The sequence below is a fragment of the uncultured Marivirga sp. genome, from assembly GCF_963974845.1.
GTDB lineage: Bacteria > Bacteroidota > Bacteroidia > Cytophagales > Cyclobacteriaceae > Marivirga > Marivirga harenae.
In genome coordinates, this window is the sequence record NZ_CAXBEQ010000012.1 from 1 (window position 1) to 48,849 (window position 48,849).

Genomic DNA, 48,849 nt, shown 5'->3' on the forward strand with positions numbered 1-48,849 from the left:
ATGGTAATGGGGTTTTAACTAATGCCACCACCTCTACGCCAACTTATACGCCAGATCCTTTGGATGCCGGTGCAAATGTGACGCTAACACTTACGGTCAGTGGAAATGGGTCTTGTGTGGATGCGGTCGATACTAAAGTCTTAGCGGTTACTGCTGAGCCTACTGCAAATGCTGGAGCTGATGATGAAGTTTGTGAAAATACTGCTTACACCGTTAGTGATGCCGCAGTTACTAATAGTGCTGGAATTAACTGGACTTCTGATGGTAATGGGGTTTTAACTAATGCCACCACCTCTACGCCAACTTATACGCCAGATCCTTTGGATGCCGGTGCAAATGTGACGCTAACACTTACGGTCAGTGGAAATGGGTCTTGTGTGGATGCGGTCGATACTAAAGTCTTAGCGGTTACTGCTGAGCCTACTGCAAATGCTGGAGCTGATGATGAAGTTTGTGAAAATACTGCTTACACCGTTAGTGATGCCGCAGTTACTAATAGTGCTGGAATTAACTGGACTTCTGATGGTAATGGGGTTTTAACTGATGCAAATACTATTACACCAACTTATACGCCTGATCCGACTGATGCAGGTACAAATGTGACGCTAACACTTACAGTCAGTGGAAATGGGTCTTGTGTGGATGCGGTCGATACTAAAGTTATTGCAATTTCAGTTCTTCCAGTTGGGACCGTAACTTCCACTGGTTCAGAAGTATGTATTTCAGAACCAATTACCCTGGGAGGTACAATAAATTCGGGTGCTTCCACAGGTTCTTGGATTATTCAAACTGGCCAGGGATCTGGTCCTGAGAATTCTGGAACTCTGTCTGCCACTGCAAACAATTCTGGTACCTGGGAATCAGTTTTCACTCCGGATGGATCCTATTTTGGAAATGTAACCTTTGAATTTGTAGCAAATTCTGGTTCTTCTTGTCCTAGTGATATTACCACAAAAATTATCACAATTAGATCGCTGCCAACCGTGGTGGATCAGTCCTACACCCTTTGTGAAGATACTTCCGGGTCTGGCAGTGTAAACGTAAATTTAACATCATATAACACCGATGTTACAACTGAAAATCAATCGAATGTTACAATTGCATGGTTTACAAATAGCAGTTTAACAAATCCAGTTCTTGACGAAACTGACGTAGATATTAATGGGAGTGCCACTTATTACGCAAGAGTTACATTAAATGCAACTAACTGTTTTGATAGGGCGCAAGTGGACTTTACTGTAAATCCTCAAATTGTTTTAACCGCGGGTTCGGATGAAATAATTTGTGACGGAGATGTATTAGATCTTTCTAACTCTTCGACTTTACCATCCGAAAGTAATGCATCTACTCTTTTATGGACATCAAACGGAGACGGATCATTTAATGATGATACAGCAATAACACCAATGTACACACCGGGGCCAACGGATTTTGCAAACTCACCAATCACATTGACTTTAACGGCAAGTTCTGCAGGCCCTTGTGCAGCTGAAGTAGATCAAATGGAACTCACCATAAATCCTGTACCGGTAATCGACCCTGTTTCTGACTTAAGCCTTTGCCCTGGTGATACCCATGGGAGTACAAGCTTTAGTGCTGATATATCTGGTGGTACGTTCAATTGGTCATTAACGAATTCATCTCAGTTAGGAATTTCGTCTAGCGGCACTGGTAATCTACCGGCCTTGAATGCTCAATCAAATACGAGCGGGGCCGTTATTACTTCTGTTGTCACTATTGATTATGTTTTAAATGGATGTAGCGCTGCCTCCGAAACTTTCAATATAGATGTTAAACCGACTCCTGTTATAGATGGTGTAAGTAATATTCAAGTTTGCCCTGGATCCACAGTAAATGTAAACTTCAATGCAAATACAACGGGCGAAACATTTTCATGGTCAAATGATAATACGGCCGTTGGAGTAGGACTTGTAAGCAATGGGTCTGGCGATATAAGCTTTACAGCTGAGTCAAATAATACAGGTGCTGCAATTACAAGCAATTTCACTTATTCGGCCACCCTAAACGGTTGTGCTAGTACTATCAAAACTTTCACAGTAACTTTATTACCAAAACCGGTAATAGCTCCTTTTAGCTCTATCGAAGTATGTTCTTTTGATAACATAAGTACTTCCTTTAGTAGTAATGTAAGCGGAAGTACATTTAGTTGGACTAATGATAATACAGCAACTGGAATTGCTGCAGCTGGCAATGGTAATATCAACGTTAACGCAAGCGAAAACCTATCTGGGGTTGACCAGGTCAGTAATATTACAGTGACGGCAACAAGAAATGGTTGTATTAGCGAAGTTGAAACCTTCACAGTAACAGTTAAACCAAAGCCTATTTTAAACACAGTTTCTTCTTTTGAAATCTGTGCTACTGATAATATTTCTGCAACGACCCTATCTGATAATTCGGGAGGGGCTAGCACAATATCCTGGACAGCTTCAAATGCATCTGCAATCGGTTTGCCTTCTAGCTCTGGAACTGGAAATATACCTGCATTTACTGCTAATAGTAATAATACAACCGCTACTATTGTTTCCAATGTTACGGTTACAAGTACATGGGATGGATGTGTAAGTGATCAAATCAATTTCCAAATCAGGCTGAAGCCGACTCCAATAATGAACTCCATATCAGATGATGAATTATGCGCTGGTGAAATCTATAGTGTAAATTTCGGGAATAGCTTGGGAGCTTCGACAACTTATAGTTGGGTAAATGATAATACTGCAATTGGTTTAGCTGCATCTGGCAATGGAGACAATATCAATTTTACAGCAAATAGTAATAATAGCGGCTCTCCAATTGTTGCTAATATTATAGTCACACCGACAAATAATTCTTGTGTTGGCACATCGCAATCGTTTTCATTAACTTTAAATCCATCACCGGTTATTTCACCAATTAGTGATGTTGAATTATGTCCGAACAATTTTATTTCGATCCCAGTAACTACTGATTTATCTAATACCAACCTTACATTAACAGTTTCTGATAATTCGGTTTTTGCAGTAGGCCCAATTTTAAATGGGCAAAATATTGAATTTACTACTAACTTAAATACAACAGGTGCAGACATAACATCTAATATTGAGGTTACTTCAGAACAAAATGGTTGTGAGTCTAGTGAAGATTTTAATGTTACTCTATTCTATGAACCACTTGTTAGTTCGGAACCTGATGAAGGACCTTTATGTTACCCGGGATCTGTAAATAGCAGGACCTTTGGACATGATTCTGGCACGGGGAATTTCAGCTGGGAAGTAACCAATGCAGACTTAATCGGAGATGCTACTCCTACGTCAGGAACTGGAATCTTCCCAGGTTTTGATTTAGCAGATAATCAAACAGGAATACCGATTGAAGGATATGTGAAATATTTTAGTGAAAGAAATGGATGTTTAAGTAGTCCTGATTCATTTAAAATTACTTTAAAACCATCACCTATAATACTAAATACAGACACTGCATTTTGTGAAGGTGATTTCGTAAATATTGATTTTTCTGATAATGTTGGGGATGATGCAACTTATGAATGGCAAATTGATAATTTAACTATAGGGATAAATAACAGTGACGGTACGACTGACCAGTCTATAACGCCTGCTGGATTTACAGCGGTTAATTCTTCAGATACAGAGGATAATGTGGCCAATATAACAGTTTTCTCCACTATTGATGGTTGTGCGGGACCTGTTAAAACTATTGAGGTTAGAGTACTGCCAAATCCAACTTTGTCTAATAATATTTTAGAATTCACAACTTGTTCAAATGACACTTTCTCGTTTGTGCCAGAGTCTAGTATACCATCTACCGATTTCGAATGGACCTACATTTCTGGTGATACTTCGGTTGTGCAAGGAGTAGAATTGTCGGGTACAGGCGACATTAATCTCGATCTAATTAATACTTCAGGCACGGATCAAAACTTAGTATATGGAATCACTCCTTTAAATAGTAATTGTATTGGCACCAGTGAAGAATTAACCATTACAGTAAGACCAGAAATCAAATTTCAAAATATTCAAAACGAGTACTTTGTGTGCAGTGGTCAAGATTTTGAATTACCAATAACTTTGACTAACAATCTACACGTAAATGATATTGAATATTTCTGGACGGTGTCTGAAAACGAAGCTGGCGCTAATGATAGTACTGCTACTGCAATTGGAGGAAACCTTACAAATTCTGTATCTGGCCAAAGAGATACCGTAGTATACACCATTACACCTAGACTTTTAGATGGGACATGTGCAGGAAATACTGAAGTTTTTTCTGTAATTATTAATCCAAATGCAATAGTTGAAATATTACCTGCTAATGACATTTGCGAAGGAGAAAACCTTACACTAGAAGCTCAATTATTAAATGGATCTGGAAGTGGCCAGTGGAGTGGTGGAGATGGATCATTTACTTCAAGCACCTCTCCTATCACTACATATATCCCAGATGAAAGTGAGTATGGTGAAAATGTTACTTTACGATTTACAGTAAATGACCCTGATGGTAGTGGCCCATGTACGTCAACCTTTGATGAGGTGACCGTAGCAGTAAATCTTCTACCCAATGTAGCAATTACTGGAAATCCATTCCCGAACAATTTGTATTGTATAAGAAACGGAATCAAAGAACTTACCGGAAGTCCAGCTGGAGGTATTTTCACTGGTAGAGGTGTTTTTGAACAGGATGGAGCATATTTCTTCAATCCTGAGACAGCAACAGTTGGAGGTCCATATACTATCACCTATGAATTTACCAACAGTAACGGATGTACTAATTCTACTGAAACCACAGTTCAAGTTACCAATGGACCAAACTCAAATTTTGAAATAGAAACCGATGACAGCGAGGGTTTCTTTTGCTCTAATGCCTTCCTTGAACTAGATCCAACTTCATCAGGAGGAACGTTCAGCGGCAAGGGTATAGAAATTTTAGGTGGTATCTCCTACTTTAATGCTTCATCACCAGAAGTAGCTGGTCTAGATTCCGTTGAAATTACTTATACAATATTTGAATCTGAAACCAGCTGTACAGCGTTTACAACGAAGAAAATAAGGAGAATTCCTGCGCCAGAAATTGAAATAGTTTATCAAAATATTTGTGATGTTGATAATGCAGTTCAAATTTTCATTGATCCTGGTTATGATCACCCTCAAGATTCTTTAGTGTCATTCCAATTAGAATATGAAAATTCACCAAACAGGATATATGAAGAAGGTCAAATCGAGCAATTCAGCTCTCCTGGTGTTAAATCAATTACTATTGTTGGAACAACTGCTTTAGGATGTACTTTTGAAAAGACGACTACAATAAATGTTGGGAACATTCAAAAAACTGATTTTTCAGTTAATAATTTGAAAACCAGTAGCAATGGTCAACAACCAACACAATTTACCAATCAAAGTATGCTAGATGTATTGAATGGCGACCCAAGTTTAAATTTAATAGAGTCATTCCAATGGGATTTTGGGGTTGAAGGTGTGAATACAGATATTTCTATCCTAGAAAACCCATCATTCAATTATGAAAATGCCGGAGCTTACGATGTAAAATTGGTTATCACCTCATCTTTAGGATGTACAGACTCAATCATAAAAACGATTGATATAGTTCCTGCTGTAGATACATATCCATATTTGGAAACATTTGATCAAAATTCAGGTGGTTGGTATTCTCAATCAATAGATACTATTTCTAGTTCTTGGATACATGATTTCCCTAATGGAGCCTTCGTAGGTAAAAATGACAATCCAAATCCAGGTAAAATTTGGAAAACCGCTACAGATGGTATATCGGGTTATAAAGTCAATGAAAATTCCTTCCTATACAGCCCAACTTTTGATCTTACTAGTTTAGAAAAACCAATGATTGCTTTCGATATGTGGTTAGATGTTGAAGACGAAAGATTTGAAGGTGCAATATTAGAATACTCCACTGATGGTGAAAACTGGTTTGTATTTGGATCAGAAGGTGATGAACTAAATTGGTATAATATATCAAACAGATTTCCAATTGGAGGACAAACTTCGAATGAAGATGCATTTGCTTGGTACTTTACAGAGAATCAAAGAAATTGGATCAGAGTTGCTCATTCGATTAGTGAGGATTTAATCAGTAATTTCCTTAGTGTCTCTTTTAGAATAAACTTCAGAGGAGATAGGTACAGTGGAACTCCTATTGGTATGGCAATTGATAACATATACGTAGGCGAAAGACAAAAGCTGGTACTACTTGAAAGCTTCACAAATTTAAATTCTGCGAATTATATCAATAATAGAAGTAATGTAGAAGATTTGGTTTCTTCTGAAGTGGGCAAAGATGTGCTTCCAATGAATTTCCATATTTCTTTGCCATCTCCTGATTCGATCAATATCAGGAATTCAGTAGAGATGGATGCTAGAGCAAGTATCTATGACGTAGATGAAAGCCCTACATTAATTATCGATGGGGAGTTATTTGAAGGAAATATATTCGAATCTCCTAACCTATTGAATAGTGAATTTGAACAAATTATAACACGAAGGTCACTTTTAGAACCAAGTAATTTAATTGAGGTTTCCATTGATGAAACTGCCAATGAAAACACCATTCGTTTTGATGCTAGCTTAAGTCCAAATAACGATACTACCATTAATTTGATTGGGTACTACTTTATTATTGAGAAATCTATTGATAATACTGAACTTACAAATATCGTACGAAAGATTTTGCCAAACATAAATGGAGTAAATCTAGATGAACTTTCAGAAAATATAACTAACACGTATGAGTGGGAGGTGAATTCAATCTATTCTAATGATGATCTAGCTATTGTATCCATAGTTCAAGATAAAATTACAAACAGAATATTTGAAATTAATATAGACGATGTAAATCAAGCTAAATATGCTAAAGTGATCCTAAATATTAATGAAGGATTTGAATCAATTGGAATGAATCTATATCCAAATCCAAGCAGAGGAAATCTAAATATACGCTTTGCTAAAGCTTTAAATTCGGATATTGACATTATGATCCTGGATTCAAATGGTAAAATCATAAAGACAAGTAAGATTCCAAGTAATACAACTGAAACTGAACTTGACTTAAGTGGATTTGCCTCAGGAGTATATCATGTCATCTCCAAAAATTCTAATGGAGATCTCAATCGACAAAAAATAGTCTTGATTGATTAATTCTATTCATATAATTTTCAAAACTATATTGATTAACTGGCGTTATTTGACATATGAGTGTATTTAGTATCATAATTTAAGGATAATGTACACTCAGTTTTATTAAAGTATTTTTTTACTTAATTTCGTGAATTCTTAAACCATTGTTTCAACATTTAATATAATTTAATATACATGTCAGACCACGCAAAATTATCATACGCAGGAAAAGATTACGACCTACCGGTCATTCAAGGTACTGAAAAAGAGATAGCTGTTGATATTAGTAAACTAAGGGCTAGTAGTGGACTTATTACAATCGATCCAGGATTTAAAAACACGGGTTCTACTAAAAGTGCTATTACTTTTTTAAATGGGGAAGAGGGGATCTTAAGATATAGAGGCTATTCTATAGAAGAACTTGCCGAGAAATCATCATTTTTGGAAGTATCATATCTATTGATATATGGTGATTTACCAACTCAAGCTCAGCTAGAAAAATTTCAGAATCAAATTACCACACACACCTTGGTTCATGAAGATATTAAAAAAATATTAGATGGATTCCCATCAAATGCACATCCAATGGGCGTTTTATCCTCTTTGGTTTGTTCATTAACAGCTTTCTATCCTGAATCATTGGATCCTAACAGATCTGCTAAGGAAGTTGATTTGAGTATAATCAGAATATTATCTAAAATGCCAACTTTTGCAGCTTGGGCATTTAAGAATCAAATTGGGCATCCGGTAAATTACCCTGATAATGAGTTAGATTATCAGTCAAATTTCCTTAAAATGATGTTTGCCCTACCAGCAGAAAAATACAAAGTAAATCCAGTGGTGGCTAAGGCACTGAACACTTTATTAATTCTGCATGCTGATCACGAGCAAAACTGTTCCACTTCCACTGTTAGGGTAGTAGGAAGTTCGCAAGCCAGTTTGTATGCCTCAATATCAGCTGGTATCAACGCACTATGGGGGCCATTGCATGGTGGTGCTAATCAAGCAGTTTTAGAAATGCTAGAACAAATTGAAAAAGCAGGTGGAGATACCGCTAAATTTATTGCGAAAGCAAAAGATAAAAATGATCCTTTCCGTTTAATGGGATTTGGTCATAGAGTTTACAAAAACTTTGACCCAAGAGCTAAAATCATCAAAAAAGCAGCTGATGATGTCTTAGGGCAATTAGGAGTTGATGATCCGTTATTAACTATTGCCAAAGAATTGGAACAAATTGCTTTGAAAGATGAGTATTTTGTAGAGAAAAAACTTTATCCTAATGTTGATTTCTACTCAGGTATTATTTACAGAGCGATGGGTATTCCGACAGAGATGTTTACTGTCATGTTCGCATTAGGCCGACTTCCAGGATGGATCGCACAATGGAAGGAAATGAGAGAAAATAATGAACCAATTGGACGACCAAGACAGGTTTATACTGGAGAGAATCTTCGTTCATATGTTGATTTAAACAAGAGATAATTATAACAAGTAATTTATTTTCAAAGTCAACCTATAAATCTGGGTTGACTTTTTTATTTTTACAGAAATAACAAAACACATAGATGAGTTTACAAGAAGAATTTAAAAATGCAGCCGAGAGGTCAAAAACGGATATCAGTGAAAGGCCTTCAAATGAAGAACTGCTAAAACTATATGCACTATACAAACAGGGAGACGAGGGAGATGTTAAAGGAGAAAGACCTGGAGGTTTCGATTTCAAAGCCATAGCAAAATACAATGCTTGGGAAGAATTAAAAGGTAAGTCATCAGAAGACGCCATGAAAGAATACATTGACCTAGTCAATAAATTAGCTAACTGATAAATATATTAATTTGCAACCAACGGAAACAAATATATTTCTCAAAAATATAGCTCAAACTTCGCCCTTTCCCTTTTTATTAGAGATAGAACGCGCAGAAGGCATTTATTTACATTCAACGAATGGAAATAAATATATGGACTTAATTTCCGGTGTTGCAGTTAGTAATTTAGGCCACCAACATCCAAAAGTAGTAAACGCGATTAAAGAACAACTGGAAAAGCACATGCACATTATGGTTTATGGTGAGTATGTGCAATCATCAGTAAATAAATTAGCAAGAATCCTTGTTGAAAACCTTCCACAACATCTAAACAGTGTATATTTCTGTAATAGTGGAGCGGAATCCATTGAAGGAGCATTAAAATTAGCTAAGAGAGTTACAGGTCGGACCGAATTACTTGCATTCAAAGGTGCCTATCATGGCAGCACGCATGGGGCACTAAGTATTTCAGCTAATGAAAAGAAAAAGTACAGGTTCAGGCCTCTTCTACCTGACGTTCGTTTTTTAAGATTAAATAAATTCGAAGATTTAAACTTAATTAGTAGAAAAACAGCTTGTGTCGTAATTGAAACCATTCAAGGTGATGCAGGAGTTCGAATTCCTGAGAGGAAATTTTTAGAAGCATTGCGTAAAAAATGCAATGAAACAGGTACTTTGCTAATTATGGATGAGATTCAATCTGGAATTGGAAGGACGGGGAAGCTTTTTGCATTCGAACATTTTGGAGTTGAACCAGATATTTTATGCACTGCGAAAGCGCTAGGAGGCGGATTACCACTAGGCGCTTTTATTGCAGATAAAAATCATATGGATTTATTTACCAAGCAACCAATGCTAGGGCACATCAACACCTTTGGTGGAAACCCAATGAGTTGTGCAGCAGCTGCTGCTACCCTAGAAGTCATCTTAGAAGGTAATTTCTTGAATGAAGTGGAAAGGAAAGGTGAGAAAATTGAAAATTTAATAAATCATCCATCAATAGTAGAAATAAGGAGAAAAGGGATGATGTTTGCCTTTGAATTTGAAACTGAAGAAATTGTAGGTAGGATTGTTGAAAACTGCCTGGAAAATGGTGTTATCTGTTTTTGGTTTCTTTCGTGCCCAAACAGCTTTAGAATTGCTCCTCCCCTAACAATAAATGACGAGGAAATTGAAAAAGCCTGCAAGGTCATTAATGAGGCTATTGAGAAAGCCGTAAAGCTGATTAATAATGATCAGTCATAATTATTGTAATTGGTAAGAGAATATGGCAGCTTTTCATCTCTTAAAAAAAATAGACGCTAATCAGTTATCTAAATTAATAGATAGTTTTCAAAAGGAACACGTGAATGTTAACTATCAACCTTCAAGGCATTTACTTGAATTTTCGGAAGGAGAAGAGTTATCTGTTCGACTACCGTTTTTCATCAAATACGAACACCATAAAATAATACCCTCTAATTTTCTTATCGTCTTGATTCACTCGGGGGAAGCTGCCCTGGCTTATTCTGAGGAAGATCAAATTACAGAACATAAGATGGTCAAAGCTTATATGGTAAGACAAAAGCAAGGAAAGAGTCAGATTAAACACCTTAAAACTAAAGGGAAATCTAAAGCGGGTTCTCGAGTTAGATTAGCAGGCACCGACCATTTTTTTGAGGAAATAAATGAAAAAATATCAGAATGGAATGAGTATTATGATATTGATAAAATCGCTATAAGTTGCAATAAAACGCTACAGCCTTATTTCTTCAATAGAAGTGATGCCGCACTAAAAAAAGATGATAACAGGATAATCAAAATTCCTAAACATATACAAGAGGCAAATTTCGAAAACTTAACATCTATTCACAAATATCTAATATCAACGGAGTTGAATTTTGAAAACTCTGAAAAGGATTTTATAAAGGAATTGGTTTTAAATATAACAAATGAGTAAAAAAATAAACTGGAGAAAGGAAGCAATTAGCTGGGGAGTAATGATTGCCATTTTTGGAACACTTTACATCACAGGCTGGCATGCACCTGTTATGGGGAAAATACAATCTTGGCTTTTAGCCACGCATCTGATTACGCCATCAATAGAAAACATAGAAATTGAATCTTTTAATTTTGATGGCGAATTAATTACTCCTAATGGCGAAAGAATTTCTTATGCGCAATTACAGAACAAAACCATTTTCATTAATTATTGGGCTACTTGGTGTCCACCTTGCTTGGGTGAAATGCCCCATATAGAAAAACTATATCAACAGCTTAAAGATAATCATGATATTGCGTTTTTAATGATTTCAAAGGACAATGATTTTAATAAAGCAATAAAATTTAAAGAAAAAAAAGAGTATGAATTACCCATCTATCAGGAATTGAGAAGCCCAGTACAATTACAGTCTCAAACCCTCCCTACGACCTTTGTGATTAAACAGGGAAAAATCGTCTTCCGAAAAGAAGGTATGAGTAATTTTAATACTGAGGAATTCAGAGATTTCTTAAGCAAAAACTAGAATCTTTAGCTCAATGAATTTTTGCAAAACCAAATTGGTTTATTAGGTATAAACATCTTATTTTAGGTGAATTATTTAAAATCTTTAAAATCGATTCCATGAGCTGGTTACGAAAAATTGGTTTCTTCAGTGCTTTTATCATTCCTACCTTAACCATAGTAGGATTCTACTTTGGTGGAATTGCTAATTTATCTGCATTAATTTTCGTTTATGCGTTGATACCTTCCATTGATGCAGCTGTTGGAAGAGATTACAATAATATTCCCAAGGAAGCTGTAAAGAGTGTTTCCAATGATTTCTATTACAGATTTATCACCTATTGCTGGACATACTTTCAATTGGCATTTTTGCTTTGGGCTGTATGGGTTGTTTCAACTAATCAATTAACAGTATTTGAAGCAATTACATTCACTATTGCAGTTTCCTTATCTACGGGAGGAATAGGGATAACAGTTGCTCATGAGTTAGGGCATAAAAAGTCAAAATTAGAGAAGTTTTATAGCAAAGTGCTATTAATGAGTGTTAGTTATATGCATTTTTATATCGAGCACAATAAAGGTCATCACCTGCGTGTTTCCACACACGAGGACCCTGCAACCAGCAGAGAAAATGAAAGCTTTTATGCATTTTGGTGGCGCTCTGTAAGTCAAGGTTATTTAAGTGCCTGGGAAATAGAAAACAAGCGATTAGAAAGAAAGAATAAACCCAAATTCTCCATTCATAATCAGATGATATGGTTTACACTTTTGCCTTTCATTTTTGCTTTTAGCTTAACTTTGGGTGTAAGCATCATAATAGGAGCGTTCACCTGGATTCCATTTGCATTCTTTTTTGCACAAAGCTTTCTGGCATTTTCCTTATTAGAGGCTGTCAATTATGTTGAACATTATGGGTTAAGAAGAAAAAAACTAGATGATCAGCGCTATGAAAGAGTAGCTCCGCATCATTCTTGGAATGCCAATCATATGGTGAGTAATTTCTTTCTTTTCCAGCTTCAAAGACACTCAGACCATCATTTTAATGCCATCAAACGATATCAAGTTTTGGACAATTATGAAAGTGCTCCACAACTGCCAGCAGGATATCCAACAATGATTCTTCTGGCACATTTCCCTCCATTATGGTTTAAAGTGATGAATCCAAAATTGCAAAAATGGAATAATCTAAAATCGACAACTTCCTAATTAAAACTTGTTAAGGCCTATCGAATACATGTGATTAGCATTCTCAAACATCATTTTGGATTACCTTTTAACTGAGTCGACAATATGACCACACCTAGCGCCATTAAGGCGATAAACAAAAAAGATGCTTGTAAATTTAGCCAATCTGCCAAATATCCGATTAAAGGAGGTGCCAATAAAAATCCAAAAAAGCCCATTGTGGAAACGGCCGCTAAAGCCACACTAGAGCTCATAGATTTAGATTTTCCAGCAAGACTAAACACCAAGGGGACAACTGAGGACACTCCTGCGCCCACAATAAAAAAGGCCAATAAGGAAACGATTTTGCCTGGAAACAAAATCAAAATCAATAGTCCGCTGAAATTCAGAAGGCCACTAAAAAAGATAATTCTTTTCACGCCAAATTTAGTAGTGAAATAATCGGCAACAAATCTAACCCCTGCCATACTAATCATGAAAAACATATAGGCTAACCCTAATATATCTTTCGGTGCATTCACCACTTTTTTATAGTACACTCCACTCCAATCAAACATGGTCCCTTCGCACATCATAGAGCAAAAGGCAATTATCCCTAAAAGCAATAATGACCTATCAGGAATGGCAAAAATCGGCTTATCCTCGCTCTCGTCTAAGTCTGATTTAATTAGATACTTAAAACTAATAATTGCGGCAATAATGCTAGCACTGAAAATTAAGATGTAATGATATTTCAATAAGATTTCCTTACCTATCATAAATGCACCTACAATTGCACCAAAGAAGCCGGCTAAACTCCACATTCCATGAAAACTAGCCATTATATTCTTTTTATACTCTTTTTCTAAACTGACGGCTTGTGTATTGATTGCAATATTTACCATATTACCCATTAAGCCGAAAAGAAATAAAACAAATCCTAAGATGAATATATTTTCAGATATTGCTATGGCGACTAAGGACAGTAAATAAAGAATAATTGATAATCGTGCAACTAAAAAACTATTCCATTTTGCTACTAAAAAGCCCGCTACAGGAAGTGAAATGAATGAACCTATAGGTAACATGAGAAGGAGTGTACCCAATTCAGCTTCACTTAATGAAAATTTTTCTTGAATAGTGGGGATTCGAGATGCCCAACTAGCGAAGGTAAGTCCGTAACAAAAAAATATAGTGCTAATTGCCCATCGTGATTTTACCAATAGACTTTGCGGAAAATGAGCCATTCGTGAAATGATTTTCGAATAGAATTCAAATTTAGCGAGGAATTATTCCTAATAATACCATTTTGACCTGCCTCTCCTCAACATTTTTCTCACATCACGTATAAATGCTAAGGCTAAATATATTAATATTGGGGAGCCAAATGTTAAAAAGGAGGAATAAATAAAAAATATTCTAATATGAGAAGTAGGAAGATCCATCATTTCACCCAGTCGGGTGCAAACGCCAAATGCCTGATTTTCGATGAATTGTTGAACTTTTTTCATAATATCCCTTGAATTTAAACAAATAAGGCAAATGCCTCGTTAATTATTCGATAAAAGTAGAAATCTTTTCTTAAATTTACTAAATACATTGGAATAGTTCCAATATAAATATAATTTCGCATTAACTTCCAAACATAATCAAATAATGAATCAAATGAGACAATTATTTTACGCAGCTGTTCTTTTAGGAACAATGACTTTTTCAGGTTGTGCATTAAATAAGATGATGCAGGCCGCAGAAGAGCAAGCTATTGATGTAACTCCAAATCCTCTAGAGCTTCATGGTGAAGAGGTAGCATTCACGGTAGACTTTCAATTACCTTCTAAAATGCTTAAAGACGGAATCACCTATACAGTAAATCCATACTACGTCTATGGCGACAAAGAAATTGCTTTAGATGCAGTGGATTTTGTGAAAGCTGATTTCCCTAACAGCGATACAGAGCCAGTTAGAACAAGTCAAGAATTCACATTCAATTATGAAGAGGACATGAATGTAAAAGGTGAATTGGTAATGCAAGGAACTGCCACAATCGAAAAGAATGGTAAGTCAGCATCTACTGATAGAAAAACCTATGCGACTGGTATCATTACCACTTCTCAAATGGTTATGCCTTCTTATCATGCTGCTTATGCTGATCATGGTTATAACAACAAAGAAGAATTGGTACCAACAAATGTTAATTTTTACTTCGACCAAGGTAGGTCAGTTTTAAAAACTTCTGAATTAAGAAGCGATAGAGGTAAAAAATTCAATGCATTTATAGCTGATAAAAATGTAACAAAAACTGTTACTATAACAGGTACTCACTCTCCAGAGGGTCCTGAAAGAATTAACAGTAACTTGTCGCAAGATAGAGCTAAGGCAATTGAAAACTACTACAGAAGACAAATGAATCGTTATGACTACAAAGGCATGGCGGAATCTATTGAATTCATTTTGAAGCCAGTTGTTGAAGATTGGTCTGACTTCAAAAAAGCGTTAGCTGCATATGATGGCATAACTGATGCTCAAAAGAGCGAATACACTAAGATTGTAAACGGTTCTGGAAGCTTTGAGGAAAAAGAAGATAGATTGCAAAAGTTATCTACATACAAAAAAGTATTCAAAGATATCTACCCTGATTTAAGAGCTGCTAAAACTGAAGTATTAACAGTTAAAGAGAAAAAGACTGACGCAGAAATCTCTGTTTTATCTAAGCAAGTAGCTGCAGAAACTACTTCAGCTGATACATTATCTTTAGAAGAATTAATGTATGCTGCTAGCATGACTCCATCTTTAGAGGAGAAAGCTACTATTTTAAAAGCTGCGACTAAGAAAAACGATGATAGCCCAGTTGCTCACAACAATTATGGAGCAGTTCATTTAGAGTTAGCTATGGACGCTGAAGGAGATCAGATGACCTCATTAGTAGAACAAGCTATTACTCAATTTGAGATTTCTAATAAAAAATCTGAAAATGCTGAAGCTTATGCAAACTTAGCAACTGCTTATGCTATGCAAGGAAATTACGAAAAAGCATATGATGCAGTATCTAAAGCTGATCAAATGACTTTAAGTAGCGAGAATGAAAGAGGTTTAATGGGTGTTAAAGGCGCGTTAGAAATCATGATGGGTGAGTACAGCGATGCTTCAACTTCTCTCAAAAACACTGATGATTCTGAAGTTAACATGTTTAACAAAGGATTGGCATTAGTATTGCAAGGTAATTATGAGAATGCTGTAAGTACATTACAAGAAGTTGCAGGAAAGACTTCAGGAAAAGGTGTACATGCTCAGGCTCACTATTTAGCTGCTGTAGCTAGTGCAAGATTAGGTAAAGAAGCCGATGTAATCAGTCATTTAGAAAAAGCTGTTGCAGCTGATTCTAGCTTAAAATCGAAAGCATTGTCTGATTTAGAGTTTTCTAACTATTCATCTAACGACAACTTTAGAAATGCATTGAAGTAAAATTCAAATCATTTTATATCAAAGCATCAGCCAGCAGGCTGATGCTTTTTTTTTGCTCAATTGTAAGCATAATTTCGTCAAAAGGATATAATCTTAAGAAAAGTTTATGAACTCTTAGATTTGAGTTGGTAATTGGCAGTTGAATAACTATTTTTACCCTGTAAAATTTACAAGATAGATGAGAGAAATTCAGTTTAGAGAAGCACTTAATGAAGCAATGTCCGAAGAAATGAGACGTGATGAAAACGTTTTCATTATGGGTGAGGAAGTAGCGGAATACAATGGTGCATATAAAGTAACACAAGGGATGTTGGACGAGTTTGGTCCTAAAAGAGTAATTGACACCCCAATTACTGAGCTAGGATTTTCCGGAATAGGTGTTGGAGCAGCAATGAACGGAACTAGACCAATAATAGAATTCATGACCTTCAATTTTTCATTAGTTGCAATAGATCAGATTATTAATTCTGCGGCAAAAATGATGAATATGTCTGGTGGCCAATTTAATGTACCAATAGTTTTTAGAGGAGCAACAGGAAATGCAGGCCAATTGGCGTCTCAGCATTCACAAAACTTTGAAAACTGGTATGCTAATACACCCGGTCTAAAAGTTGTTGTCCCTTCAAATCCATACGATGCTAAAGGATTACTGAAATCTGCTATTCGTGATGATGATCCTGTTATTTTTATGGAATCAGAATTAATGTATGGGGACAAGGGAGAAGTTCCTGAATCGGAATTTCTTGAACCGATCGGTAAAGCCAAAATTACTAAAGAGGGCAGTGACGCTACATTGATATCTTTTGGTAAGATGATGAAAGTAGCACATGCTGCAGCAGAGGAAATGGAGAAGGAAGGCTACTCAATTGAAGTAATAGATTTAAGAACTGTCCGACCAATTGATTATACTACCATTTTTGAATCTGTTAAGAAAACCAACAGATGCGTAGTTGTAGAAGAAGCTTGGCCGTTAGCGTCTATTTCTGGTGATCTGACATTTAATATTCAAAAAGCAGTATTTGACTTTCTGGATGCACCAATATTAAGAGTAAATAGTTTAGATGTGCCTGTTTCCTATGCTCCTACCCTTTTGGAAGCAGTTTTACCTAATAAAGAAAGAACAATAAAAGCACTGCGAAAAGTTATGTATTTAGACTAAAAATCATTAAAACACAGCATCAAAAGGCTAATCTTGTTAAGGTTAGCCTTTTTTGTTCCCAAAAAATTAGAAATAAATTTTTAAATTATATTCAACTAGCATGCAACTACTTCCAAAAAGCAGAGTCTTTGATATAGATTTAAACAAAATTGAGGAGGTCGCTGCTGTACTGTCATTGAAAGTATTAAAAATCAATAGCTAAGAGTGTTGTAAATATTTAGTCGATTATTAGATTCTATAAAAAAGATTGGAAACGAAAAGTATACATATACATCAGGATTTAATAGTCAGTTGTAAAAAGGGTGATCAGAAGGCATTTAAAGAATTATACCAGCTTTATGCTAAATCAATGTTTAATGTTGCTTTCAGGATATTAGGTGATAATGATGAAGCTCAAGACATTTTACAGGAAGCATTCATTAAGGCGTACTATAAGATCAACCAATATAACTTTCAAGCTACATTTGGTTCCTGGTTAAAGAAGATAGTAGTCAACCAAGCATTAGACTATTTGAGAAAGGCATCTAAATGGAAAATGAATGAGTTAGCTGATGAAGACATGACAGAAGATTTAGAAATAGATTGGGAAGACATCGAATTGCAAGTGGATATTGTAAAAAGAGCCATTCATCATCTTCCCACGGGGTTTAGAACGGTAGCAAGTTTATATCTAATGGAAGGATATGAACATAAAGAGATTGCAGCGATACTTTCTATTTCAGAAAACACTTCTAAATCACAATTTCACAGAGCAAAGATTAAAATAAAAGATTATATCAAAGAATATGAGCAAGGGAAAAGACAAGCTGGAGCAATTTACTAAGGAACATAGAGAAGAATTAGAAATAGATTTCAATCTTGAAGTCAGCTGGAATCATATAGAGGACAGAATATCTCAAAATAAGAGAAGCAAGTTTTCTATTTGGATGGTCGCTGCTTCCATCATGCTAGTGCTTAGTGTTGGCTGGCTCATTTTTGATAGAATACAATTAACTAATAAAATCAATGAATTGGAAAACTTATCAGTAAATGATAAACCATACTCAGAAATTGAAGCATTCTATAAGCGAAATATAAATGAAAAAGCACTCTTAGTTCATCAATTGACTAAAAAAAGAAACATTAGAATTAGCTCAGACTTAAAATCATTAAATAAAAAATACGAGGATTTAAAATTGAAAATAAAGAAACAGGGTGCTCACCCTCAATTGGTCAATGCCATGATTCAGAATTTACAAACTCAAATTGAGATCCTTGAACAACAACTGAACATCTTGCAAGATTTACAGGAATATAGTCATAACGATAAACAAGAAAGCAATGAAATATCTATTTAAAACTTTAATAATTGTTCTAATACTGAAGGGCACAATTTCTTTTGCGCAAGATGCGAAATATGAAATAATGGATAAATCCTTTACGCCCAACAATAAGCAAACTATGTTAGAAATTGCAAATAACTTCGGTAATGTAAACTTGGCAGTATGGGATAAAAACTCAATTTCAGTCAAAATTACTCTTGAAGTTGAGGGCTACGATGAAAATGAATCTAAAAAAATTCTCGAGAAGATTGATCTAAATACTAGTCAAACTGGAAGTTTGATTTCTATTAAAACCACTCTTAAATCACACAGCAATACTTCATTTAGAAAAAAGAGCTTTAAGATTAATTATGAAATCAATTTACCTGATGGTCATCCTTTATCTGTTACAAATGAATTTGGAAACATTTTCCTCACCGATTATTCTGGTAATACAAGAATCAATTTGGAGTATGGGAACTTAACCGCTGGAAGTTTGGGCACTCTTAATTTAACTCACGAATTTGGCAAAGCAGAAATCGAATCTATTTCATCAGGTGAATTTGAGCTAAGCTATATAGACGAATTTGCATTATCTAAAGCAGACTTACTCGATCTTGAGGGTGAATTCTCTAAAATTAAAATTGGAGATATTACAACCATCAACTTTGATGTTGAATATGGTCAACTGAATATTGAAACGGTCTCCAATTACAAAGGGAGCGCTGAATTCTCGGAAATAAATATTGACAAAGTTTATTCTAATTTTGATCTAGATGCTGAATATGCGAGTGGGACCATAGACGTAAAATTTGTTAGTAAAGACATAGAATCATTTCAGCTAAATACTGAATTTTCAAAATCTGAAATCAAAATGGAAGGTGGGGCTAATTTAAGATTTGACACAAAACATTCATTCGGGAAACTGACAACTGAAGGGTCAAACATCAGTTTTAGTAAAAAAATGAAAGATATGTCCGATGAGGAATACGAAGGAACTATTGGTGGGAACGCAAATCAGAATTCGACTGTCCTAAGAATTAAAACCTCTTATGGTGGTTGCAAGTTGATTGCGAATTAAGCAAAAAAAAAGGGCTGTTTCTAAACAGCCCTTTTAAAATTTCTTTATTTTCCTTTTAAGAATCTTTTGGTAAAACATTGGTAGTTATTCGAACGCTTCTTTCTTCTCCAATATTTGAAACAATCCTAACTATTTTATTTTGTCTTCCCATTTTACCACGGCTATTAAACTTAACCGTAATTTCACCTTTTTCTCCTGGTGCTATTGCCTCTCCTTTTGGAAAACTAGGGACCGTGCATCCACAAGTAGTTTTAACATTTGAAATAATTAACGGTTGCTTCCCTGTATTCTCAAATTTAAAAATATGCTCTACCACATCTCCTTGAGTGATATCTCCAAAATCATGATTACTTTCCTCAAAAGTAATTTCTGGACCATTAGTACTTTCTGTTGATTGAGCCACTGCTGACCCTATCAAAAAAAATGTAGCGAAAAATAATATTGCCTTTTTCATAATTGAAATATTTGATTTTTGATACGATAAGTAAAATTACGAAATTTCAATAAAAATGATACCAAAAATAACATTAAGAAGAAAAATGAAACAATTTTTTAAGGTTTTTAAAGCTAGAAAAACTTGGGATGGAAGTTGACTAGAAATAACTCTTGTGTTGATCTAGTAATTGCCGTATATAGCCATCGTATATATTCTCTATTCACCATTTCATCTGTCAAATAACCCTGATCAACATAAACTGCATTCCATTGTCCCCCTTGAGATTTATGACATGTCAAGGCATAAGCAAATTTAATTTGAAGTGCATTCAGGTATGGATCCTTTTTAATAGCCGCTTTCCGTTCAGCTTTAGTATCTAGATCCATATAGTCTTCTGCCACCTGATGATACAAATTCTTATATTCTTCATTACTCAATGATGGACCATTGGAATGCAAGGTATCTAAAATTACTTTCACCTGAAGATTAGGATGATTGTCATAATCGGTTAGTCTGATTTCTAAATCTGCAAATCGCAACCCATACATCTCTTCAAAATTAATTACTTTAACCACTTCCATGAAATCGCCATTGGCTAAAAATCCACCTGGTGTATCTTCAGTTTGGTAAACGTAATTATTTTTAACAATCATTAAGAAATCACCAGCTTCTAATTCTCCTTCCATAAAGTGGATTTGTCTCCTAATATACTCATTGTACTGCACCGCCATTTTATTTGAACGACAAATTATTACAGTATTTTCAACGCCATACTTTTCGTAAGCATACCGCAATCCATCTTCTAATCTTTCCCCTGTCATTCTAAATATATCCTTGTAAGAATTAGTATTAAAGTGAATTCTAAATTCATTTTTAGAAAGTTCACTCCGTAAAGCGGTTGCATTAAACAAAATCCCAGAATCTTGGGCTTGACGCATTACCTCAGTCAAAACCGTCTCTATTACTTCAGCTCTATAATTACTTTTAAGGAAATTAGCATCGAGGCCAGCACTGTTTACTTTCCCTACAGGAGGTAACTGGGCATCATCTCCAATAAATAGTATTCTATTGCCCTCATTTTGAAAAACATAACTAATGATATCATCCAATAAACTGCTATTACCAAATCCCTTTTCATCTGATAACATACTTGCTTCATCTATAATGAAGAGCGTCTTTTGATGGTAATTCTTTTGAAGTGAGAAATTAGGTTCACCACTGCCTACTTCCGCTGTCTGACGATAAATCTTCTTATGAATAGTAAGTGACAGTCTCTTTGAGTAATTGCTCATTACTTTTGCAGCACGACCTGTTGGAGCCATCAAAACATACTTATAGTTAAACAAGGGTAGAAATTGCACTAAAGCACTGACAATAGTAGTTTTACCGGTACCAGCGTAACCCTTGAGCAATAAAATAGGTCTATCCTCATCTTTCAGATCAAAGAACGGATCCAAAGCTTTGAAAAATTGAGACTGCCCAGGAGTAGGCTCAAAAGGAAACTTTGACCGTATAATGGCCGATGCACTAGGCATTCATTTTATGGTTGATATCTTCTGGATTGATTACAGCCATAGTTGTAGTGGCTTTGGCTATCAAGCTTCGTTCTTCACCGTCTACTGCCCAAATTTCTGCCTCACAAAAGTTTAATTTCCTTCCCTTTTTAACCACATAGCCAATAGCATGCAATTTTTCTCCCATTCCGGCTTTAAAGTATGATACCTTTATTTCAGCAGTCACAACATGACAATCCATTGGTACAGTTGTGTATGCAGCAAAACCAGCTACAATATCTGCAATTGTGGCTGTAACGCCTCCGTGCACCAAACCCTTTTGCTGTTTATGGATTTCTTGAATATCGAGCCAGCCTTCAGTTTTACCCTCTTCAATTACTGACAAATCGAAGCCAATATGCTTCATAAATTCTTGTCGCTCTAAAAACTTTTCAACCCTTAACTTAAAATCTTTTTTCACTGTATTTTCCTGCATTTTATGTAATTTCAAATATTTCACAAATATAAGCATATTGATGACTGGAAAAGCAAGGGAAAGTGTCAATCAAAAATTCGGTGGCAAAGTAAGGGTTAGAGTCGGTGGGATATTAATTGAAGAAAATAAAATTTTACTTTTAAAACATGAGGGGGTTGGAAAAAAAGAATATTTGTGGTCCCCACCCGGTGGAGGGCTAGATTTTGGAGATGATGCAGAAAAAAACTTAGAAAGAGAGTTTGTAGAAGAAACAGGCTTGCATATTCACGTTCATGAATTACTGTTTGTGAATGAATTTATGACCAGTAGCATCCATGCTATTGAATTATTTTTTAGAGTAGAAAAAACCGGAGGAATTCTTAAATTGGGAAATGATCCTGAAATGGGCAAACAACAAATTTTATCCGATTTAGCATTTTTTGATGAAAATAAATTAATAAACACAGAAAATGACTACTTGCACAATATGTTTATAGGAATAAATAAACCTCAAGAAGTTTTAAATCTTAAAGGATATTTTAAATTTGTGAATAATTCCATAAAATAGCATTTTAAAATAATTTCTAAATAGAGAAAAAAAATAGAAAGATGAGCAAAACAAAGATTTTATCAATAGTTTTCTTCGTGGCTGCAATAGTAGTAGGCTACTTTTTTGTAGATAGCATTGCCTATGATATTCAACAAGAGAAAAAGATTAAGCGAGAAGAGGCTCGAGTAATCAACAAATTAAAACAAATCCGATCAGGTATGATTGCTTATCAAAGGGTGAATGGTCAATATACTAGCGATTGGGAAAAATTGATTAATTTTATTGACACTGGCGATTTCTACCTAACAGAAAGATCAGAAACTATTATCCAGAGAGATTATGGTGGGGACAGTGTTGTAATAAATATTGATACGCTTGGTACAATACCAGTTTACGATTCTCTGTATGCAAATATTCCAAACTTCGATTTACAAAACTTGCCATACAAGCCAGGCTCAAAAACCAAATTTGAGATTTTTGCAGATAAAATCATCAAAGGGTCCGTGAAAGTTGACGTCTTCGAAGTAAAAGATCCTGAGCCAATTAATCCTAAGAGAAGGGAAGATGATAATGAAAAAGCATTAAGAGTGGGCTCTAAATCAGAAGTAACAACTGCAGGAAACTGGGAATAATATTTTGGATATAGCAAAAGAAAAAGTTTTTAAAACCATAAGGAAGGTTAAGGATGATAAGTTCTCTATTGAAAAAATTGAGCATTATTGCTTGATTTTAGAAATTGGAGAAAGAGACCTTCAGGTATCGGTTATAGATATTAAATCTAATCGGGTTTTAATACTTGAAGATTATAGTTTAAGTAAAACTGAGGATGAACATCAAAAAGTGCAAGTTCTAAAAGCGCTTTTTGATGAGCATCATCTATTGATGGTTGGGTTTTGGAAAGAAGTAATCCTATGCTTTAAAACGCCAAAGTACTGCCTAGCACCTCTCTCCTATTTCTCAAAGGACAATGCTAGGGCAATTCTGAAAATGAATTGCCAAGTTGAACCGTCCGATTCTGTAGGTTATTATAAGGTGAATAGTAATGACTCAGTCAATATCTTTACCTATCAGAAAGAAGTTCTAAAGTTCGTTCGATCAATTTATGTAAACAGCAAAATAAAAGTCACTCACCAAAGTGGTATGTTAGTGAACGCGGTTCTATTTAATCCGCCCTTTGCAAATGAAAATGAATTGTCTCTGTACATAGATAGGTTTTACCTCCATGCATCTGTCTGCAATAATGGAAAATTGTTATATTTTAACTCTTTCAAAATCCAGAAATTTGATGAGTATATAAAATATATCAATCTGATATGCAATGAATTTAAAATTTTGAAAAAGGAAGGAATTATTAATCTTTGGGGTTATATAAAAAAGGACTCTACTCATTTTCAAGAACTGCAAAAGAATTTTCCAGCTATTAAAATTGGGAATAGGACCAAAAAATTAAATTTTGGATTCAAATTTGATGAAATAGCCGAACATCAGTATTTTGATGTATTTGGAAACTATTTTAATTTATAATTCATGTCAAAGAGAATCGCCATTTTCCCTGGTTCATTTGATCCTTTCACGAAAGGACATTACGATATTGTCGTCAGAGGATTAAAGATTTTCGATGAGATCATCATTGCAATTGGCTACAATTCAAAGAAACAAAACAGGTATTTTGATATCGATTTGATCGTGAACAAACTTGAAGAAACTTTCGAAGGCGAATCCAGGGTTTCAGTTATTGTATACAATAAATTGACATCAAATTTAGCCAAAGACTTAAAGGCTGGTTTTTTGTTAAGGGGATTGAGAAACACGACCGACTTCGAATATGAAAACAGTATAGCACAAGTCAACAAATATCTAAACGAAGGTCTGGAATCTGTTTTTCTAATAACGGCTCCAGAATATGCTGCTATAAGTTCCACAATTATTAGAGAGGTACATAAATTCCGAGGAGATGTGGACGAATTTTTACCCTATAAAATTGACTAAATTAGCTGCATTTCTACCCTATGGAAAATAGTTAATGATTTTTAAAAATTTATTAATATTATTTTCATACAACTTATTTAAAAATACGTTAGATTTCGCCATATAAAATTCAATTAAAAAATGGCACTTAATGAAGCATCAGATTTCGCAACATTTGACGAATATGATGACAAAGATTACGATGAGCTCGAAGATGATTTTTTTGATGACGAACAAGATGACATCAAATTAAATGATGAAGACGAGGAAGAGGACACTTGGCGATTTAAAATCGATGATAACTTAGACGAAGATGCTGAAGATCAGGATTTTGATTTTGACGATGACGATCTGAGGAAAGATTTGGATGATTATTAAAAAAAATAGGTGGTAAATATTTGCCACCTATTTTCTTACCTCTACTTTCTAATAGCTAACCAATTCTACTTATCAATTAGCTTATCTTGCCTACTTGGCAGGGAAAACTTGCAAAGCTAAATTTTGAGCTGCAGCAAACGCATTTTGATCTATGCCCAAATTAACCTTCTTTTTATTAAAATACGCTACCATATCTTCTGTCACCATATTACCCACTAAATCATCTTTAGCCATAGGGCACCCACCAAAGCCTTTTATAGCACCATCAAATCTTCTACAGCCAGCAGAATAGGCAGCCTCAAGTTTTTCCCAAATCGTGCTCGGATGGCTGTGCAAATGGGCACCAAATTCTATATGTGGATATTGAGGAATCAATTGCTCAAATATCCATGATATGTTTTCAGGATTGGAAACTCCGATTGTATCTGAAAGTGAAATTACCTTGACATCAATTTTATTTAAGCTTTCCACGAACTCTTGAACAAAACCAGCATCGTACGGATCACCGTAAGGATTCCCAAAACCCATCGATAAATAAACAACCAGTGTTTTATCATGAGCTACAGATACTCCTTGAATTTCGTTTAAATCCTTCATTGCTGTTTCAATAGAACGCTTGGTATTACGTTGCTGAAATGTTTCGGATAAAGATAGTGGATATCCTAAATAAGAAATATGATTAAACTTGACGGCCTCAGAAGCTCCTCTTTGGTTCGCAATAATTGCCAGTAATTTCGAACTAGATTGCTGCCAGTCGAGCTTTTCAAATACCTCAGCACTATCTTTCATTTGAGGTATTGCCTTTGGAGAAACAAAGCTTCCTGCGTCAATAGTATCAAAACCAACTTTTAACAATTGATTCAAGTAATCGATTTTTTGATCTGTTGGAATAAAATCATGCAAGCCCTGCATAGCATCTCTCGGGCACTCTATAAGCTTTACCGTTTTAGTGTTTTTCGTCTCCATAATTCAAAACTAATCATTAAGACTTTCTGCTAAAAGAAATTCTTTTGCTCATTGAATTTCAAATACAGAGAAATCATAAGAATAATAGCGAATTTTTAATTTCATCTTACTAAATTTCAGCTTCGTACTAAAAATTACACGTGGGAGTAGTCATCAAACAAAGCGCTTATGCCTCTATTATCAACTATTTGGGAGTTGCAATAGGTGCTGTTAATATGATATTTCTTTTCCCTGAGTTTCTAACGCAAAAGGAACTAGGTTTATTTAAAGTTATTTTTTCTATGGCCATAATACTTTCACCTTTTGCTCAGGTGGGCCTTGCTAGAACTACTTTGAGATATTTTCCCCGTTTTAATAAAGGTCATAAATCATCAGGAAGGTTTTTCACATTTGTACTGATCATGGGCTTTTTCACCATTTCAGTTTTTATCGGCCTGTTTCAATTGGTTGATCAATGGGTATTTGGTTTTTTTGAAAAGAATGCCCCTGAGCTCATACATCAATATTGGCTAATTATCATTTTGGTGGCAATTATGGTGTATATCTCCATTTTTGAAGCATATTATAAAGCTCAACTCAATGTGGTGATTCCGACATTCATGAGGGAGTTTTTTCTGAGAATAACTAGTAGTGTCCTGGCTTTCCTATATTTTCTAGACTATATTTCATTTGAGTGGTTTTTGCGGTTTTCTGTTGCCACTTATGCACTCAGCCTCTTACTATTATTTTCTATCGTTATTTTAAAGGGGCAATTAAGATTCAATTTTTCAATCTTTCAACTGAAGAGGTCATTCATCCAAGATATGACAAAATACATGTTTTTTATTATGGCCAGTGCTGTAGGTTCTGTTATTGTTTTGCAAATAGATCAATTGATGGTGACTGGGTACTTAGGGCTGAAAGAAAATGGGATTTATGTGATTGCATTCTTCATGGGTACGGTAATCGAAATCCCAAGAAGGAGTATTTCACAAATGTCAGATGCATTAATTGCAAATGCATTTGAAAATGAAAGGCTAGACGAAATTAAAAAGATCTACAAGCAAAGTAGTATCAATCAGCTGATTTTAGGAAGTTTTGTGTTTATTTTAGTGATAATAAACTTAGATAATATTTATGCAATTATGCCAAAAGGTGATGATTATGCAAGCGGAAAATGGATAGTCGTATTAATTGGTTTAAGCAAGTTGATAAATATGAGCTTTGGCGTCAATTCAGAAATCATTGTGTCTTCAAAATTCTACAAATCCAATATTTATTTTGTAATCGTGTTAGCCGTATTAACGATTGCATTAAATGCTTTTTTAATTCCAAAGTATGGTTTAACTGGTGCAGCAATTGCTACCCTATCTTCAATACTGTTGTTTAACGTAATTAAATTGATTTACATTTATATTAAACTAGATTTTCAACCCTTTTCTATTCATACTTTAAGTACCCTTTTGCTTTCGGGTTTGTGTCTTTTTCTTGTAAGCATTGTACCCCAATTTTCAAATCCAATAGTAAATGGCGCTTACTTAACTATGCTAACTTGTTTGATTTTTGGTCTTTTGATGCTGTTTTTTAAACCTTCGAAAGAAATCACGAAGATCATTCAACCACTTAGAGATAGATTTAACTTTTAAAAAATGAATTTATATTCTGAATAACAAATTGAATATCTTCTTCTGAATGACTAGGGTGAATGGGTAACGATAGAACAGACTTTGATGCTTCAATAGCGCTAGGGAATTGCATATCTACATTAAAAACGGACATCTCTGAAAGTGCTGTTGGATAATGTATATCTGTCTCAATTTTTTTTTGCCTTAAGTAGTCTTGAAGTGCATCTCTCCTATTCGTTCTAATTACAAATTGATGATAAAAATGGCCGCTGCAATTCAAGGGTAAAGCCAGACCTTGTAAGTGGGTAAAATATAGCTCTGCTATCTCTCGCCTTTTAATGTTATCCGCATCCAGGAATGGCAGCTGGGCGGAAAGCACAGCGGCTTGTATTTCATCCATCCTACTGTTTCTTCCCATCTGAATATGACTATTTCTACCGGATTGGCCATGGTTAGCCCATAACTTACATTTTTCGGCTAAGTCTTCATTACTAGTAAGAATAGCCCCCGCATCGCCTAAGGCTCCTAAATTCTTCGTTGGGTAAAAACTAAAAGCAGCAATATCACCAAATGTACCTGCCAATTTTCCGTTTAAAGAGGCTCCATGTGCTTGGGCACAGTCTTCAATCAAGTAGATTTCATTTTTCTTGCATATTGAAACAATCTTTTCAATTTCAGGGTGAACCAAGCCAAATAAATGTGGAAGTATAAGAGCTTTTGTCTTTGGAGATATTTTTTCTTCTAGTTCTGAAAGCTGGATCCCAAAATGATCTAAATAAATATCACAAAATACTATTTTCCCACCGACTAATTTGATAACAGAAGCATCAGAAAACCAGCTGAAGGCAGATGTGATGACCTCATCCCCTTCCTGAATTTCAATACTCCTCAAGATAATCTCCAACGCATCTGTACAATTTGCCGTTGGTATCAAATAATCCTGACCTAAGTAATTGGAAAAATCTTTACAAAATTTGTTTAGGTATTTACCATTCATGAAAACCCCCTCATTCAAGACATTATCTATCGCGGATCTTATTTCTTTTCGAACAGGTGATAATTTTAAAAAGGGGATCGACTTAACGGGCATATCTTAATTATAAAAATAGGGTATTAAATAAATATATAGTCATTTATATTTGCAATAACAGCATCACTTTTCCAACTTTAAATTTGTTTTTGAAGTAATAGAGCTAGAAAATTCATTAAATTGAAATTATATAATTTTTACCTCAAAGATTAGAATTTTTAATTAAAAATAAGCCATAAATGAAAAAAGTAGCAATAATGACTTCGGGGGGAGATGCGCCAGGTATGAATGCCTGCGTTCGGGCAGCTGTTCGGGGAGCCGTTTACCATGGAATCGAAATATATGGAATTTACAGAGGGTATGATGGCATGATTGAAGGGGACATTGTGAAAATGAAATCTCATTCGGTTAGTAATATTATTCAAAAGGGCGGTACTATCTTAAAATCAGCCAGAAGTGAGGAGTTTAAAACTAAAGAAGGAAGAAAGAAAGCTTTTGATCATTTACAGAAACTTGGGATTGAAGGATTAATCACCATTGGTGGAGATGGTACATTTACAGGCGCTAAAATTTTTTATGATGAATATGGAATTCCTACAGTTGGAGCTCCAGGCACCATTGATAATGATTTGTATGGCACTGATTATACCATTGGATTCGACACTGCTGTAAATACTGCACTGGGTGCAATAGATAAAATCAGGGATACTGCCGATTCACATAATCGTCTTTTCTTTATAGAAGTAATGGGACGAGATTCCGGCTACATTGCTATTCGTTCTGGAATTGGAGGTGGAGCCGAGTTGGTAATGGTTCCTGAAACCTCCACTAGTATCAAAGAGGTTATAAGCACTTTGCGAGAAGGCTGGGCACGTCACAAAACATCTTCCATTGTGGTAGTAGCCGAAGGGGATGAGGAAGGAAATGCTATGGAAATTGCAGCAAAGGTAAAAAAAGCCATTAATCAGAAAGATATCAAGGTTTCCATTTTAGGTCATATCCAGCGTGGTGGTTCTCCTAGTGCACAAGACAGAATTCTGGCCAGCAGATTAGGTTTAGGCGCCATTGAAGGCTTAATGAAAGGGGAAAAGAATGTAATGGCGGGGATAATAAATGATAAATTAGTTTATACATCCTTTGAAGATAGTATAACCAAAAACAAGCCCCTGAATCAGGAATTAATTCACATGGTTAAAGTGTTGAGCGTTTAAATAGAGCCTATTGGGCTTTTAAATGAGCCAAATTTATATCTATTTGATATTCAACACCAAATAATAAACTTTTGTGAAATCAATCAAAAGATTTCATGTAATTAAAACTCAAATAGGGGAAATGGAATTAAAAACCACATTAGAAATAAAGCCAGTTGAAGAAAAAATCCATCCTCACGATCGGATTACTTCTATTGGGAGTTGCTTTGCCGATCATATTGGTAGTCGCTTTGAAGAGATGAAAATGGATATTTTGAGTAATCCATATGGAATTATATACAATCCAATTTCTCAAATGCGACTAATCAAATCAGCACTGAAGGGAGAAGATTTAAATGAAGAACATATAATTGAAAACCGGGATATATATAATCACCTGGATGCTCATTCCATTTTTGGCAAGAAGAATCTGATTGAGTTAAAAGACGGGATAAGGGAAGCTTCCGCCAAATTGAAAGATTACTTGGAGACTTCTAAAGTATTAATTCTAACCTTCGGAACGGCATGGGTTTATCGCTATGAAAAAACCCAAGACATTATAGCTAACTGCCACAAGCTTCCATCCCAAAATTTCCAAAAGGAATTATTGGAATTGCAAGATATAATTGAAGAGGTGAGCTCTACAATAGCATATTTAAGAGAAGTAAACCCAAAAATTCGAATAATTTTGACTGTCAGTCCTGTTCGTCATACTAAGGATGGAATACCAGAGAATATGTTGAGCAAGTCTATTCTTAGGTTGGCTGTTCATAAAATAAAAACAAGCATCGAAAAGACCTACTATTTTCCTGCTTTCGAATTAATGATGGATGATTTACGGGATTACAGATTTTATGCAGAGGACATGATCCATCCCAATAACGTAGCCAGAAATTTCATTTGGCAACGATTTAGAGAAACTTTCTTTTCGGAACCACTTTTCGCCTATTGTGATAAATGGCAGGCGATCAAAAATGATCTAAACCATAGAGTGATGAACCCTGGTTCCGAGGAACACGTCCAATTCTTGGAAGCATTGTATAAAAAACTAAGCCGTTTTTCAGTAATGGGAAATGTGGAAGAGGAAATGAAACATGTAGAAAAAGAATTAGAAGATGCCAAAAGCCAATAAACTCATTCATGAGAGCAGTCCCTATTTGTTACAGCACGCCCAGAACCCAGTTGAGTGGCAAGCTTGGGGAGAAGAAGCACTAAATCAAGCCAAGAAAGAAGATAAACCAATAGTATTGAGCATCGGCTATGCTGCATGCCATTGGTGTCATGTAATGGAGCATGAAAGTTTCGAGGATGATGAAGTAGCCAAAGTGATGAACGAAAATTACATTTGCATTAAACTAGATCGTGAGGAAAGACCCGATATCGACCAAATCTATATGGATGCTGTCCAAAACATGGGATTAAATGGTGGTTGGCCTTTGAATATGTTTTTAATGCCCAATCAAAAGCCATTCTATGGCGGAACTTATTTCCCCAAGCACAAATGGTTAGAAATATTGGATAAAGTCGCTATGGCATTCCAAAGCAGTCGTGATCAGTTAGAAGAGTCTGCAGATAAATTTGCACAAGCCCTTAATGCGCCAGATACGGAAAAATTAGGGCTGGGCAACTTAAAATCAAATGAATTCAACAGTACAATACTGTCGGAAGCTTACCAAAAGCTAAGTAATTCTTTCGACTGGGATAATGGCGGTACATTAGGAGCCCCTAAATTTCCAATGCCAGTCATATGGAAATTCTTAATGAAATATGCCTTTCACAGTCAAAATCCTGAAGCTCGAAAGGCACTGGAGTTGACCTTAAGCTCCATGGCCGATGGCGGGATTTACGACCAAATAGGCGGTGGGTTTGCTCGTTATTCTGTTGATGCGGAATGGTTTGCCCCACACTTTGAAAAGATGTTGTATGATAATGGACAACTCATAAGCTTATATGCCGATGCTTATCGATTTACCCAGAATCCATATTTCAAAGAAGTATTTGAAGATAGCATAAAATTTAGTGTTCGCGAATTGATGGACCCGTACTGCAGGTTTTATTCTGCCCTTGATGCAGACTCAGAAGGTGAGGAAGGCAAGTTTTATACATGGACTTATGATGAACTCCAGAAGCTGTTCGGGAAGGAGTATGAGGCAGTTCTTAAATTCTACAATGCCACGGAAAATGGAAATTGGGAAAATGAAAGAAATATATTGTTTCGTCACAGCACCCTTGAAGATTTTTGCAAGGCTGAAAAACTAGATTATGATGAATTCAAAAAGCAACTCAAGTTCGTAAAGGATCGGTTATTAGACAAAAGAGAAGGTAGAATCCGCCCTGCTTTGGATGATAAGATTCTGACAGGATGGAATGCACTGCAGATAAAAGGAATTTGTGATGCCTATAAAGCCCATCAAGATGAGAAATATAAAGCCATCGCCTTAGACAATTTTATTTTCTTAAGTGAATTTGTTTGGGATGGAAATCACCTATTCAGAAGTTTCAAAAATGATCAGGTGAAAATTAAAGGCTATTTGGAAGATTATGCTTTGACCATACAAGCTTGTTTAACAATTTTTGAAATTTCCTCAAATCGAAAAGCTTTACACTTTGCAGAAGAATTGGCCCAATATGCCGTTGATAACTTTTATGATACACAAGAAATGCTATTCTATTATACCGACAAGACTAGCGAAAAGTTAATTGCAAGAAAAAAAGAGATCTTTGACAACGTCATTCCTTCATCCAACTCAGTGATGATTGAAAGTCTGCATTGGCTTGGAATCTTGAAGGGAAATGCTTCTTTCACCAAAATATCAGAGGATATGCTTAAGCAAATCCAACATTTACTCGTAAGGGAACCAAAATTCTTAGCGAATTATGCTTCAGCTTATGCGTTGAAAGCGCACAAAAGCTTTGATGTGGTTATAGTAGGTAAAGATGCTAAAAAATTTCAAAAGGAGATGTGGTCTCATTATTTGCCTAATTCTTTCATTATGGCCATAGAAGAGGAAAATGACAAAGAATTAGTCTGGCGAGGAAAAGAGATCATCAATACAAAGACGAGCATTTATGTGTGTGAAAATAACGCCTGCCAACAGCCTGTATACGATGTCCAAGATGCTATAGCCCAAATGACCAAATGAGTCAACTAAGCTTGAATACGATAGAGGAAGAGAGCCTGCAGCAAACATTTTTCGTTCAGGTTCTCTTGCCTGTTCCCATCCCTAAAACTTTCACCTATCGCGTTCCAAGAAAATATGAAGAACAGCTCCAAGTTGGTATCAGGGCCATTGTTCCATTTGGAAAAAAGAAAATTATAACGGGTGTGATCAGTTCAATTCACCACGAAGCACCAAAAGAATATGAAGCCAAATATATTCTAGAAATTCTCGATGAATTTCCTATCCTTAGTAGACAGCAATTCAAACTATTTGAATGGATGGCACAATACTACATGGCTACTGAAGGTGAAGTGCTTAATGTTGGACTGCCATCTGGTCTAAAATTGAGCAGTGAATCGAAAATCCAATTAAACCCGGCTTTTGAATTAGAACAGTCACCTTATATATTTAGTCAAATTGAAGAAATAGTCATCAAGCTGTTGAAAAAAGAAGGGCTGCTCTCCTACCAACAGTTTGCAGAACTTACCAATGGAAAACAAACCAGTCTTTTATTAAAAGAATTGCTCAAAAAACAAGTTATTATGCTAATTGAGCAAGTTCAAGAGCGCTATAAGCCCAAAACTGAGAAGCGTTTAAGGTTGCACAAGGCTTGGCTGAATGAAGCTCAGTTAAGTGAACTGATGCAGTCTTTAGAGAAAAAACATAAGCAGCTAGACGTCCTTTTGAAATTTCTGCAGGAAGTTCCAGTATTTAAGCACCCTAATAAAAATGAAATAGGTTTAGCAAAAAGTGTTTTTAAAGAAGAGCAATTTTCTATTTCCTCCATCAACACGCTTATTAAAAATAAAATATTTGAAGAATTTGAGGTGATCACTTCTCGATTGGACTACCTTAATAGGCAAGAAAACCTAGATCATGAAATTAGTTTAAGCCCAGCTCAAGAGCAGTGCAGAAATGACCTCAACACAATTTTTGCCGATAAAGATGTAGCCTTGTTGCATGGAGTTACGGGTAGTGGAAAAACAGAAATCTATTTATCGCTTATTAGAGAAGTAATTGACAGCGGCTCGCAGGCTCTATTTCTATTACCAGAAATCGCCATAACCACTCAAATGATTCAGCGAGTGCGGAAAATATTTGGAGATCAAGTAGGGATATATCACTCCAAGTTTTCAGATGCTGAAAGAGTAGAAGTGTGGCAGGGAGTTGCAGAAGGCAATATTAACTTTGTGATAGGGGTACGCTCTTCCGTTTTGCTACCTTTTAACAATCTTTCACTAATCGTAGTAGATGAGGAACATGAAAGTAGTTATAAACAGCATGAACCTGCACCGCGCTATAATGCCCGTGATACCGCTGTGGTACTATCAAATATCCATCAGGCGAAGTTGATCTTAGGATCTGCTACACCATCTTACGAGAGCTATTATAACGCTAAAACTGGTAAGTACGGGCTGACTGTCTTGAACGAAAGATATGGAGAAGGCAGAATGCCAGAAATTGAAGTCATTGATATGCGAAAGCAAAAAGCCAAAAAACTGGTTAAAGATGATTTTAGCCATAGTTTTTTAGCTGCACTTGAGGCAGAAATGAATAAAGAAAACCAGGCCATTATTTTCCAAAACCGAAGAGGATACGCTCCATACTTGCAATGCGAAACTTGCGGGTGGATTTCAGAGTGTGAGAATTGTTCGGTCAGCCTAACTTACCACATGCACCAGCATGAGTTGAAGTGTCACTACTGTGGATACCGACAAAAAAGCCCAAGCGCTTGCTTAAGTTGCGAATCTACCGCATTAGTAATGAAAGGCTTCGGAACCGAGAAAATTGAAGATGATTTAAAACTTCATTTTCCAGAAGTAAAAATCCAAAGAATGGATCGAGACACCACTCGCAAAAAGTATTCATATCAGCAGATAATAGAATCTTTTGAAAGCGGAGAAACACAAATATTGATTGGCACACAGATGGTGACTAAGGGATTGGATTTTGAAAATGTGAGTATAGTGGGAATAGTAGATGCTGATAGAATGATGTACTATCCTGATTTTAGGGCACATGAGCGCGCTTTTCAGCTTATGTTGCAGGTCAGCGGCCGAGCCGGAAGAAGTCACAAAAAGGGCAAAGTATGGATTCAAAGTTTCCAAGAAGACCACCCCTTATTTAAATATCTGTTGAATTATGATTATGAAGGATTTTATGAACTTCAGCTGAAAGAAAGGCATTCATTCTTCTATCCGCCTTACTGCAGATTAATTAAAGTAGTATTAAAAGGAGCGGAAAGCAATTCTGTACGAAATGGAGCGAAGTTACTTCATGAGTCTTTGACTACAATATTAGGCAGTCAGCGAGTTTTGGCGCCACACGAGCCCATGATTTCCAAAATAAGAAATATCTACCATATGGAGCTTTGGATAAAATTAGAAAAAGGATATCCTTTAGAAAATACAAAAAAACAAATTAAAGATTCCGTCACTAGGCTTCATGAAAACAGCCAATTCAGAAAATTGCGTGTAGTTTTTGACGTGGATCCACAATAGTTAGTCTTTGAATGTACTCTGTTTGAAAAAAATCTTAGTGGTTAAAAAATCTGAACTTTAGTTTTTTATTAACTAGTTAAGATAATTTTTCTAAATTCGTTATTAATTATTTATATTTTTTGAACAAATTCTATCAATATAACCTATTACTACTAAGATTCAAGAATCCTGAAACAGAAAAGAATTTTAACCTGGGCTGCTTTAAGGAGGATTTGAATGCACTACGATTTGTTATTGTTTTAGGAACCGCCCTGAGCATTATTTTTATTTTCGTGGACGTGATGCGGTATGAATTAGATATGATTTCTGTAGCCTTTCGGGGAGGAATGGCTTTAATTTTGATCGTTTTAGGTGGTCTAACCTTTTTGTTTAAAGAAGAAAACTATCAATTCACACAATACATGGGCATTTTAATTGCTCTCTTTGTATCTACGGTTTTCTTTCTACACTACCATTTTAACGAAGATCCCGCATTTGATATTTTCCTGTCAAATATTTTGATGGTACTAATTTTCATTACTTCCACGATCATGGGAATGCGGTTTCGCTATGCAATATTGGTGAATACAGTTAATTTCGCTACGTACATTTTATATATTGAGAACATCAATTACTCTCTTATTGCAGAAAGACAAATTTCACAGCTTTTCGTCATCTACATGGTTGGAATATTAGCCTCATACATTCTGGACAGACAAAAAATGACCTCCTTTATTCATAAAAATGAGTTGGATTTAGAGGTGCAAAAGGTTGATGAACTCAATAGAGTGAAAAATAAGCTATTTTCAATTATTTCACATGATCTCCGGGGCCCTATAGTCTCTTTAAAAGGAATTGTAGGCTTATACAAAAAAGGAGCTGTGACTGTAGATGAATTCAAGCAGCTTACCAATAATTTAGAGGACGATTTAAATAACTCTTCCAATCTATTGGACAACCTTTTGGCATGGTCAAAAAGTCAATTACAAGGATTAGATATTAATAAAGGGCGAGTAAATCTTCAGGAGGAACTTTCCATGCTAAAAAATTTATTTAGTTCTCAATTGAAATCAAAGGGGATTTCTCTCGATATTGATTTAGAAGATCAACAAGAAATAGTAGTAGACAAAGAAACTATTCAAATTGTATTTAGAAATATATTGTCTAATGCTATAAAATTCACTCCACTAGGAGGTAAAATCTCAGTAACATCAAAGAATGATGATGATGGGATGATAGCTATTTCCTTTACAGATTCTGGTATCGGAATGCCCCCAGAAAAGCTAGATAACTTATTCCAAATCAATAAAAATACATTAATAGGTACCTCCTCCGCTAGTGGTGCCGGCATAGGTTTGCTCTTGGTAAAAGAATTTGTAGAACTTAATAATGGCGATATTGCTGTAAGCAGCGCTTTGGGGAAGGGAACGACCTTTAAAATTAGACTCCCTACCCAATAGGTATACCTAAAGGCTATGAAAAAGTATTAAATGTATTAGCAAAAAGCTTTCATCTAGTGAATTCCACATTCAAAGTCCTTCTCACCCTTTTATACTTATTACATAAACTGCAAATTAAAAGCATTTCATCTATTGAATGAAAAGTTGATGAAACAGTTTGTTTGAACTTTTGGAATCAAAACACGCTTATTACGAAATCATTTCAATTCTTTCAAGGGTATTCCATCTTTTAAAATTAATTTTGCAATATGATATTAGTAGGTAATGCAGTCATCACTGATGACATCAAGGAAAAAAACTTCGTTTGTAATATTGAGAAATGCAAGGGTGCTTGCTGTGTAGAAGGAGATTTGGGAGCTCCGCTTACAGAGGAAGAATTGCCAATTATGAAGGAAATCTATCCTAAAGTAAAGCCCTACTTATCTGAGAAAGGCATTAAGGCCATTGAAGAGCAAGGAGAATATATTGAAGATTGGGAAGGAGATTACAGCACCACTACCATTAATGAAAAAGAATGTGCTTATGCCATTTATGATGAAAAAGGTATTCTAAAATGTGGGATAGAACAAGCGCATAATGATGGAAAAATTGATTTCTTAAAGCCCATATCCTGTCATTTATATCCCATAAGAATCACTAAATATGATGAGTACGATGCTCTAAATTACGATAGATGGCATATTTGTGATCCAGCCTGCGAATTAGGTGATAAATTAGGTGTACCGATTTATAAATTTACGAAAGATGCTTTGATCAGGAATTACAGCAAAGAGTGGTATGAAGAATTGGTCAAAGAAATTGAATCAACTAATGAATAAAACTAGATCATTAAATTAGGGAGTGTAACCGTAAATCTGGTCCCTTTATCAACTTCAGAATCGACTTTAATTTCTCCGTTAATCTTTTGAATGGTCTCTTTAACAATATAAAGCCCTATTCCTGTTCCTTTGCTATCATTGGAAGCTCTGAAGAACATTTCAAAGATTTTTTCTAGATATTTTGATTCAATGCCCAAGCCATTATCGGTAATTTTTAAGACCGCCTTTTCACGATCAACATTAATACAAATTTGAACAAATGGATGCTCAATGTAAGGATTAAAATACCGGATTGAATTAGAAATAAGATTGTTAAAAATAACTTTCAATCTTCTTTTATCAGAATAAAACTCAATACTGGAATCAATTTTAATTTCCTTCCTGATGCGATCAAAATTCTCTAAGTATTGGTAATTATCCATGGTCTCTTGCAAGATTTCGTGGAAGTCAATAAATTCAGGCTTCACCTCTTGCCGTGCATTTCGAGATAAATCAACAATATCTTTGATAAAATCATCCAGTTTATTAATGCTCTTATCAACCAAGTCTAAGTATTGACCTAATTTCTCTTTATCATTCTCATTTTTGGCCAAATTGATCAAGCCTTTGACTGAGCTGAGCGGTGCTTTTAAATCATGTGAGGCACTGTAAACAAAACTGTCCAGCTCAGTATTCAATTTCTTCAATTCCCGATTTTGCTTTTTCAGCTTTTCCTGCGCACTTTTTATACCGGTTACATCTCTTATAGCGCCATCAAAATACTTCACGCCTTGATCATCTTCGCTTACCATACTACTTAGGAGTCCAGTAAATATCTCTCCGTTCTTTTTTCTAAATTGAACTTCAATATTGGTTACATCTCTTTTCTTAATAAGCATTTGTCCTAGTCTTTCCCGGTCTTTAGGATTAGCATACAGACTGTTTAGTTGGGTATGTTTATAAAGCTCATCCTTGGATTTAAAACCAAACATTTTCATAAAGGCATCATTAATGAAAATTAAGCCCCTGTCGTGAGAACTTCGATAAATTGCTTCCGAAATATTTTTATTGACTGATGCAAGTATTCTTTCACTACTCTTAATTCTTTCCTTAGCTTCGTAATTATCCGTAATATCATTTGTTAAACAGGCTACTCCTGAAATTTCCTGCTTGAACACAACAGGGAATATTTTAGAGTCAACTACTTTAACAATTTTATCTCCTTCTCTGTAAAAATCACGGTAATTTTCTTCCTTACCATTTAAGGCAATGCTGATTCTTTGAATGGTCTTATCATACTGCTCAGCTAAATCTTTTTGTTCTAACACATTCATCCCTACCTGGGGAGTTAAGCCATAGTGAGTAAAGAGATGGTCAATAAATTTATTATTAAATGCCATCAAATTAAATCTTGAATCTACCATCCAGATCATGGAATCAAGGCTATCGAATATTGATCTCCAGCTGGCTTCTTGATGCATCACCTCCCCCACTTGAAATTGCAGTTTATTGTGAAAATTAGATTTCAAGGCTGTGTACTCCTCTTCCAGAACCTTATAGTCATGAATCACGGTATTCACCAATTCATATACTGGACTTAAAGGGTTACCCATTTCAAAATTTATTGGCTTGGTTTCTCCTTTTTTCCAGTCAACCTGGCCAAACACATCATTTAACTTTTTGAAATCAATATTATTGGATTGAGCCTGGAGCCTTTGAATTTTCAACTCTTTAATCTCTGCTACTAATTCTTCCTTGCTTAGTGATTTTAGGTAATCATCGGAATGCATTTCAGGCTTTATCCCTTTTACAGCATAATCAATAGCCAAAGTTGGATTAACTACCTCTTCAACTCCCTCAATATGCTCTGATTGATGGGATTTATACAGATCTAAAATTACTTTAGCGATACCATGATAGATAAAAAGCATCTTAGACCAGTATTTGCGAAAAGACAGATCAAAAAGATGTATTTCCTCTCTGGCTGAGGAAGGAATAGAGTTCAATTGAGTGGCATCCATAATTAAAGTCAATTTACTATTTTGACTTAAATGGACTACCTTTTGTAAGTTCTTGAAAAATAGTTGTGATTTATGGCTATCAGGTTCACCCATCGTTACCACATAAAGGATCTTGCTTTGAATTAACAGATAGTAACATTTAAAATCTTGAAAATCTGTAATATTCACCCTATCCAAAATCTCAAATTCCAGCTTCTGGTCTTCAAGTATCTTAACTATTTCATTTAAATATTTTGTATTCAATACAAGCGAGATTTACAAGCAATTACAATTTTTAAAAATATGGAAAAATTCTTTAAAAAAATTTCTTGAATTCAGGATTTATAGAGAATGTATGAAATCGCTAAAACTCTAGTAAAAAGTAAGCGTTTTGAACTGAGGAAGGGAATACAAAAATCACCAACTAATCTCAACCGAACCAAAACAAAAAACCCAAATTAGAGGTGTAATTTGGGTTTTGACTGTGAATTGTATTATTCAAATTATTTTTGAAATCCTCTAAGTTTAATCTCTGTTAGTTTTCTTTTGGTGTCCATTGGAAAATCTCCTTTCATCATCCAATCATAATAACCAGATTCTTTTTTCAAAACCTCTTCAACAGGATGACCCTTATGCTTTCCGAAATTAAAAACTTCTACACCTGCATCATTAAAAACGAATCTACCTGCTAGGTCGACCATGTTATCATTGGTGATTTGATGTAAGGTTTCCACATTGTTTTCAATAGTTCCAATCACCTTGCCTTTTAAGTCCTTTAAACTTTCACCTTCATACCTTTTTATTTGCGCATCCAAGACCTCTAGGGTTGCTAAAGTATCTGCTTCTGCTGAGTGCGCATCCACCAAATCTTTATCACAATAAAATTTATAAGCAGCCGTCAATGTTCTCTTTTCCATCATATGGAAAATCTTCTGAGCATCTAGTAATTTCCGTTTTGAAATATCAAAATCAACTTCTGCCCTTAAAAACTCCTCGACTAATACTGGAACATCAAATTTCAATATATTAAAACCTGCCAAATCACAGCCATGTAAAAAAGCGGATAATTCTTTAGCAACACCCTTAAATGTGGGTTTATCCTTCACATCTTTATCATAAATACCGTGAATCAAACTACTCTCCACTGGAATAGGTCTTTCAGGGTTCACTTTTTCAGTATTTTTGATAATTTCACCATCCGGCATCACCTTTACAAAAGAATATTCTACAATTCTATCGTTGACAACATTTGTACCTGTGGTTTCAAGGTCAAAAATGACCATTGGGTTATTGAGTTTTAAAAACATATTATTGAACTAGAGTTTGTGCAGTTTCTTTTAAATTAAGTTCACCAAAATGACCAGAGCTTAAAAAAGCAAAAGTTTTTACTTGTCCCTTCTGTTCGATTAATGCTTCTTCTAATTCCTTAACATCATCAAAGAATTGAACATTAGATTGTCCAAATGCTGTCTTCACGTCATTTTCATTTAATGCCGTTCCACTTTCTACTTTAAGATTCTTAGGATTAATATATATAAACGCAACATCAGCATGCTTTAAGGTGTCTTTATATTCTTGAATAAAATCCTTATCCAAGCTACTAAAGGTGTGCAATTCATACGCAATACAAATTTTTCCCGCTTTGAACTGATGATGCAGCGCATTTACAGTAGCCCTCAGTTTTGAGGGAGCGTGGGCATAGTCTTTATACACTTTTACTCCGTCATTTTCTGCCAATAGCTCCAGTCTATTTTTAGCACCTTTAAAGGTTGAAATGGCTTCATAGAACTTATCATCTGTAATCCCTAAAATATTGCAGACTTCATGAGCTGCATTTATATTCTGTAAATTGTGTCTTCCAAAAATACTGATTTGGACTTTACCATGATCTTTTGTTTTCAGATAGGTTATTCCATCCTTTATTTCAGAATCATGTGAAGCATAAGGTAGTTTACGCACATCTTCCCTGTCTTTTGCGCCAACAATATTGGCAAGGTTATCTTCCTCACAATAAATTAATGAGCCAGCTTTAGGAGTTTTATCTGCAAATAAATCAAACTGCTTTGTATATTCTTCAAAAGTGGAGAACACATTTTTATGATCCCATTTAATACCGGAAATTACTCCAATGTGATGGTCATATTTTAAAAATTTGGGCTGTGGATCTAATTTGGACGCCAAATACTCATCGCCTTCTATGATAATAATGGGTGCATCAGAAATCTGGACAGTTAATTCAAAATCTTCTAGCTCTGCCCCTACCAAATAATCAAAAGATTTTCCTGCAGATTTTAAGACGTGCATGATCATGGCCGTAATCGTACTTTTCCCATGACTGCCCCCCACCACAACTCGCTGTTTATTGGCAGATAATTCACGAACAAATTCAGGAAAAGAGAAAATAGGCAAACCTAATTCCTGCGCTTTCTTTAATTCAGGATTATCATCTTTGGCATGCATACCAAGAATTACGGCATCCAAATCTTGTTTGATGAGATTCACATCCCATCCAATCGAAGGATTTAAACCAGCTGATTTCAATTTGCCGGCTGCAGGTTCGTAGATTTCGTCATCAGAACCAGTTACCTTAATATTTCTTTTTTGCAGTGCCAAGGCGAGATTATGCATCACGCTTCCACCTATTGCTATAAAATGTACTTGTTTGATATGATTTATTTCCATTTGGTAAATGTTAGATAATTCAAAAATAGAATAAAGTTTATGCCGTGGCAAATTATCTTAGGTTTTTAGATGTTGATAAACTGTGGATAAGTTGTCGGAAACTTGGACAGTTTTTCTTAAAGATAAAGAAAATATTAATTTAGCTTTGTTAGCTTTTGAAATTTCAAAAATTAGTAGGGGAAATATATGGAATCAAATAAATCATCCGCATTAAGAATAGGTCAAAAAAATAAAAAGCTTGATTTAAGCGAAAACATGGGGAAAATGCCCCCACAAGCGGTCGATTTAGAGGAGATTGTATTAGGTGCTTTAATGCTAGAAAAAGATGCTTTAACCAATGTTATTGACATTTTAAAACCTGAAAGTTTTTACCGAGAAGCCCACGAAGAAATTTATAAGGCCATCGTGCAACTTTTCAACAATTCGGAACCTGTTGATTTAATGACGGTTACGAATCAGCTTCGAAAAAATGGAAAATTAGATTTAATTGGTGGTGCTTACTATATCACCTCCTTAACTTCTAGAGTCAACTCAGCAGCCAATATTGAATACCATGCCAGAATCATTGCGGAGCAGGCTATCAAAAGGCAATTGATTAAGATCTCGCGTGAAATACAAGAGGATGCCTATGAAGATACCACAGATGTATTTGATTTATTGGATAAAACAGAACAGGAATTATTTGATGTAACCAATTCTAACATCAAGAAGAATTATGCCGATATGTCTTCATTAATGAAGCAGGCATTTGTGGAATTAGAAGAGCGAAGAAATCATACGGATGGATTAACTGGAGTTCCTACCGGATTCTCAGCTTTGGATCGTGTTACTTCGGGTTGGCAAAAATCCGATATGGTTATTATTGCTGCTAGACCGGGTATGGGTAAAACTGCTTTTATCGTATCTGCCCTCCGAAATGCTGCTGTAGATTTCAAACAACCTGTGGCCATCTTCTCTTTAGAGATGTCTTCTGTCCAATTAGTGAACAGGCTCATTTCTTCAGAGGCAGAGCTTGATTCAGAAAAAATTAAAAAAGGCGACTTAAAAGATTATGAATGGCAGCAGTTAGTGCATAAAACTGCAGCCTTGACAGAAGCCCCTATTTTTATTGATGACACTCCTGCCCTATCCATTTTGGAACTACGGGCAAAATGTAGAAGACTCAAGCAGCAACACGATATTCAATTGGTAGTTATTGATTACCTTCAATTAATGTCAGGGGACACCTCTAAATCTGGAGGCGGTGGAGGAAATCGAGAGCAAGAGATTGCCTCTATTTCTCGGTCATTGAAGAATATTGCCAAAGAACTCAGTGTTCCGGTTATTGCCCTTTCTCAGTTGAGTCGAGCGGTTGAAACCCGTGGTGGAGATAAAAGACCGCAGCTTTCCGATTTGAGGGAATCAGGATCAATCGAGCAGGATGCTGATATGGTAATGTTCCTTTACCGGCCAGAGTATTATGGCATCACAGAAGATGAAAACGGAATGCCCACTTCCAATGTAGGGGAAGTGATTATAGCTAAGCATAGAAATGGGTCCTTGGAAACAGTGCCGCTTAAATTTATCGGTAGATTTACCAAATTCTCGGATTTGGACTCACCTAGTGGCGGTGGTGAACCGGCTGGCTACGGCACTACTTTCCCATCGCAAGCAGGAGTACCTTCCGATTTTGATGCTCCTAGCTCTGTTACCTTACCGAGCAAAGCAACGGGAAATGATAATTCTCAAGACGCTGACGAAGCTCCATTTTAGGATAGAAACAGGATAATATTTTTGGTTTTAACCAGATAAATATATTTTTGGAACAATGGCATCCGAGCTGACCGGTTTCTGCACATTAAGATCCGAATGATTAACTTGCTGATAGAAGCTAATAGGTTAAAACTTGAATGGTTTTGTTGAATTAAAAAATATTGTAAAAATGAAGGCACTGATTATATCAGAAAATAATCAAATAGAAATTGTTGAAAAGCAAAAACCACATCCGAACTCAAATCAAGTCTTGATTAAAATTCAGGCCGTAGCCTTAAATCATAGGGATCAATTTATAAGAGAAGGAAAGTACCCCGGTATCCAAGTGGGGACAATTTTAGGTTCCGATGCATGTGGAATCGTAGTAGAAGCTGGACCAGATGTAGATCCCTCATGGCATCAAAAAGAAGTTCTAATAAACCCGAATGTTGACTGGGGTGATAATTCCAAAGTACAATCATCAAAATACCACATATTGGGTACTCCTTCAGATGGTGTTTTTTGTGAATATATGGTGATTGAGCCCAATAAAATTATCGAAAAACCAGCACATTTGAGCTTTGAGGCTGGAGCGGCTCTTCCTCTAGGAGGAATGACGGCTTTCAGAGCGTTATTTCATCATGGAAATTGTCAAAAAAATGAGAATGTATTGATTTCAGGGGTTGGAGGCGGAGTAGCACAATTTGCATTTCAATTTGCATTAGCGACCGGAGCTAATGTTTTTGTTACTTCCAGCGATGAATTAAAGAGAACAAAATCTATTGAGTTGGGGGCAAAGGAAGCCTTTAACTATAGAGATGAAAATTGGGTAAAGGTAGCAAAAGAAAAATCAGGAGGTTTTGATTTGGTAATTGACAGTGCAGCAGGAGATGGAATAAACGATCTGATTAAACTAATGAAGCCAGCTGGCAGAATTGTGTTTTATGGAGCAACCCAGGGCAAACCAAAAAACTTGGATGTGCACAGAATGTTTTGGAACCAAGTTACTTTGCAGGGTAGCACTATGGCTAATGATGATGAGTTTAAAGCCATGATTACCTTCGTGAAGAAAAACAGAATTGAGCCAATAATTGACTCTATTAGACCTTTTGAAGAGATTGCTGATGCCTTTGATAAAATGAAAGAAGGTAAACAGTTTGGCAAATTGGTAGCCAAACTTTAGATCTAGCATCATTTCAATAACATAAACCGCTGCTGGCATCGGTAGTGGGAAATTTAACTTTCTACTGCATGTAATCTTGCCACTTCACTAAAGTAAACTTACGCTTGCCTTTTTCATCTTTAAAAGAAAAAAAACCATATTCATAGCAGAAAAGGTAAGTTTGCTTTTTGCTATTTCGCCAAAAGTGAGTGAAGTATTTTGGGTCAAAACCATATTTAAACAGTTCTCCTGACTCTACAGTAGCTTTACCAGCTCTGTTATAATTTTTCAGAATCCTTCTATTCAGCTTAAGCTGTTTATCCACCTTCTTGAAGAGAGAGCTCTCTTTCTTCTTATTTTTCTCATAATGGTAGTTTGATTTGCAATAAGGACTACAGAATTTCTTTCCTTCTCTTCCATTTACCTCCTTACCGCAATTTGGGCATGCTTTCATAACCGTAGATTTTTACGTTTAATAAACGTTTAAATCTACGGTTATTTTTGTAAAACAATAAATCATTGGCAGTATTTGCATAAAAAAAGTTATGGATATACAGAAACAAATAACACTAAAGCATTTACTCATCAATAATGAAAAGAAAATCGGGATTCAATTTTACCCAGACAAGGTAATACAGGCATTAATCAAATCATTAGAGAACGTAAAGTGGAGCGAAAAATATCAAATGGTGTATGTACCTAATACTCAACAGAATTTCTATTCTATATTAAAAACCTTTAAAGGAGTTGCCTGGGTAAATATGAGGTATTTTGCCAGAAATAAGTCATTTAATACTAATGGACAGGACTTAAATATAGATGATTTAAGAAAACGATTTACTAAAATTCCTGAATCTTACTTCCAAAAACTAGAGCTAAAAAAATACGCTTACATGACAGCTAAAAACTACACTTCTTGCTTCGAACGTTTTATTAGGCATTTTCCCAGACAAAAATTGATAGAAATTGATGAGGAAGATATAAAAAACTATTTAAAAGGACTGGTTCAAAGGAAATATTCAGACTCATATATCAATATGGCTATTAACAGTATCAAATTTTATTATGAAGTAGTAGAAGGAATGCCTAATCGCTTCTATTCCATTGAAAGACCCATGAAAACTGAGAAACTACCAGAAATATTAAATAAAGATGAAGTGCTTTCGATGATCAATAAGACATATAATATTAAACATCAATGCATCATAAGTTTACTTTATTCTTCAGGACTTAGAAGAGGAGAATTACTCAATTTAAAAATTAGTGATATAGATGGAAAAAGGATGACCATAAGAGTAAATCAGGGAAAAGGGAAAAAAGACAGATTTAGTATTTTGAGTGAAAAGCTCCTTCTTAAGCTGCGCTTATATTATAAACAACATAAACCGGTGCACTATTTATTTGAAGGTAAAAAAGGGCAGCAATACAGTGGAAGCAGCGTAAGGCAGATTGTTGCAAAAGCAGCAAAAAGTGCAAATATAAGAAAAGCAGTCCGACCACACATGTTAAGACACTCATTTGCAACACATTTGTTAGAAGCAGGAACAGACTTGAGACATATTCAAATACTTTTAGGGCATAATTCAACCAAAACCACAGAAATTTATACTCATGTAGCTACGGATACTTTTAAAACAATTAAAAATCCACTAGATTGCGCCTAAACTATAAAAGGTATAGTGACAACTTTTATGTCACTAGCCAATTGTTGTATTTAATTCCTTTCTTAAGATTAGTCTGCTAGTCAGTTGGCAGAAAGAGGGTATAAAAATCGGATTGATTAGCCTTGAAAAGGCCTAAGTTTTGCGGGCGAGCCGTGGAAGCAGAGTGCTTCTAAACGGTAGAGACCGTTAAAAAACTTAGATTAAAGTTAGCCGATTCTTGCCAGAAAGTCAAGAAATGGAGAGGCTAATGAAAAAGCAATCATTTTTATGAGGGATTGGATTGGACTTTCTACCAGCATGACAACGGATTACATAGCCCTAGCTATATACCATTAGGTCATGCCTCCAACTGACATGGCAGATGAGGCAGGAGGATTTAAGAAAGGAACATCGTATTTTTCAATTACCATTATTTCTACTACTTTAGGAGTAATTAAAAATATACTAAAGACAACATCAGCTATCGAATCATTTAAGAAAGGTCATCAAATCACTAAGATTCCCAATCAAAACGATCGATAGCCTGACGTTGTATTTAATTCCTTTCTTAAGATTAGTCTGCTAGTCAGTTGGCAGAAAGAGGGTATAAAAATCGGATTGATTAGCCTTGAAAAGGCCTAAGTTTTGCGGGCGAGCCGTGGAAGCAGAGTGCTTCTAAACGGTAGAGACCGTTAAAAAACTTAGATTAAAGTTAGCCGATTCTTGCCAGAAAGTCAAGAAATGGAGAGGCTAATGAAAAAGCAATCATTTTTATGAGGGATTGGATTGGACTTTCTACCAGCATGACAACGGATTACATAGCCCTAGCTATATACCATTAGGTCATGCCTCCAACTGACATGGCAGATGAGGCAGGAGGATTTAAGAAAGGAACATCGTATTTTTCAATTACCATTATTTCTACTACTTTAGGAGTAATTAAAAATATACTAAAGACAACATCAGCTATCGAATCATTTAAGAAAGGTCATCAAATCACTAAGATTCCCAATCAAAACGATCGATAGCCTGACGTTACAGGCAAGCGTAAAGACCGACACGACAACGAAATATTAAGGCTGAAATTGAATATTTAAAAAATGGCAATAATTGATATAGATTTTGACTTTCGACAGGACAGTAAGTGTGGAGACCCTGACACAGACAGTCAAAAATTATATGAAGCCCACAAGTTATTATGGAGTAAAGAATTGCCGAATGGAAAAATATTTACTTTGGAAATTAAAGGTGACAGTTATGGCAGATTTCTAATAAGAAACAATTTGTGTATGAACTTGTCAAGCGACAGGATGTGTCCGCATTTTGACGGAAAATATAACAATAAGTTTGACGGTTGGCTTTCAGACTTGGAAAAAGAAGAACTCAAACATAAAGTACGGACAATTGGCGGACATATAGTTTTTCCTGCCCATAAAAAGAATGGCTTCACAATTAATCAAGCCAGAGGTGTTAGCAGAATAATTTGCGATAGGTTTGATTTGACATTGGAATGTATTAGACGTTTTTACAGAGACGAAGAAAGCCCGCTTTCAAAGACCTTAACAAACTACAAAGATTTTTTTGACTTGTTTATTGACTTCAAAGGTTATATTGACTTCTTTCATCTACAAGACTTTATTGACCAACAAGAACAAGTTGAATTTTCTTTACCGTTTGACAATTTCAATAGACCACCATTACCTCAGACTATTGACGAGTATAAGCAATACAAAGAGCATACTATAGATTTAATGAAAAAAAGAAACAAAAGGATTTTAGAAAGTATATTCCAAATCAATTAGGACTATGATGAAAGGTTTTGGAAACATAGGACGAAAAAAACGCCAGCCTGTAACACGCGGTATAAAAAATTGCCGGGATAGTAGGTTATTCAAGGTTTGTAGCCCGCTTCAACTTTTGTGTACCTTGATAGGAAATCGCCCGCAATCGGCAACTTTTCATACCGCCACCGTTAGTAGCAATTCCAGAACTTGCAAATGAAATTCTTAACGGACAGATATATTA

General features: G+C 35.4%; 41 protein-coding genes. 30 read left to right on the plus strand and 11 right to left on the minus strand.

Annotated features, from left to right (window positions below; translation table 11 throughout):
• The 7 genes from AAC601_RS18280 to AAC601_RS18310 form a co-directional block, all read left to right on the plus strand.
• Positions 1-7,184, plus strand: a 7,184-nt coding sequence (locus AAC601_RS18280; RefSeq protein ID WP_340154058.1) for a PKD-like domain-containing protein, incomplete at its 5' end; no start/stop codon positions are given.
• A gap of 174 nt (positions 7,185-7,358) precedes the next feature.
• Positions 7,359-8,645: a citrate synthase gene (locus tag AAC601_RS18285; RefSeq protein ID WP_303269647.1), complete on the plus strand. Its 1,287-nt coding sequence runs from the start codon at positions 7,359-7,361 to the stop codon at positions 8,643-8,645.
• An 83-nt stretch (positions 8,646-8,728) separates the two neighbouring features.
• Positions 8,729-8,986 carry an acyl-CoA-binding protein gene (locus tag AAC601_RS18290; protein WP_303269649.1) on the plus strand — a complete coding sequence of 86 codons (258 nt, stop codon included), beginning with the start codon at positions 8,729-8,731 and terminating at the stop codon, positions 8,984-8,986.
• A 13-nt stretch (positions 8,987-8,999) separates the two neighbouring features.
• A complete protein-coding gene (locus AAC601_RS18295; RefSeq protein WP_303269650.1) occupies positions 9,000-10,214 on the plus strand; it encodes an aspartate aminotransferase family protein in 1,215 nt (404 codons plus the stop codon).
• Between the two features lie 22 nt (positions 10,215-10,236).
• On the plus strand, positions 10,237-10,908 hold the full coding sequence (locus AAC601_RS18300) for a hypothetical protein (RefSeq protein WP_303269651.1): 672 nt from the start codon (positions 10,237-10,239) through the stop codon (positions 10,906-10,908).
• Positions 10,901-11,473, plus strand: coding sequence for a redoxin domain-containing protein (locus tag AAC601_RS18305; RefSeq protein WP_303269652.1), 573 nt, complete (start codon positions 10,901-10,903; stop codon positions 11,471-11,473). The genes AAC601_RS18300 and AAC601_RS18305 overlap by 8 nt, the downstream gene beginning before the upstream one ends.
• A 98-nt stretch (positions 11,474-11,571) precedes the next feature.
• A complete protein-coding gene (locus AAC601_RS18310) occupies positions 11,572-12,657 on the plus strand; it encodes an alkane 1-monooxygenase (RefSeq protein ID WP_303269653.1) in 1,086 nt (361 codons plus the stop codon).
• 50 nt (positions 12,658-12,707) lie between these two features.
• Here the strand turns inward: AAC601_RS18310 and AAC601_RS18315 are convergent, their stop codons facing one another.
• Positions 12,708-13,862: an MFS transporter gene (locus AAC601_RS18315; RefSeq protein ID WP_303269654.1), complete on the minus strand. Its 1,155-nt coding sequence runs from the start codon at positions 13,860-13,862 to the stop codon at positions 12,708-12,710.
• A 48-nt stretch (positions 13,863-13,910) separates the two neighbouring features.
• Positions 13,911-14,126 (minus strand): PspC domain-containing protein, encoded by a 216-nt coding sequence (locus AAC601_RS18320; protein WP_303269655.1) that lies wholly within the window; start codon positions 14,124-14,126, stop codon positions 13,911-13,913.
• A 154-nt stretch (positions 14,127-14,280) separates the two neighbouring features.
• On the opposite strand from AAC601_RS18320, the gene AAC601_RS18325 reads away from it, so the two are divergent.
• From AAC601_RS18325 to AAC601_RS18345, 5 genes are all read left to right on the plus strand, one after another.
• On the plus strand, positions 14,281-16,077 hold the full coding sequence (locus AAC601_RS18325; RefSeq protein WP_303269657.1) for a tetratricopeptide repeat protein: 1,797 nt from the start codon (positions 14,281-14,283) through the stop codon (positions 16,075-16,077).
• Between the two features lie 178 nt (positions 16,078-16,255).
• Complete coding sequence (locus AAC601_RS18330; RefSeq protein ID WP_303269658.1) at positions 16,256-17,236, plus strand: pyruvate dehydrogenase complex E1 component subunit beta; 981 nt, start codon at positions 16,256-16,258, stop codon at positions 17,234-17,236.
• A 247-nt stretch (positions 17,237-17,483) separates the two neighbouring features.
• Positions 17,484-18,059 (plus strand): RNA polymerase sigma factor, encoded by a 576-nt coding sequence (locus tag AAC601_RS18335; protein ID WP_340154059.1) that lies wholly within the window; start codon positions 17,484-17,486, stop codon positions 18,057-18,059.
• On the plus strand, positions 18,022-18,573 hold the full coding sequence (locus AAC601_RS18340) for a hypothetical protein (protein WP_303269660.1): 552 nt from the start codon (positions 18,022-18,024) through the stop codon (positions 18,571-18,573). The genes AAC601_RS18335 and AAC601_RS18340 overlap by 38 nt, the downstream gene beginning before the upstream one ends.
• Entirely contained in the window at positions 18,557-19,618 is a 1,062-nt protein-coding gene (locus AAC601_RS18345; RefSeq protein ID WP_340154060.1) for a hypothetical protein, read from the plus strand. The genes AAC601_RS18340 and AAC601_RS18345 overlap by 17 nt, the downstream gene beginning before the upstream one ends.
• Before the next feature lie 55 nt (positions 19,619-19,673).
• Here the strand turns inward: AAC601_RS18345 and AAC601_RS18350 are convergent, their stop codons facing one another.
• The 3 genes from AAC601_RS18350 to AAC601_RS18360 form a co-directional block, all read right to left on the minus strand.
• A complete protein-coding gene (locus tag AAC601_RS18350) occupies positions 19,674-20,072 on the minus strand; it encodes a DUF1573 domain-containing protein (RefSeq protein WP_340154061.1) in 399 nt (132 codons plus the stop codon).
• Between the two features lie 113 nt (positions 20,073-20,185).
• Positions 20,186-21,589, minus strand: coding sequence for an AAA family ATPase (locus tag AAC601_RS18355; protein WP_340154062.1), 1,404 nt, complete (start codon positions 21,587-21,589; stop codon positions 20,186-20,188).
• Positions 21,582-22,043 (minus strand): PaaI family thioesterase, encoded by a 462-nt coding sequence (locus AAC601_RS18360; protein ID WP_303269665.1) that lies wholly within the window; start codon positions 22,041-22,043, stop codon positions 21,582-21,584. Before AAC601_RS18360 ends, AAC601_RS18355 begins: the two co-directional genes overlap by 8 nt.
• A gap of 40 nt (positions 22,044-22,083) precedes the next feature.
• On the opposite strand from AAC601_RS18360, the gene AAC601_RS18365 reads away from it, so the two are divergent.
• The 5 genes from AAC601_RS18365 to AAC601_RS18385 all read left to right on the plus strand — a co-directional run bounded on the left by AAC601_RS18365 (position 22,084) and on the right by AAC601_RS18385 (position 24,918).
• Positions 22,084-22,590: an NUDIX hydrolase gene (locus AAC601_RS18365; protein WP_303269666.1), complete on the plus strand. Its 507-nt coding sequence runs from the start codon at positions 22,084-22,086 to the stop codon at positions 22,588-22,590.
• 41 nt (positions 22,591-22,631) lie between these two features.
• On the plus strand, positions 22,632-23,204 hold the full coding sequence (locus AAC601_RS18370; protein WP_303269668.1) for a hypothetical protein: 573 nt from the start codon (positions 22,632-22,634) through the stop codon (positions 23,202-23,204).
• 4 nt (positions 23,205-23,208) lie between these two features.
• A complete protein-coding gene (locus AAC601_RS18375; protein ID WP_340154063.1) occupies positions 23,209-24,096 on the plus strand; it encodes a DUF3822 family protein in 888 nt (295 codons plus the stop codon).
• A 3-nt stretch (positions 24,097-24,099) separates the two neighbouring features.
• The gene (gene coaD, locus AAC601_RS18380) at positions 24,100-24,561 is read left to right on the plus strand and encodes a pantetheine-phosphate adenylyltransferase (RefSeq protein ID WP_340154064.1); all 462 of its coding nucleotides are present in this window, start codon (positions 24,100-24,102) and stop codon (positions 24,559-24,561) included.
• Positions 24,562-24,681: 120 nt separating this feature from the next.
• Entirely contained in the window at positions 24,682-24,918 is a 237-nt protein-coding gene (locus tag AAC601_RS18385; protein ID WP_340154065.1) for a hypothetical protein, read from the plus strand.
• 90 nt (positions 24,919-25,008) lie between these two features.
• Here AAC601_RS18385 and AAC601_RS18390 read toward each other — a convergent pair whose 3' ends face one another.
• Positions 25,009-25,884: a hydroxymethylglutaryl-CoA lyase gene (locus AAC601_RS18390; protein WP_340154066.1), complete on the minus strand. Its 876-nt coding sequence runs from the start codon at positions 25,882-25,884 to the stop codon at positions 25,009-25,011.
• Positions 25,885-26,024: 140 nt separating this feature from the next.
• On the opposite strand from AAC601_RS18390, the gene AAC601_RS18395 reads away from it, so the two are divergent.
• Positions 26,025-27,509 (plus strand): polysaccharide biosynthesis C-terminal domain-containing protein, encoded by a 1,485-nt coding sequence (locus AAC601_RS18395; protein WP_303269675.1) that lies wholly within the window; start codon positions 26,025-26,027, stop codon positions 27,507-27,509.
• Here AAC601_RS18395 and AAC601_RS18400 read toward each other — a convergent pair.
• A complete protein-coding gene (locus AAC601_RS18400) occupies positions 27,499-28,578 on the minus strand; it encodes a DegT/DnrJ/EryC1/StrS family aminotransferase (RefSeq protein WP_340154067.1) in 1,080 nt (359 codons plus the stop codon). The genes AAC601_RS18395 and AAC601_RS18400 overlap by 11 nt on opposite strands.
• A gap of 179 nt (positions 28,579-28,757) precedes the next feature.
• Between AAC601_RS18400 and pfkA the strand changes: the two genes are divergently transcribed.
• The 6 genes from pfkA to AAC601_RS18430 all read left to right on the plus strand — a co-directional run bounded on the left by pfkA (position 28,758) and on the right by AAC601_RS18430 (position 37,627).
• Positions 28,758-29,729, plus strand: coding sequence for a 6-phosphofructokinase (pfkA, locus tag AAC601_RS18405; protein ID WP_303269679.1), 972 nt, complete (start codon positions 28,758-28,760; stop codon positions 29,727-29,729).
• Positions 29,730-29,802: 73 nt separating this feature from the next.
• Positions 29,803-30,840, plus strand: coding sequence for a GSCFA domain-containing protein (locus tag AAC601_RS18410; protein ID WP_340154068.1), 1,038 nt, complete (start codon positions 29,803-29,805; stop codon positions 30,838-30,840).
• Positions 30,824-32,851: a thioredoxin domain-containing protein gene (locus AAC601_RS18415; protein WP_340154069.1), complete on the plus strand. Its 2,028-nt coding sequence runs from the start codon at positions 30,824-30,826 to the stop codon at positions 32,849-32,851. Before AAC601_RS18410 ends, AAC601_RS18415 begins: the two co-directional genes overlap by 17 nt.
• Positions 32,848-35,370, plus strand: a complete 2,523-nt coding sequence (gene priA, locus AAC601_RS18420) for a primosomal protein N' (RefSeq protein WP_340154070.1) — start codon at positions 32,848-32,850, stop codon at positions 35,368-35,370. The genes AAC601_RS18415 and priA overlap by 4 nt, the downstream gene beginning before the upstream one ends.
• A gap of 119 nt (positions 35,371-35,489) precedes the next feature.
• A complete protein-coding gene (locus tag AAC601_RS18425) occupies positions 35,490-36,809 on the plus strand; it encodes a HAMP domain-containing sensor histidine kinase (RefSeq protein ID WP_340154071.1) in 1,320 nt (439 codons plus the stop codon).
• 248 nt (positions 36,810-37,057) lie between these two features.
• On the plus strand, positions 37,058-37,627 hold the full coding sequence (locus tag AAC601_RS18430; RefSeq protein WP_340154072.1) for a DUF3109 family protein: 570 nt from the start codon (positions 37,058-37,060) through the stop codon (positions 37,625-37,627).
• A gap of 2 nt (positions 37,628-37,629) precedes the next feature.
• Here AAC601_RS18430 and AAC601_RS18435 read toward each other — a convergent pair whose 3' ends face one another.
• The 3 genes from AAC601_RS18435 to AAC601_RS18445 all read right to left on the minus strand — a co-directional run bounded on the left by AAC601_RS18435 (position 37,630) and on the right by AAC601_RS18445 (position 42,288).
• Positions 37,630-39,870: a PAS domain-containing sensor histidine kinase gene (locus AAC601_RS18435; protein ID WP_303269686.1), complete on the minus strand. Its 2,241-nt coding sequence runs from the start codon at positions 39,868-39,870 to the stop codon at positions 37,630-37,632.
• 239 nt (positions 39,871-40,109) lie between these two features.
• Positions 40,110-40,913 carry a 3'-5' exonuclease gene (locus tag AAC601_RS18440; RefSeq protein WP_303269687.1) on the minus strand — a complete coding sequence of 268 codons (804 nt, stop codon included), beginning with the start codon at positions 40,911-40,913 and terminating at the stop codon, positions 40,110-40,112.
• A gap of 1 nt (position 40,914) precedes the next feature.
• The gene (locus tag AAC601_RS18445; RefSeq protein WP_303269688.1) at positions 40,915-42,288 is read right to left on the minus strand and encodes a Mur ligase family protein; all 1,374 of its coding nucleotides are present in this window, start codon (positions 42,286-42,288) and stop codon (positions 40,915-40,917) included.
• Positions 42,289-42,474: 186 nt separating this feature from the next.
• On the opposite strand from AAC601_RS18445, the gene dnaB reads away from it, so the two are divergent.
• Together dnaB and AAC601_RS18455 are read left to right on the plus strand one after the other, a co-directional pair.
• Complete coding sequence (gene dnaB / locus AAC601_RS18450) at positions 42,475-44,040, plus strand: replicative DNA helicase (RefSeq protein ID WP_303269690.1); 1,566 nt, start codon at positions 42,475-42,477, stop codon at positions 44,038-44,040.
• 169 nt (positions 44,041-44,209) lie between these two features.
• Positions 44,210-45,202, plus strand: coding sequence for a zinc-binding dehydrogenase (locus AAC601_RS18455; RefSeq protein ID WP_303269691.1), 993 nt, complete (start codon positions 44,210-44,212; stop codon positions 45,200-45,202).
• A gap of 61 nt (positions 45,203-45,263) precedes the next feature.
• On the opposite strand, the gene AAC601_RS18460 is transcribed toward AAC601_RS18455, so the two are convergent.
• Positions 45,264-45,635, minus strand: a complete 372-nt coding sequence (locus AAC601_RS18460) for a hypothetical protein (protein ID WP_303269693.1) — start codon at positions 45,633-45,635, stop codon at positions 45,264-45,266.
• 91 nt (positions 45,636-45,726) lie between these two features.
• On the opposite strand from AAC601_RS18460, the gene xerA reads away from it, so the two are divergent.
• The 4 genes from xerA (at position 45,727) to AAC601_RS18480 (ending at position 48,626) form a co-directional block, all read left to right on the plus strand.
• Positions 45,727-46,845 (plus strand): site-specific tyrosine recombinase/integron integrase, encoded by a 1,119-nt coding sequence (gene xerA / locus AAC601_RS18465; RefSeq protein WP_303269694.1) that lies wholly within the window; start codon positions 45,727-45,729, stop codon positions 46,843-46,845.
• A 339-nt stretch (positions 46,846-47,184) separates the two neighbouring features.
• Positions 47,185-47,367: a hypothetical protein gene (locus AAC601_RS18470; RefSeq protein WP_340153379.1), complete on the plus strand. Its 183-nt coding sequence runs from the start codon at positions 47,185-47,187 to the stop codon at positions 47,365-47,367.
• Positions 47,368-47,669: 302 nt separating this feature from the next.
• Entirely contained in the window at positions 47,670-47,852 is a 183-nt protein-coding gene (locus tag AAC601_RS18475; RefSeq protein WP_340153379.1) for a hypothetical protein, read from the plus strand.
• Positions 47,853-47,924: 72 nt separating this feature from the next.
• Positions 47,925-48,626 carry a hypothetical protein gene (locus AAC601_RS18480; RefSeq protein WP_340154073.1) on the plus strand — a complete coding sequence of 234 codons (702 nt, stop codon included), beginning with the start codon at positions 47,925-47,927 and terminating at the stop codon, positions 48,624-48,626.
• Positions 48,627-48,849 lie beyond the last annotated feature (223 nt).

Bases quoted from the DNA above. Each gene is read 5' to 3' on its own strand.
- AAC601_RS18285 (WP_303269647.1), top strand. From the start codon at position 7,359: ATGTCAGACCACGCAAAATTATCATACGCAGGAAAAGATTACGACCTA.
- AAC601_RS18290 (WP_303269649.1), top strand. From the start codon at position 8,729: ATGAGTTTACAAGAAGAATTTAAAAATGCAGCCGAGAGGTCAAAAACG.
- AAC601_RS18300 (WP_303269651.1), top strand. From the start codon at position 10,237: ATGGCAGCTTTTCATCTCTTAAAAAAAATAGACGCTAATCAGTTATCT.
- AAC601_RS18305 (WP_303269652.1), top strand. From the start codon at position 10,901: ATGAGTAAAAAAATAAACTGGAGAAAGGAAGCAATTAGCTGGGGAGTA.
- AAC601_RS18310 (WP_303269653.1), top strand. From the start codon at position 11,572: ATGAGCTGGTTACGAAAAATTGGTTTCTTCAGTGCTTTTATCATTCCT.
- AAC601_RS18315 (WP_303269654.1), bottom strand. From the start codon at position 13,862: ATGGCTCATTTTCCGCAAAGTCTATTGGTAAAATCACGATGGGCAATT.
- AAC601_RS18320 (WP_303269655.1), bottom strand. From the start codon at position 14,126: ATGAAAAAAGTTCAACAATTCATCGAAAATCAGGCATTTGGCGTTTGC.
- AAC601_RS18325 (WP_303269657.1), top strand. From the start codon at position 14,281: ATGAGACAATTATTTTACGCAGCTGTTCTTTTAGGAACAATGACTTTT.
- AAC601_RS18330 (WP_303269658.1), top strand. From the start codon at position 16,256: ATGAGAGAAATTCAGTTTAGAGAAGCACTTAATGAAGCAATGTCCGAA.
- AAC601_RS18340 (WP_303269660.1), top strand. From the start codon at position 18,022: ATGAGCAAGGGAAAAGACAAGCTGGAGCAATTTACTAAGGAACATAGA.
- AAC601_RS18345 (WP_340154060.1), top strand. From the start codon at position 18,557: ATGAAATATCTATTTAAAACTTTAATAATTGTTCTAATACTGAAGGGC.
- AAC601_RS18350 (WP_340154061.1), bottom strand. From the start codon at position 20,072: ATGAAAAAGGCAATATTATTTTTCGCTACATTTTTTTTGATAGGGTCA.
- AAC601_RS18355 (WP_340154062.1), bottom strand. From the start codon at position 21,589: ATGCCTAGTGCATCGGCCATTATACGGTCAAAGTTTCCTTTTGAGCCT.
- AAC601_RS18360 (WP_303269665.1), bottom strand. From the start codon at position 22,043: ATGCAGGAAAATACAGTGAAAAAAGATTTTAAGTTAAGGGTTGAAAAG.
- AAC601_RS18365 (WP_303269666.1), top strand. From the start codon at position 22,084: ATGACTGGAAAAGCAAGGGAAAGTGTCAATCAAAAATTCGGTGGCAAA.
- AAC601_RS18370 (WP_303269668.1), top strand. From the start codon at position 22,632: ATGAGCAAAACAAAGATTTTATCAATAGTTTTCTTCGTGGCTGCAATA.
- coaD (WP_340154064.1), top strand. From the start codon at position 24,100: ATGTCAAAGAGAATCGCCATTTTCCCTGGTTCATTTGATCCTTTCACG.
- AAC601_RS18385 (WP_340154065.1), top strand. From the start codon at position 24,682: ATGGCACTTAATGAAGCATCAGATTTCGCAACATTTGACGAATATGAT.
- AAC601_RS18390 (WP_340154066.1), bottom strand. From the start codon at position 25,884: ATGGAGACGAAAAACACTAAAACGGTAAAGCTTATAGAGTGCCCGAGA.
- AAC601_RS18400 (WP_340154067.1), bottom strand. From the start codon at position 28,578: ATGCCCGTTAAGTCGATCCCCTTTTTAAAATTATCACCTGTTCGAAAA.
- pfkA (WP_303269679.1), top strand. From the start codon at position 28,758: ATGAAAAAAGTAGCAATAATGACTTCGGGGGGAGATGCGCCAGGTATG.
- AAC601_RS18415 (WP_340154069.1), top strand. From the start codon at position 30,824: ATGCCAAAAGCCAATAAACTCATTCATGAGAGCAGTCCCTATTTGTTA.
- priA (WP_340154070.1), top strand. From the start codon at position 32,848: ATGAGTCAACTAAGCTTGAATACGATAGAGGAAGAGAGCCTGCAGCAA.
- AAC601_RS18430 (WP_340154072.1), top strand. From the start codon at position 37,058: ATGATATTAGTAGGTAATGCAGTCATCACTGATGACATCAAGGAAAAA.
- AAC601_RS18440 (WP_303269687.1), bottom strand. From the start codon at position 40,913: ATGTTTTTAAAACTCAATAACCCAATGGTCATTTTTGACCTTGAAACC.
- AAC601_RS18445 (WP_303269688.1), bottom strand. From the start codon at position 42,288: ATGGAAATAAATCATATCAAACAAGTACATTTTATAGCAATAGGTGGA.
- dnaB (WP_303269690.1), top strand. From the start codon at position 42,475: ATGGAATCAAATAAATCATCCGCATTAAGAATAGGTCAAAAAAATAAA.
- AAC601_RS18455 (WP_303269691.1), top strand. From the start codon at position 44,210: ATGAAGGCACTGATTATATCAGAAAATAATCAAATAGAAATTGTTGAA.
- AAC601_RS18460 (WP_303269693.1), bottom strand. From the start codon at position 45,635: ATGAAAGCATGCCCAAATTGCGGTAAGGAGGTAAATGGAAGAGAAGGA.
- xerA (WP_303269694.1), top strand. From the start codon at position 45,727: ATGGATATACAGAAACAAATAACACTAAAGCATTTACTCATCAATAAT.
- AAC601_RS18470 (WP_340153379.1), top strand. From the start codon at position 47,185: ATGCCTCCAACTGACATGGCAGATGAGGCAGGAGGATTTAAGAAAGGA.
- AAC601_RS18475 (WP_340153379.1), top strand. From the start codon at position 47,670: ATGCCTCCAACTGACATGGCAGATGAGGCAGGAGGATTTAAGAAAGGA.
- AAC601_RS18480 (WP_340154073.1), top strand. From the start codon at position 47,925: ATGGCAATAATTGATATAGATTTTGACTTTCGACAGGACAGTAAGTGT.